The following is a 57,671-nucleotide window of genomic DNA, read 5'->3' on the forward strand; positions in this document are numbered from 1 at the left end:
AAAAGCATTTTATAGATCACATAGAAAGATCTGAACAAAAAATTCTCCGTGCGTTTGTTACGTTCTGCAAAAATGATCTTGCCCGGTTCTTGTAATGATCTTTCAGCCAGCAAGTTGATGTCGCTTGGTGCATCTTCGCCGTCCGCGTCCATTACGATAACCTTATCCGCGGCAATGTGTTCGGCCACGTAAGAAAGGCCAATGGCGATCGCTTTCTGGTGTCCAAGATTGCGGTATAAGCGCAGGACTTTGATCTCTTTGCCTCCGAAATGCACAAATGGCTGTGTTCTTTCTTTGGAGGAGCAATCGTCAACGATAAATAGCGTGGTGTTTTGTAGGATCGACGCCTTCAAATCCGCGTTAATCTTTTGTATAAGCAGGTTCAGCGCCTCCCAGTCGTTGAATTGAGGAATGATAATGACAAAATTTTCTGGCATGGGGGAGGAATTTGAAAGCCTCCGAAAGAGTAATTTCGGAGGCTTCGGAAAGATTTTTAAACGGTTTTTGCTAATCTTGAAGAAATACCGTCGTGAATTTGAGTAAGTGTCTCAGTCAGGCCATATTCCCAGTTCCAGCCTGGATAATGCGACTTGAATTTAGAAAGATCGCTCACATACCAGATATGGTCACCGATCCTGTTTGTGTCTGAGTATGAATAGGATAGCTTGTTACCGGTAATTTGCTCGCACAATGCAATGGCTTCCAGCATAGAACAGTTTGCAAAACGACCGCCACCTGCATTATACACTTCGCCCGGACGTGGGTTCTGATAAAAATGCCAGAACATGTTCACAAGGTCATGGCTGTGAATGTTGTCGCGAACTTGTTTTCCTTTATAACCAAAAATCGTGTAATGGTTGCCGGTAATGGCACATTTCATCAGGTAAGCAAGGAATCCGTGCAACTGAGCGCCGGAGTGGTTTGGACCGGTAAGACATCCGCCACGGAAAACCGCCGTTTTCATACCAAAATAACGGCCATATTCCTGAACCATAATGTCGGCAGCTACTTTTGAAGCACCAAAAACCGAATGTTTTGTATGGTCGATGCTGTGTTGTTCGTCAATCCCGTTCTCGAAATAAGGGTGGTTTTGATCAATTTCCCAACGTGTTTCCAGCTCGATCAATGGCAGATAATTGGGGTTATCGCCGTAAACTTTATTAGTAGAAGTAAAAATAAACACAGCTTCTGGTGTATGCAAGCGTGTCATTTCCAGCATATTAAGCGTTCCGACCGCATTTACACCGAAATCTGTAAACGGCTCTTTTGCTGCCCAGTCGTGACTTGGCTGTGCGGCCGCGTGGATGATCAGCTTAATGTCGTTTCCGTATTCTTTAAATATGGGTTCCAGCTGGCTAACTTCACGAATATCAGCAGCGTAATGCTTGTAGTTATTAAACTGATCCTGGATTCTGTTACGGTTCCATTCTGTATTTCCGTCTGCGCCGAAAAAGTATTCTCTTAAATTATTGTCAACACCGATTACCAGATCAAATTTATCCGCTAAAAACGCAACCGATTCACTTCCAATCAGACCGGCTGAGCCGGTTACCAATGCTATATTCATGTTTTTTTGTATTTTTAATTGCCTGTCCTTTTGTATTTAATACAAGTATTTTTCTGCCACGAATACGTAAAGTAAATTAAAAATGTTCAATTGTCACAACTCAGTTATTCAATGGAACGGTTTCAGGAGGAATATATGCTGCAACCTGTATTGAAATTGTTCAATATGTTATAAACAGGATTTCAAAAAAAAGATATCCCCAGTTGTATGAGGATATCTTCTTATATAGGCGGAAATATACTATTGTTTAACCACTGCGTTCGTCGTGCCGCTGTATAACTTGGCACGGATATCGTTTACACGCGTTTCCAGTTCTGGCTTAGCCTCATATTTCAACGACATTTGACGTGGCAATGAGTCCGGGCTTACGCCGTAAACCAATTCGTTACCAGTATTCAGGTCTTTTTGCTCAATGTGATTGTATTTCTGATAGTCACATGATGAAAGCAACGCAAGACAAGCAACAAATGCAACAATTTTATAGAATTTCATTTCTTTGATCGTTCATAGTAATATGGGCAAAAATAACCGTCATTTTCATAACCACCAAATCAGCCCGGACGAAATGTACTTTTTTAGTTCGGCCAGTTCGTTGCGGACAAATTGCATCAGATCAGTGATATGCTGCTCCGAGAAGTCGAATGGAATGCCGGCAGCTTCATATATCTCACCGATTGTTGCGGTATAACCCAGCTTCAACGCATCCAGATAACCTTTCAGGCCTTTTGCAGCATCCTGACGGTAATTTTTCCAAACGCCGATCGCTCCCAACTGCGCAATGCCGTATTCGATATAATAGAAAGGCACCTCGTAAATGTGTAACTGACGCTGCCAAAGGTATTTTTTATAAATCTCAAGACCGCTCCAATCCATTACGTGATCCGTAAATTCTTCATAAATGCGAACCCAGGCATCTGTGCGTTCAGCAGCCGAATGTTGCGGATTATCATACATCCAATGCTGGAATTTATCCACCGTCGCCACCCACGGGAGTGTTTCCAGGATGGATTCCAAATGTTGGATTTTGGCTCGTTTCAAATCATTTTCATTTTCGAAAAACTCATCCCAGTAATCCATCGTGATCAGCTCCATCGACATGGAAGCCAGCTCGGCCACTTCGGAAGGCGTGTGCTTGAATGAATTGAGCTTCAAATTCCGCGTCACCAGCGAATGCACCGCGTGGCCGCCTTCGTGCAGCAATGTTACCATATCGCGCAAATTGGAAGTCGCATTCATGAAAATAAACGGAACACCAATTTCGTCCAGCGGATAGTTGTAGCCGCCCGGCGCTTTTCCTTTCCTGGATTCCAGATCAAGATGTTTCATGTTCTTCATCGTGGTCAGGCAATCGCCCAGGAACGGGTCTAGCCTGGAAAAGCAGCGGATCGTTTTATTGAGCAATTCCTCTCCCGTTGCGAATGGTTTCAATGGCGCCAGTCCCTGCGGATCCACTTTTGTATCCCACGGACGAAGCGCATCTACTTTCAGAGCTTCTTTTCTGTTGGCCGCCATTTCATCGAGCATAGGAACGACCGCTTTTTTCACCGAGCCGTGGAAATTGAAGCAATCCTCCGGCGTATAATCAAACCGGCCCATGGCAGCGAACATATAATCGCGGTAATTCGCAAAACCCGCATTTTTACCAACCTGATCACGCAATGTTACCAGCTTCCCCAGCAGCTCGTCCAGTTGTTCGTGGTCGTCATAGCGTCTGCCGCTGATAGCACGCCAGGCTTCTTCACGAATGTTCCGGTCTGTGGATTGAAGGCGGTCGGCTGCCTTTTGCAAAGTCATTTCTTCACCGTCCAAAGTCACCGTCATAGCACCGGCAATGGCTCCGTAACGGCGCTCTTCGGTCTGCATTTCAGTAATCAGCGGAATGTTTTCTTCCCGAAAAATCTCGATGGCCTTTTTCATGCCACGCAACGTGATTGCAAAGCCGGGTTCCTTCAATTCGGCCAGATAGGGGCTGTCTACTACTTTTTTGTCCAGTGCGTTGCCGTATTCCGCTAATTTGGGCTGAATTTCGGTGATAAAAAACTGCAATGCATTGATCAGGCTCGTGTTAGCCGTGTCGCAGGTCTGCCGGATGTAGCGCCATGCAAAGTTTTCCGATAAATAGGACTCTATCTCACTGCGGTCCATAAACCATTGCTCCAAATCTTCCGCAGAATTGATCTCCCTGTTTTTCAGATTCTCGAAAAAAGGCTCGACATCCTCCCATTTTTTCAAATCAAATTCTTCTCCAATGAAACCCCTTTGTCCCCGGGTCAGTATCTCAATATTATCCGTTGTCATTTTTGTAAAAAGCTTGTTACTGAATTTTCAAAGTTAATTTTTGGCATTTAAGAATGTGCTATCATTTAGTTTTTTGATTCCTTTTATGAGATCAATTCCTTCCAGCGATTTCCGTTGCTGTTCAACTGTATTGGCTAAAAACCTCAGTCGCTCGGCCTTGGACAAGTTTTGGCTGATTAATATTGAGTTCAAACTTTCAATATTCGATAAAATGGCCAGGTCATTGATGCTTGCCATATCACGGATATTTTCACCATTCAAAGCCCTTTTCGGATTTGCCTGTTTCCAATCTCTCGCGGTACATCCCCACATTGCAATATTCAGCAAATCAGCTTCGTCCGCATAGAGCAGCCACTCTTTCGCCTTGGTATACCCTGCCAGAATCCCAATCGCATTTGTTTTAGCAACCCATTCTTTGACACTGACCTTAAATGAATTGATACCTGACTGATTTCTAATTGCGGCGAATTCGCCATGATTAAATTGAGGATTATGCATTCCCTCCCAGGCATGAAGATATTCGAGTGTGTTAGCGTTTCTTAGCCAATCACTTACGAAGAATTCTCCCTCCTTTGCTTTTACCATATCTGTTAAACATATATAGTCTTCGGAGTTAATATTTAGTAAGCCGATCTCAATGTTCTGAACGATTAATTTATTGCTTTTAGGCATGTATAAGTGTGTTAATGTGTGTTTAAAATTCAATTCTAAACCGAATCCGCTCTTTGTGTTGTATCTGTCAAATTATCGGTAATAACGTTCTCTGTTTCGTTAATATTCGCGAAGGCGTATTCCATTTTGCTGCGGTCGAATTCTTTTTCGTTGTTGGCGAGCCAGATTGTGGCGACGCCGTTTCCGATGAAATTCGTGATGGCGCGGGCTTCGGACATGAAGCGGTCGACACCCAGGAGCAGCGCCAGGCCTTCGACGGGAATTACTTTAATGGCAGTTAATGTGGATGCGAGCACCACAAAGCCGCTTCCCGTAACGCCCGCAGCGCCTTTGGAGGTTACCATCAGGATGCCGATCAATGACAAAATCTGCCCGAATGTGAGATGCACATCGAAAACCTGTGCAAGGAAGATCGTCGCCATAGAAAGATAAATCGTTGTTCCGTCAAGATTGAAGGAATAACCTGCCGGGACGACAAGCCCTACAACCGGTTTGGAACACCCCATTCTTTCTAATTTGACCATTAATGAAGGCAAACCGGCTTCCGAAGAAGATGTGCCGAGCACAATCAGCAATTCCTCCCGAATGTATTTCAAATAAGACCAGAGACTGATCTTGTAAGTTCGCATCACCAGCCCTAGAACGCCAAAAATAAAGACGGCCATCGTGGCGTAAACCGTTCCCATGAGCTTGGCAAGCGGCAATAATGTATCAATCCCATATTTTCCGATAGTATAAGCCATTCCGCCGAATGCGCCGATAGGGGCGAAGATCATTACCAGGTGCAAAGCGCGGAAAATGTATTTAGACAAAAAAGTCAGCCATTCCGTGACTTTTTCTTTACCCGAATATTTACTTAAAACAGTTCCCAAAACCAATGAGAACAGCAGAACTTGAAGCGTAACATTATCAAGAAAAAATTGCAACCAACTGAAATCCTGCACTTTGCTGGTATAAGCAGACGCGTCGCCTTTCTGCAAACTGCTGGTTACGACGCCATCTCCGGGGCGGATTAGATTGGCCACTAAAACGCCCACGATCAGCGCCAGCGTTGTTACTACTTCAAAGTAAATCAGCGCCTTAGCACCTACTTTCCCAACTTTTTTCAAATCACCCATCCCGATGATCCCCAATGTAATGGTCAGGAAAATGATGGGGTTAATAAATACTTTAACAATGGAAATAAATCCCTTTCCGAGAATCTCCATCTGCACGGCCTGCTTCGGAAAATAATGTCCCATTAAGGCACCGGCCGTTATGGCGGTGAGAACCCAGAAGGTGAGATTTGTAACTAACTTTTTCAATAGGATAGGGGTCTAGGATCGGGGCGGTTTGTGCAAGTTTTCAAGATACAATAATAAAAGTCCGAGAAATTGTTTCAAGAATGGAAAAGTAAATTTTTCTTAATTATTTATATTTGGTCTAAATTATAATTCTATATTTGTTTCATATAGATAAGTGCTAAAAGACAGAAACGCCTCTGCTTTAAAATCACCAGAAAGAACTGAGTTAAAAGATCTGTTAGCCGACTTTAAGCAAAATGAAGAGTTAAGACAAAATTTCGCCATGGTAATTCAAAATTTCCGGCTTCCATTGGGGCCGGTTTTTTTTATATAAATGTTTTGTTTGGAAGATGTGAAAGTAAAATTTGCAAACTTTTTCTTAATGAAGCTTATCTATATACCTCATTAACAAAAAGTTATAAAAAAAGTTTGTAAACAATTGTTTAACATTAAGTTAATAAAGTGAACAAATTTTGAAGATGGAAGCGAGAAAAGAGTTACTTTTAATACTTGATTTTTATTCAATGTTCTTGATATATAAGCGATATGGAATCTACTAAAACAACACAGACACAACAGACCTATACGACAGACGAAGCGTATCAGGCTTCGCTTCAATACTTTAAAGGAGACGATCTGGCGGCGCGCGTTTGGGTTAATAAATATGCGCTCAAAGATTCATATAGCGCCATATATGAAGCCACGCCCGACGACATGCACCGACGCATTGCGAAGGAAATTGCAAGGATAGAGGCCATTTACCCGAATCCATTAAGTGAAGACGAGGTTTTTGATCTGATCAAAGATTTTAAATACATTATTCCGCAGGGAAGTCCGATGACGGGCATTGGCAATCCTTACCAGATTGCCTCCTTGTCAAACTGTTTTGTGATTGGTAACAATGGTGCGTCGGATTCTTACGGCGGCATTATGAAGATTGATCAGGAGCAGGTTCAGTTGATGAAAAGACGCGGCGGTGTGGGCCATGACTTGTCGCACATTCGTCCGAAAGGATCGCCCGTTAAAAACTCTGCGCTCACCTCCACGGGCATCGTGCCATTTATGGAACGCTTCTCGAATTCGACAAGAGAAGTGGCTCAGGACGGTCGCAGAGGGGCATTAATGCTTTCGGTGGCAATCAGGCATCCGGATTCTGAGGATTTCATTAATGCAAAATTGGAGCAGGGCAAAGTAACCGGCGCCAATGTTTCTGTCCGCATTGACGATGAATTTATGCGCGCTGTCGAATCCGGCGAAACTTACAAGCAACAATATCCGATCAAAAGCACCACGCCAACGCACATCAAGGACATTGATGCGACGGCTTTGTGGAAAAAAATTGTGCATAATGCCTGGCAATCGGCCGAGCCAGGGATTTTGTTCTGGGACACGATCATTCGCGAATCTGTGCCCGATTGCTATGCTGATTTGGGTTATGAAACAGTTTCTACCAATCCTTGCGGCGAAATTCCATTGTGCCCTTACGATTCCTGCCGCCTGCTGGCGATTAATTTGTTCTCTTATGTGGACAAACCTTTCACAAGCGAGGCATCATTCAATTGGGATTTGTTCAAAAAACATGTTGCGGCAGCGCAGCGCATGATGGACGACATTATCGACCTCGAACTGGAAAAGGTGGATGCAATTCTTCGCAAAATCGATGAAGATCCGGAAGACGAAGAGGTTAAAAGAGTGGAGCGCAACCTTTGGCTGAACATTCAAACCAAAGCAAGAGAAGGCAGAAGAACAGGAATCGGCATTACCGCAGAAGGCGATATGCTGGCAGCGCTGGGTCTGCGTTACGGAAGTGACGAAGGAACCGAATTTGCAGTCGAAATACACAAAACCGTTGCCCTGGAAGCCTATCGCGGATCGGTGCAGACTGCCAAGGAAAGGGGAGCATTTTCTATTTTTGATTCAGAAAGAGAAAAGAATAACCCATTCATATTGAGGCTGAAAGAAGCAGATGCGCAGCTTTATTACGAAATGCTGGAGTATGGCCGTCGTAACATTGCGATGCTGACCATTGCACCGACCGGAACGACGAGTTTAATGTCCCAAACGACGTCGGGCATCGAGCCGGTTTTCCTGCCCGTTTATAAAAGAAGAAGAAAAGTGAATCCGGGCGATAAGGACGTTCGTGTAGACTTTGTGGATGAAGTAGGCGATTCCTGGGAAGAATATGTTGTTTTCCACCACCGTTTCAAGGAATGGATGGAGATCAATGGCCATGATATCAGCAAAAATTACGCGCAAAAAGAGCTGGATGATCTTGTTAAAAAATCGCCTTACTACAAAGCCACTTCCAATGATGTGGATTATCTGAAAAAGGTAAAAATGCAGGGCGCTATCCAGAAATGGGTGGACCATTCTATCAGCGTAACCATTAACATGCCTAATGACGTGACCGAGGAACTGGTAGGAGAATGTTATATGGAAGCCTGGAAGGCTGGCTGTAAAGGAGTTACAGTTTATCGCGACGGTTCAAGATCCGGCGTTCTGATTGCCAATACGGAGAAAAAAGAGGAAACGGTGGCCGGTAATGTGCCTTTCCCAACGACCAGACCACAGATTCTGGAAGCCGATGTTGTTCGTTTCCAAAACAAAAAAGACAAATGGATTGCATTTGTAGGCTTGATCGATAACCAGCCTTATGAAATTTTCACCGGTCTTGCCGATGATGAAGACGGGATTCTGTTACCAAGATGGGTCAATGAAGGTGTAATTATCAAGAATCGCGAAGCAGACGGCAGTTCGCGTTACGATTTTCAATATAAAAATACGCGTGGCTATAAAACCACCATTGAAGGGCTCTCGTATAAATTCAATCCTGAATACTGGAATTACGCGAAGTTGATTTCCAGTACATTACGTCATGGAATGCAGATCGAAAAAGTCGTAGACCTCATCAGCAGCCTGCAACTGGACGAATCCATCAACACCTGGAAAAACGGCGTTGCCCGTGCATTGAAACAATACATTCCGGACGGAACGGAAGCAAAAAAGCAGAAGTGCCAGAATTGTAATTCAACGAATTTGCTGTATCAGGAAGGTTGTCTGACGTGTAAGGATTGCGGTTCTTCGAAGTGCGGGTGAGGTAGGATGTTGATTACAAGCAAGTTGCCTGTCAGCCTGGGCGGAGTCGAAGGCGCGTTACCCAGGAGTAGCGCGCCTTCGACTCCGCCCAGGCTGACAGGCAAATAACACGACTCAATCCGACAGGCAAATAACACGACTCAATCCGACAGGCAAATAACCCGATTCAGGCTGACAAAGCAATCAATGCGTATCCTCAACAACGCCCAGATAATTAAACGGCGACAACGCTCTCAATTCTTCTCTGATCTTCTCAGAAACATCCAGCGTTTCTATGAAGCGGGAAATGGAATCGTGGGTGATTTTTTCGTTTGTTCTGGTTAGCTCTTTCAATGCCTCGTAAGGTTTTGGATAGCTTTCGCGGCGCAGGATGGTTTGAATCGCTTCCGAAACTACGGCCCAGTTGTCTTCCAGCTCAGCTTTCAGGATTTCTCCGTTCAGCTCCACTTTGCCCAAGCCTTTCATCAATGAGTTCAATGCAATGGCCAAATGCGCCAGCGGCACGCCAATGTTTCTCAAAACAGTTGAATCCGTAAGATCGCGTTGCAAGCGGGAAACTGGCAATTTTGCAGCGAAATGCTCAAATAATGCGGTTGCTAATCCCAAGTTTCCTTCTGAATTTTCGAAATCGATCGGGTTAACCTTATGCGGCATGGCCGAGGAACCCACTTCGCCGGCTTTGATTTTTTGTTTGAAATAACCCATTGAAATGTACGTCCACATATCCCGGTTCAAGTCGGTCAGGATGGTGTTCAGTCTTTTCAGGCAGTCGAATGTCGCGGCGAGGTTATCGTAATGTTCGATTTGCGTGGTATGGCGGCTTCTTTTTAATCCCAAACCTTCCACAAAGTGATTCGCAAAAGCCATCCAATCCTGTTTCGGATAAGCCACGTGATGTGCGTTGAAGTTTCCTGTGGCTCCCCCGAATTTTGCCGAATGCGGAATTTTGTCCAGCATTTCCAGCTGACGTTCCAGCCTTTCCACAAAAACCAGAAACTCTTTTCCTACGCGTGTAGGGGATGCCGGTTGTCCGTGCGTGAATGCCAGCATCGGCACATTCTTCCACTCGATCGACATTCTTTTCAATACAAAAAGAACCTGACGGAACAATGGTTTGATCTGACGTTCGAGCGCGTCTTTAAGGGAAAGGGGAATCGCGGTGTTGTTGATATCCTGCGATGTAAGCCCGAAGTGAATAAATTCCTGGCATGACTCGATGCCGAGTTTCTCGAATTGTTCCTTTATAAAATATTCAACGGCCTTAACGTCGTGGTTGGTAACTTTTTCTATGTCTTTGATATGCAGCGCATCATCCTCACTAAAATCCTCATAAATCTTGCGCAGGGAAGCATAATGTTTCTTGTCAAACTCCGCTAACTGTGGCAATGGAATTTCACAAAGAGCAATAAAGTATTCGATCTCCACATAAACTCTGTAATAAATTAGGGCATATTCGGAGAAATAAGCAGATAGCTCGGATACTTGCTTGTAATAACGGCCGTCAACGGGAGAGATAGCCGTAAGTTGGTTTAATGACATGATTTTCAATACAAAAATTGATTATCAGGCAAAGTTAGTAGAAAACGGCGTCGAAAATTGGTAAAAAATGCAGGAAATATTCTTTTTGGTATTGATGTCAGAAATTATGAAACAATTCGCATATTCGCCGATCCAACCTTATTTGTAACTCATGCAGCCTTCACCCTTTCTTGGAGAATTAATCGGAACAATGGTCCTCATTTTACTAGGCAATGGCGTCGTTGCCAATGTTGTTCTCAAACAAACCAAGGGAGAAAACGCGGGTTGGATTGTGATTACCGCAGGCTGGGGTTTTGCAGTAATGATCGGGGTTTTTACGGCCAATGCTTTTGGCAGCGCCGCGGCCCATTTGAATCCTGCCGTTACCATTGGGTTTGCGTTTCTTCGACAGGACTACAGCCTGATAGCCAGTTACATTCCGGCACAGCTGATTGGCGCGTTTTTGGGCTCAGTGCTTGTCTGGCTTCAATATCTGCCACATTGGAAAGCCACAGAAGATCAGGGTTCTAAGCTGGCCTGTTTTGCCACAGGCCCTGCTATCCGGTCGACGGGAGCGAACTTCATGAGTGAATTTATTGCAACTATTATCCTCATTATCGGCATTGTGGCCATTGGTTATGCCGGCACTTCGGATCCTGAAAGAGGTGGAATTCCTTCGGGTTTTGCGCCTTATCTGGTTGGAATGCTGGTTTGGAGCATCGGCTTGTCATTAGGCGGCACGACGGGTTATGCCATTAACCCGGTCCGGGATCTGGGACCCAGGATCGCACATGCCATTCTGCCAATTCCAAACAAAGGCAGCTCCGACTGGTCCTATGGTTGGATACCAGTGGCTGGCCCCGTTTTAGGAGCCGTCGCCGGTGGTTTGATTCTGCGTTTCTTTTATTTTTAATTACTCAACCTTAATTTTTCCGCCTCCCGAATAGCTGCGATATTCGCCCTGATACATGGCGTCCGCGGCAGCCGGTCCTACTGTAAATGTGCCTTTGGAAACAATGCGGACCTGGTAATAGAAGGTCTTGGCCGTATTGTTAGCAGTGGTGAAAAAGTGAATGCGGTCGTCTCGAATGTCCAGATAGTCAGGGCTTGAAGCATTTTTGATCCATGGCATATCGCGCGGCTCCGTAATTCTTGGGTTTTCAATTTCAAAGCCGGATGGTAACAGATCAGTTACTACAATGTTATCAATCGGCAGGCCGTTTGTGCTGGTTAATGTTAGCTTTACGATGACCAGATCATTCTGTTTGAATGTATTAGCAGGTGCGCCGTCACGGGTAAGGAACTGCCTGCGAATGCTTAACCCCTGATCTTCCTCCGCATATGTGCCTGTTGCGGACATGCCCTCAGATTGCGAAAACCAATACAAATCGCCTGAGCCCTGCGTTTGGATTGAAACCTTCTGGTTATCAATTCCTTTTGCGATTTTAAGCTCTTTGCCCGTAAATGTTCCCACATTCTTTCCATTGGCTGAAACGGTCGCAGTAACGGTTGATCCTGAGGTCTTTTTAGCCAGTTTTCCTAATGCCAGAACGGAGAATGCTGCTTCCTGTGTATTCAGATATGCGGCGGATTGAACTGTTTTGGATAGCTGGCGGGCCAAAACAGGGATTTGCATATTGTCTGGATCAGACTCTATAAGTGTATTCAAAACCAATGACATGTTCCGCAATGGCGAAGAATAGCTGTTGTCAAAGCCTTGTGTGCCGTTTTCAGGGACATATTTTTTGGGCAATAGCGCATTAAAACTTCTTATGTCACCTGCCAGCTGAAATGCGGCTGCAAGTAAATATTTGGAATCCAATGTAAGCAAATGCGGGTTTTGCTTGTAATAATTCATGGAAGCCCGGTTAGGCTGGCTGTTCAGCGCCAAGACGTAAAGCGAATAAATGGCTTCTCTACGCGCCACTGTCTTTCTGGATTGGGATCCGGATGATGGCTCATTTCCGTAATTCAAGCTGTTTCCGGTGCTTGCGGTTACGACTTCTTTGTTTGCCGTGTTTCCGGTTTGTGTTTTAAGGTAATCCAATGCACGGCTGAGTGTTTTCGCGTTAATTTCAAAGCCTGCCCTTCTTGCTTCTTCGAGGAAATGGGCTGCATATGCGGTGGCCCACCAATCTTCCTGCGTCGAACCCGGCCACATCGTCATTCCGCCATTAAATAGTTGCAGCGACTCCACTTTCCGGATAGCCTGTTGCACATTGGTCATAGGATTGAAATCGCTCGCGCCACTTTTCACTGTGTAGATCGGCGCGGCCATCGCTTTGGTAAGATCAGCAAAATAAATCTGGGGAAATGCCCTGGAAACGGTCTGTTCCAGACAACCATAAGGATAACCAAGCAATGTAGAAAGTGCCTTTCCACCGCCATGCACCAATGGCGACCGGCTCAAAACGATCTGACTTCTGCTGGTAGAAGGAATGAAGGTGGTGGCAAGATTGATCAATCCTGATTTCCCGGCTGCAATCTGACCTGAGTTACTCGATTTCAGAAGCGGCGACGCGGGCCGAACCGTAATGTTGGTTTGATTCGTAAAAGTCTCGCCAAATGCCGAAACTTTCACCGTAATGTTCGCAAGTCCGATCGATTGTAAGGCTTTCACTGAAAAGACGGCGCGTGCTTCTTTTCCAGGCAAGATCGTCATTTTTTGAGTCAAAGGAACAGCTCCTGATGTTAGCAGGCCATTTAGCTGGACTGAGACGGTTGCATTTGCGGGTTTGCTTTCTGTGTTGCTGATGTTGACAGGCAATGTTAATTCATCGCCAGGACTTAAAAATCTGGGTAAACCTGCGCTGATCACCACTGGATCGGCGACCTTCATGTTTTTTGTTGCCGAACCAAAGGCGTTGTCTTTATAAGCCACGGCCATAATGCGAAGATCGCCGCTGAATTGTGGCAGATTGACGTCGAAATTGACTTCCCCGTTGCTATTCGCGGTTAATATGCCGCTCCAAAATGAAACCAACTCTGTCCGGCCATTACTCAAAGGATTGATCCTTCTTTCCAGATCATAACCATCACCACCAAAGCTGGACGAGCCGCTTATGGTCAGTTCCGGAAATAGCTGCGCATATAAATCGTGCGTGGTTACTTCCAGGGCACATTTCTGGTAAAAGTGGCCGTGAATGTCTGGCGTTTTGGAATTTTTGATCTGCAAAATGCCTTCATCGACAACGGACAGCGTTACCTGCGCATTCGGTGCGGTTTTAATTCTGATTTGTTGTTTTGTTTTGGATCTCGATTTTTCAATGGCCGTTATAGCAACAGGCAGTTTTCGGTCCGGGTCTTCGACCAGGATAGGAGTGAATCCGTGCGCGACGGTCAGGGGCATGTCCGTGGTGTCGAACGGGCGGATTAATGTGGCGGTGATAAAGACGTTGGGTAAATGCTCTTCTTTCAGCTTCAATGTCAATTCCGCAGCCTTTTTCTCCGTCTTTAAAATATGCTGTTCGAGCACATTGTTGCGTTCGACTGTAACCAGCAGCGTTCCGTCAAAAGGCGTTTTGAACAAAACCTTAGCCGACTCTCCAACCTTATAATTGCGCTTATCGGTTTCCATCAGCACGCGGCCTTCATGACTTACTTCAAATGAAGAATATTGCGTGTAACCGTAGCCGTATGCATAAAAATGAGCAAGTGTATAATGTTCCGCGCCTGGGCGACGCACCCGAACCTCATATTCTCCCGAGATCGTGGGAACGTATTGAATGCTTCCTCTTCCGTTTTTAAGGTCTAATGTTGTTGAATAGACTGTCTTTTCACTTTTCCGGGAAGTGTATTGCAGCACATCGTATCTTTTTTCAACAACGGTTTGATATTCAAGGCGGACAACCTCGATCTTGGCAGCGCTTTTTTTCAAAACACCTTTATTATTAACACCGACTATTTCAACAGGAACCGGCACATTGGTCCCTACGTAGGCGTCAGGAAGGCGGATTCCGTAAAATGTTGGCTGCGTGAAAACATCAAACCGCTGTAAACGATTGACCGGGCGGCCATTTTCATCAAAAACGGTCACGAATATTTTTCCTTCCAGCACGCCAATGTCTTTCAGGCCGGCGGCAATCGGGAAACTTTCGGTGGCTTGTCCCTGCTCATTCGTAACTCCCTGGCGGCTTTGTTTTTCAAATGCTGTTTCGCCCGGAATGTCAAATACAAATTCCGGGAAAGCAGCCGCAAAAAAGCCTTTTCTTTTGAACTGGGCGTCCATCTGGTAAGTGCGATTGCTGGCGGGTGGCCCAAATAAGTTAGTTGCAGTTGCGGTCAATGATACATTGTTTCCGGATACATATTCCTTCGCTGCGCCGCTCAAATCCACTTTGATCCGGTCCGGCATGAACTCTTCCACGCTAACAGCATGCGAGGCAAGCAGAATGTCGTTACCATTGTAAACTTCCAGAACATATGTTCCGGTAAGCCCGGCCGCGTCAACAGGCACTTCAATTGCTACGGCGCCCTGAGCATTTGTATTTTTACGCCAGGTGCGATATTCACGGCCATTGGGCGTCACCATGCGTAGTTTAAGCGGGATTTCTTTGGCGCTATCCCATTTTTTTGTGCGGATAACCGTGTTGAAATGCATCGTCTCACCCGGGCGGTAAATGTCTCTTTGTCCGTAAATAAAAGCTTGTAAACCGGAGGCATTATCCCGCAAACCTTCCACTTCAAATCGCGAGGTTTCCACTTGCGTATCCTCTAAGATCAGATAATTAAAATCCTCCTTGAAAGTCGCTGTTAACATGGCGATTTTGAATCCCGGCGCTTTTTCGCTGAGTTTCTCAATGTGCAAAATGCCGTCGCCGTTGGTGTTTGCGGTGTGGACAGTCTGATTATTTGAGCTGATGAGCGTGATTTCTATATCGCCGAGCGGCTCATTTGTTTTAATGGAATTGGCAAAAATCCACATTTCGTCTTTGCCCTTTTTAGCGATCAAGCCGATGTCGGAAATTGAGACAAGTTTGGTCGCACCCAGATAGGCTTCATCTTTTGAATTGACCGAAACCAGATATACGCCTTTGCGCTGATTATCTTCGGGTAGGGCCACATTCAATGCTGAAATACCTTTGCTTTTCGGGAGGTTTTCGGTTTCGACAGTTTTGTCAACAATGACGTCACTCAGCTCATTATCACGGTCATCGCTGTAATTAAAGGCGCCGGTTTCCACCCATTCGTCGCCCGAATAGCCGTATTCGTTCCAGCGGTTGTTACGGACGTAACTCAGAATGTTGTTCGCGTATAATTTGGAAACTTTCACCTGCACTTTGGGAATATTCACGATCTGAACGCCGAGGTTTTTGGAGCCCTTAGGCGTCATATAAAGTGCTTTTTTGTTGGCAAAAGCAATGGACGCAGGCATTTTCCCGAAAAACAGGTCCTTGGATGTTTCATCTTCCAGAAATGCGCCCAAAACACCCTTCAATGTTTTATTAATCAGTAAATTATAAGTTTCTGTCTCGTTAAATTCACCGCGTATGATAAAGCCGTTTTCTGTCGGTTCCGTTTGAACCTGAATTTCCGGGCTTAGCTTGAAGCCATTTGCAATGCTTTCTTTGTCCAGTTCCTGGGTCGTAATAATGCGGGCGTATCCGGAATTGTTTTCAAAACCGGTTTTAATATTCACAATTTCAAGATGAAGCGGCGAAGGCAGGCTTGCGCTTCTGCTAATCGCTTCCTGGCTTATATAAGAAGTGTTCTGGACTTTCAGGCCCTTTTCAATGGCGATGTTAACAGGAATGGGGTTGTTGTCTGTCTTGCCAGCGTTGCTGATGGCGAGCGTGACCGAATGTTCGTTCGTAACCGGTAATATTCTGTAATCCAAAGACTTATCTGCGAGCGATACTTTCAATTTTTCTGCAACATTCTGGCTGCTTACCGGATAATTGAAAATTAACCTCAATCTGGCTTCCTGCTTGCCGCTTTCCTGCGAAAGGGCCCACCAGCTTTCCGTTTCGACCAATTGAAGATAAGGCGTATGGAAGTCGAGCGGCTCTTTTGAAACGGATAATTTTGTGTCTTTATCAATCTTCTCCGTCAGCTGATCGGTAAGTTTGGCCGTATATTTTGTAGCGGCTCCAAATCCCGCGACAGGCGAGAAAACGAGCTCATTAGGCGCAGACCATTTGAATTTTCCACGCACCGCCGGTTCGAATTGTACATATTGTGTTGAATCCCAATCATTCAGCTCGCTTTCGGCGACAATGTCTTTGTTAAATGTAAAAATCAGATTTTGGGACTGGCTGATCTCATCGTTAAAGTTGGTCCCGGCGACGCGAATTTCATTAAGAGAAGAGCAACTGTTAAAAAGGATTGGAATAAAAAGGGATAAAAAGATTGCAAAAGCAGAAGTCTTTTTCATAATCACGAAGGGAGTAAACGTAAGTGAGAACACACGTAAGAAACGAAAATAGGACGGCCGTTTTGAGCCATCCTACGAATATAATTTCAGCAAAACCGGTAAGCCTACTTAATTGAGCGAACGGTAAGTTAAATGTTTTTCCGGTTCAATTTAAAATTGCTGCATCACCTCATTGATGTCTTTCGAGCCCTCAAAAAATGAAAGTAAGCGCATCAAAATTCCTTCTACGACTGCATCCGGGCAGGAAGCACCGCACGTAAGCATAATGCGGGCAGGCGTATGTTGCGGGAGATAGTTTTCTGTCACCATTTCCTCTTTGGAATGGAGGTTAAAATGACGGATCAGCTGTTTATCCAAAATTTTATTGACTGACTCAATAAAATAAGTCGGGAATTTCTGCTCACAAAGCTCGACCAGATGTGTTGTGTTGGAACTGTTATAACCACCCGCAACGATCACAAGATCAGCCTCATGCGTCAGCAACGCGTAAGTCGCATCCTGGTTATCATTCGTAGCGTAGCATAATGTGTCGCGCGTGTTGGCGAAGCGATCTTCCACCTGTTCGGGACGGAGGCTGTAATGTTTGATCATTACATTTTTCAAGTAGTCAGCAATGCCTTGTGTATCAGATGCCAGCATTGTAGTCTGGTTCACGACGCCGATACGCTGCAAATCTTTTTCCGGATCAAAGCCATTGGAATACTGACCATTAAAATCCTGGAAAAACTGCTCCGCAGGCAATGTGCCTTTCATGTATTCGGCAAGACGTTCGGCCTGGGACATATTTTCAACCACAACGGTCGGCGCATTTTCCTTGCTATGCGAGAATGTGGCGCGGGTTTCTTCGTGATTGGGCTTGCCGTGGACAATGATCGTATAATTTTTCTCTCCGATCTGCGCGGCGCGGTTCCAGACTTTCTCTACAAACGGGCAGGTTGTATCATAAACGTAAGCATTAATGCCCAGTTCTGTCAGTTTTTGCTGGTTTTCAACGGTTGTGCCAAATGCAGGGACGATAACAATGTCATCCGCATTCAGTTCTTCCCAGGGAATGAGCGGATTGCCTTTGGTATCCATAATAAAACGCACGCCCCGGTCCACCAGATCGCGGTTTACGTCCGGGTTATGGATCATTTCACTGAGCAGGAAAATTCTTTTATCAGGGTTCTCTGCAATGGCTTTATAAGCAATGTCAATGGCGTTTTCAACCCCGTAGCAAAATCCAAAGTGGCGCGCAATCAGAAATTGGACCGGGCCGAAATCCAGCAATGTAGGCGCATAGTCACGTTTCAGCTTGTCATTTTTACGGCGGAATTCCTTAATCGGCGTAATGATCCTGCTCCGGTAAAAATCAGGAATGTTGAACGTTTTCATTGACTAAATTTGGTAGATTGCAGTAAACAAATTAGGGTATATTATGACCAAAAATCAAACATATACGCTCCTTTTTTAAGAACAACGGTTCATCAAACATTGTTCGAACGACGTTTACGGAAAATTTTTTTCCCGTTGATGCAACATGCAGGCGCATCTGCTGTCCTTGATACAGAACGTTCAAATATATATTAGCCATTCTGCTTGAAAACACATTTTTACCCTGACCGGCACGTCGAACTGGTGGAACGTTGTAAACTCGGTGAGCGCAAAGCGCAATACGAGCTTTATAAGTTGTATTCGAAAGCCATGTTCAACATCTGCATGCGGATATTGAATCATTTGGGGGAGGCAGAGGACGCTTTACAGGAAGCATTCGTGGATGCATTTACCAACCTGCACCAGTTTCGGCAGCAGTCGACATTTGGCGCCTGGTTGAAGCAGATCGTTGTCAATAAGGCGATTAACCACATGCGGAGCCGGAAAGTAAAGTGGGTGGAAATTGAAGAATGGCAGGAAACGGCGGAGAACATGGACCGGAGTGAAAGTTATTTCGGGATGGATGAGCATGAGACGAACCTGGAAGTAGAGCGCGTGCGCAACACGGTGCAGAAGCTGCCGGATGGTTACAGAGTGGTTCTGAGCCTTTATTTATTTGAAGGATACGATCACGAGGAAATAGGAGAGGTGCTAGGGATCAGCGAAACGACGTCAAGGACGCAATATATGAGGGCTAAAAGAAAACTCACAGAAATGCTTGCGAAATAGTTGCAGCAATAATTTTAAACTTAATCGTTTGAGTTCCATCTAAACTAATAAGGATTTGAGAACATTATTTACACATGACAAGTTGATTAACCTATGAAAAATTCTTCTGATAAAAAAGATCGATTGGAGCGGTTTGTGCGAGATAACAGGGATGGATTTGATACTTTCTTACCGCAAGATTCTTTATGGAGCCAGATCGATAGCAAATTACACAGCGAGATTCCGATTGTGCCGGAGCAATCCAAAAAAAAAATTAGGCGACTGAACAGCCCTTATTTTGACTGGCGCATAGCGGCCGGTGTGTTCCTGGCGCTTGGAATTGGTTTTTTAGTTTACCTCAATAATGAATACGGCATAACCCGCGATCCGAAAGTGGCGCTCAAAGTCCCTACCTATGCCAAGGAATTCAATGCTTACAATGTTGCAATAGACCAGAAAAGAGAGGAGATCATCAAACTCGCGCGGAATAATCCGGAGGTGTATAAAGATTTCTCTGCGGATCTGGAAAGTCTGGAAGTGAGTTATAAAAATCTGCGCTCCAACTTATCGAATGCTCCCAACCAGGAAGCATTACTGGAAGCGATGGTCCAGAACTTACAATGGCAGGTTGACCTGCTCAACCAACAATTAGAAATTTTGCAACGCATTAATAAAGTAAAAAATGGAGACGATAAAGAAGTCGACAGCGCGCCTGTTATTTAGCATGTTTCTCATGCTGCCGCAGCTGTTGCTGGCAGTAAGCCCGGATCCGGAACAGAACGGGCTCATTGAAAAACGAAGGAATATTGTGAAGGTTTTTGATGTTAAAAATAATGACCAGCTTGTCGTTGATAATCAATTCGGGCAGGTCAAAATTAATCTTTGGAATAAGGAAGAGATTAAGGTTGAGATCATTGTAACGGCGAATGCGCCTACGGACGGCCGCGCTTCGGAATATCTGGGGGCTGTAAGGATCGACGAAAAACGGATCAGGAACCAGATCAACCTGACGACACATATTGACAGGAGCCAGTTTGGAAACAATGGCTGGAACAACAAAAAAGGCGACAAGAATTTCATTCAGATCGATTACACGGTGTATATGCCAAAGGAAAATGCGCTGATCGTGCGTAACAAGTTTGGCGACACAGACATCCCTTCGTTCCACGCGCCGCTGACGGTTGATTCACGCTATGGACATTTTGTGGCCAACATTCTTGATAATGCTGAAAATGTGATCGATGTGCGTTATGGGAGCGCTAAAATTGGGAAAATGGACGGCGGAAAGCTGGAATTCCAATATTCAAACCTGAAACTGGATATGGCCAAAAAGGTTTTCATTACCAACAAGTTCGGCGAGCTGAACATTGGTGATGTGACCAACCTGGATGCCGACATCGATTATTCAGGAGCGAAAATCGGGACCATGCGCGGTTCGGGAAAGATTAAGCTGAACTACTCAGGTAATTTCAAGATAGATCAGCTCACCAATTCAGCGGAGAACATTGACATTCAGGCATCTTACTCGTCCATTATCTTGCCGGCAGATGCAAACCAGTTCAATGTGACGGTTACATATGGGAATTTCAGTTATCCGTCTTCTAATGTAAATTTTTCCATGCAGCCGGCGAAGGATGATAAAGCTTATAAACAAAAGCAATATCAAGGAAAAGTAGGAACCGGATCAGGAACGCGGATAACCGTCGTGTCGCGATTTGGTGATGTGAAATTGAAAGATTAATGTCTGTTAATTAGTCATTTATCTTCAATTAGTACATTGTATCTGAAATCCAGCGGGTCGAAAAGATCGAACAGCTTTTCGATAAATTGCGGATCATTAATGTAGAAATCCAGCAAATTATCATAGCGTTCCTGGGCGATTCCGTTCGGGAACAGCTTGTTTTTGAGGCTGATCAATTGCGTAATCTCAGACTCGTGGCTGCGCTCTTCGGCTTTAATAATGCGCTTTTCCAGATGTTTCAGCGAATTCAATAACCGCGTTTGCTCGGCTTTAACAGCTCCGTGCATGGTTTGGTCCACTGCGGTTGCTTTATTTAATATCGCCTCAAAAATCTCATTAAACGCATTTTTCTGATCTTCCAAACTTAAAATATGCTCTGTATTCCGCTCAACAAATGTCTTCCTTAACGCAACTTCATCCAGAAAAAGATCCTTGTAATTAATCTTCAATTTCTCCACCTTTTTTCCCTGCAATTGATTGATATACAATGCAAAGTTACGCGGCATTAACATGGGAAAGGGCACATTGAAATGCTCAAAAACTCCTTTCAACTGCATCCAGTAAGGCACTTCTGACGGCCCACCTATATACGCAAGATTCGGTAAAATCACCTCTTCGTATAATGGTCTGAGAACAACATTGGGACTGAAAAATTCGGGGTTTTCGGAAGCCAGATCGAGGATTTCCGACTTGGTGAATGTAATGTCTGTATTCAAAACCTGGAAATTGTCGCCGTCGCGCGTAATGCGCTCGCGAAGTCCGTCGGCCAGGTAAAAAAGATTGATCTCTCGTGCGTGAAGCGGCGTGTGATAACCCAGTGCATTGAGTTTGCCGGTGGTTTCTGTGACCAGTTTTTCGGAAACTGAGTCGGTGAGTTCTTCCTTAATAATGGGCAGAAAGTGCCTTTTTAAATCTGCATGATCTGCGTCAAGCGTGATTAGGCCCTGTTTTCCAAACAATTCGTGCATATAACATCGCACTGCATTGGCCAGCGTGGTGTTTTCGAGATAAGCTTTTGCAAACAACATGGGCTTATCCGGCAATTGCTTTAAAATGCTTTCCAGCTCCTTCGGATTCAGGCGGCCGACGGCTCCTTTGTGCTCGCCGGTCCATTTATGCGTTTGTCCAAACAGATGAAAAGTCGCAATTTCCTCAAAATCATGGTCTTCCGTCGCCATCCAGTAAATTGGCACGAAATTGTATTCGGGATAAGCCTCTTTTAATGCTCTCGCGAGCTTCACCGTGGTTACGATTTTAAAAATAATGTAAAGCGGACCGGTGAAAATATTGAGCTGGTGCCCTGTTGTGACAGTGAATGTATTTTCCTTTAAAAGGATCGAAAAATCGGGCAGATAAGGAAGGCCTGTGTATTGTTTTTCTAAAACATCAACCAGCGTTTTACGCTTTTCAATATCGAAATTCTGCTTGCTAATGATGGCCTCTTTTGCATTTTCCAAAGTCGGATAAATACTGTAAAACGGTTCCAATGCAGGTTTTTGATCAAGATAATCAAGCAGTAATGCAGGAAATTGGCCCGTTGTACGAAGATCCAGGGAATGCAGGGTCATGAAAGGTGGTTTTTCAGTAACTAATAGAGAATCCAACGTAAATTATTTAGCGATATTTTATTCAAACAAACCGATAACCTAACGTGAAAACAAAGGACTTTGGTTTCCCAAATTTGCGCATTTTGGGGTAGAATAAAAAACCTTTCATCACAACAAAAAAGCCAGACCTTACGAAGATCCGGCTTTCCATGATTCATTTGGTTTTTAGTTGTGCAGGCATTGTAATCGAGCTTTAACCCCGGCTCTCCGCCTAAAATATTGTTTCAAAAAACATAATCATTCTTGGCAATCAGTTCATCAGCAACGCTGCGGCGTGCATCTTTGAGGTTAACCGGTTCAATTTTCGTAAATCGTTTCAGTCCCATCAGCATCACCCGCAGCTCATCGCTTTCTGCAAAGCTTGTGATGGCAGCTCTTCCGGCATTGTTTACCTTCTCAACAGCGCGGTGCAAATAAATGATCGCCATATCCTGGTGCAACTTATTGGCATCAGCTCCAAGCAACTCAATCCGTTTTTCCACCCGTAGCAGCACCGATTCAGCAGCATAAATTTCAATCACCATGTCGGCCAGGTTCATGATAATTTCCTGCTCTTCGGAAAGCTTCATCATGAATTTCTGAACGGCCGCACCCGCCACCATTAAGGCTGCTTTTTTGAGATTTTGAATGACCTTTTTCTCGGCTGCAAAAAGCGTTTCGTCTTCGCTCATGCTGAAATCCGGAATAGACATAATTTCTTTTCCAACCGCCATCGCGGGCCCCATCAGATCGATCTGGCCTTTCATAGCGCGTTTCAGGAGCATATCCACGACAAGCAGCCTGTTGATCTCATTGGTTCCCTCAAAAATCCGGTTAATACGGCTGTCGCGGTAAGCCCGGTCCATCGGCGCATCTGCGGAAAAGCCCATGCCGCCGTAGATTTGAACGCCTTCATCCACCACAAAATCAAGCACTTCTGAGCCATGCACTTTCATAATGGCACATTCAATAGCTAATTCTTCCAGTGCTTTCAGTTTGGATTCCGCGTCTGACATTCCTTTTTCCTGAAAGGCGGAAATCAGGTCGTCAATGTTTTGACCAACGCGGTAAGAAGCTGATTCGGAGGCAAACATTTGCGTAGCCATTTCGGACAGCTTATGCTTAATCGCACCAAATTGGGATATAGCAGTGCCAAATTGTTTTCTTTCATTGGCATATGCAATGGCCTGTTGCGTTACCCTTTTGGCGCCGCCTAGTGCTGCCGCCGCCAGTTTGATCCGGCCAATATTGAGAATGTTAACTGCGATTTTAAAGCCGTTTCCGCGCTCTGAAAGCATGTTTTCGACAGGAACCAGGCAATCATTAAAGAAGATCTGCCGCGTATCCGAGCCCTTAATCCCCATTTTATGTTCTGGTGCATTCATCGTAATGCCACCGGATGACTTTTCAATGATGAAGGCACTCAGGTTTTTATCAGTTTGTCCGTTTTCTTCAATTTTGGCAAAAACAATAAACACATCTGCAAAACCGCCATTGGTAATCCACATTTTCTGGCCGGTAATGGCATAATGTTGACCGTCAGAGGTGAGTATTGCTTTGGTTTTACCTGAGTTGGCATCCGAGCCGGAATCCGGCTCTGTTAAACAATATGCTGCTTTCCATTCACCCGTGGCGAGCTTGGGAAGATATTTGCTTTTTTGTGTTTCGTTTCCGTAGTAAAGGATCGGCAATGTGCCGATGCCCGTATGCGCCGAAAGTGCTACGGAGAATGAATTTCCTGCGCCGGTGGCTTCTGCAACGAGCATGGAAGTGTTGAAGTTCATGCCAAAACCGCCATATTCCTCCGGAACGGCCGTCCCTAACAAGCCCAGCTCACCCGCTTTGTCCATCAATCCTGAAATCAGCTCGGGACTTTTTGCATGATCAATTTCGTCCAGGATGGGCCATATTTCCTTGCCGAGAAACTCCCTGCAAGTGTCTGCAATCATACGCTGCTCTTCCGTAAACTCCTCAGGAATAAAAATTTGGGACGATAAGGTTTCTTTAATCAAAAATTCACCTCCCTTAATAGACGTCTTATTCGCTTGTGCAACGGCCATATTCTTTAACTTTTATTGATGATTAAGGCTTGAATTAAGGTATGCTTGCATACTACTTCTTGTATTGCAAATATATATCATTCGCAGTATTATGCAAGCATACCTTTCGTAAAAACGGAAGGAGAAAAATGGTGATTTGAAGCCTTACTTTTTGAAGATTTTAAACTGTTTTAAGAGCGTGCCGTTGCTGTGCAGGCGGACAACATAAATGCCCGAAGAAATGTATAATCTGGAAAGATCAATGTTGGCCAGGTCATCGGAAACCGTAACAAATTCCTTTGGAAAATCAATCTTTTTCCCTGAAACTGTAATCAGCTCGTAGGAAATGTCATTAGCGTCCAAATCGGCCGGGAGCTTCACATTGAAAACGCTTTCCACCGGATTCGGGAAAAAACGCCAGTCTTCCAGGTCTTTTGTAATGTTGATAGAATCCCCGTAGGAAATGCTGAACTGGATCGAGTTTGTGACAATCGCCGAATCCTCTTTCGTTGCTGTGACCGTGAGGGTGTACCGGCCGATATAAGGTGCGAATCCGCTGGCATTTTCGTAAAGTGCAAACGGGAAAGTTTTCGTTTGAGATTTCCTGTTATACGGACCCGTTAAATAGAAATCAACCTTATCGTATTCAAAATTTCCGTGCGCGTAAATATTCAGGGAGGAAGGTAAATCGCTATGAGCGAGGACGTCATCGCCCGTGAGTTTCCTAATCACACGCTGATCCACTTTGCTGCCGCCTTGCACCAGTTCGAAACGGAATTTAGGGATTTCAACGATCAGTATAAACGGCACTTCCACATATGCCCCTGCATTATCGTAGGCCCTGATAATGAGCCTGTATTCTCCCTCCACTGTTGGCGTTCCGGAAAATGTATTGAGTGCGAAGTTGAGCCAGGATGGGCGGTTTTGTAATGTTATCGAAGAAATATACCCGTCGGGATCACCAAAGATTTCTGTTGGTAAAATGTAGTTAAACGGCATGTTTAATTGTCCATACTTGACTGGTAATGAACCAGCCGCATAAGGCGGCGCATTAAGGAACTGCTTTTCGACGACTTTAATCGTGAAATAGGTTTCCACAAAGGCATTCAGATCGTCATATGCCTTCAAACTAATGCGAAATTCACCCAAGCTAGGCGGCGTTCCGGTGAGAACACCATTTGTAAATTTAAGCCAGCTTGGAAGCTCGCTTGCTTCGATTTTGGTCACTTCACCGTCTGCATCCTCAAATGCGCCATCGTTGATGGGCAGTGAAAATGGCTCGTTTACAGCAATGGTCTGATTTGAAAAACTGGCATCTACCGTTGGTGGCTTGTTGGCATTTTCACGCGTATCCACACGAACGGTCAGGAATGCTTCCGTGACACCGCCTTCATCATCAATTCCTTTTACCTGAATGCGATAATCCCCAAGCGTTGCCGGCCGTCCTCTCAGCTGACCGTTTTCAAATTTCAGCCAGGATGGCAAAGTGCCGACCTCCATTCTCACAACCGTTCCGTCCACATCGGAAAAAGTATCAATGGGCAGCTTGTAAGCGAAATCTTTGTTAACCGCAATGATCTGCATCGGCACCGGCTTGAACACATACGGTGGGTAATTAGATGCATCGTCCCAATATTCAGGAGCGAGAATGTCTTCATTCAGACCAATATAAACTGGTTTTGGGTTATTCGGATCGGCGTAAGCACGTTTTCTCCATTCGTCGTAAACAACATTCATCGGCCCGCTTTTTTCCACAGCTGCCGAAAGCCTGTAACTCACGGAATCGGTATAAACGATGGGTTTCATCGGCTGGTTAAGCCAGGTCTGAGCGGCCTGCCGGAGAAAAGGTTCGGCCCTCGACATTGTGCTTTGAACGGACGCTACAACGGCAACCACATTTGCGCCGTGAGCAAAATTTTCGTTAATCTGCCTTAAATGAGCATTGTTGTCAAATACTGTGTTGATAAACAGCTCATTAGCAATTATAAAGTTAGCAGGAGCAGTACTTTTAATGATATCAACGGACCATCTGTGATCGTGCGTGGCGAGGTCGTCATTGATTTTTATACCGTTGGATTTTTCATTTAAACTCCTGAAACCCAGCGTTCCGCGTACACTGGAAATTCTGTCAAAAACAGAGCCATAGTCAGATACAAATTTGACATTCGGATCAACAGACTTAACGGCCGTGATCATTTGCTCTGTAAAACGCTTCAAGATAAGGTGACGGTAAATGTACCAGTCCTTACCAGCACGCTGACGGAACGATTCTGAGGGTTCCCAAGGCGTTGCAGGCGGTAACACCTCTTCGAAATTCTTGTGGTTGATCCCCCATAAATAATTGAGGCGCTGGAGCTTCTTATAATGTGATATCAAAAACTCCCTGAACCCGGTTATCATGGACCTGGAATAATCGTATACCGCAGGGCTTTCCTTGCCATTTTCGATCAGACTGCCAGGATATTCGCCTTCCTGCGTTCCCGTGGTCGTTATGGAAACGAATAACAGCTGTTTGTTGGTCTGAAGATATTTATATCGAGTAACCGTTTCCTTGACAAATGCTTGTGCTTTTGCCGAGATCGCATCATTATCAAATCCAAATGAAGTATCCTGATATCCACTGATTACCGGCTTGCCTGTGGAGCTCATATGGCTGTCCGAAGGTTCCCAAAAGCCCTTAATCCGCGTGCTATGCCTGCCCAGGTGAATGCGCAGCGCCACCTTCATTCCCAAATCCGTAGCTGTTTTGATTTGCTGGTCGAATTTGTCCCAAAGCGGCTTGTCTGTCGGTGAGGTATAATAGATTTTATCCCAGGGAATGGTAAGATAAACCGCATTCATTCCGTACGCATGTGCCGACCTGATCAGATCCAGCTCAGGGCCCTTTTCATCTTTATCCAACACATTAAGCAGCATCAGTGCCAGATAGCGCTGGTTGTCCGCCTCGGTCGTTCCAGGATTGGTCTGGGCATGGAGCGTTTGAAAAGAGATAGTCCAAGCCAAAACCACAAAGAATATCTTCGTGAGCAATTTAGACCCGTACGTAGAATGATGCATGCTAATAATTTTTATCTATTAATTCGATCCAGTTTTTATAACCATTGTCCACGTTGAACCGACTGGCTACTTCAATGCTTTTTTCACTGCTGGTTGCCGTTTCGCCGCTCATTACCGAGCGGATTCCTTTTACCATTTGTTTTATACTAATATCCTGAGTAACAATGCCCATGCCTTCTTTTACAAATTCCGAAACACCACCAGAAGGAAATGAAACAATAGGCTTACCGAGCAGCGCAGCTTCAATCATCACCAAAGGAAACGGGTCCTGACGGGACGTGAGTAAAAACCCATTTCCCATGTTAAGGTAATTATAATAATCTTCTTTCTGCTTTCCGACGAGGTGAATTTTCGTCGCCGATTTTGAATTCCTGCAACGTTGTTCTGTGTAATAAACGAGCCCGTCATCAATGCTTGCTCCCACCCATATCAGGTGAACGCGCGGATCGTTAAGTTCTTGTGCAAGATCGGGTAACATATCAAAACCTTTTCTTTCCGAGGTCATTCCCGACAGAATCCACACAAAATCATCGGCTGGAATGCCTAATGCCCGTTTCAGCTCGGCTGTGCGCCTCTCATCTTTTTTTACAAGGGTGTGATCAATAAAAGAATAAAGCAGCTCCACATTTTTTCCACCGGCATCTTTAATCGGTTCACAAGTCGTTTGCGAGCAGCCGATAAGCAGGCTGGAATAATCGATAATGCTTTTGAAGTCCGGCGAACTTAAATAAGTGTAGGTCAATGGCATTTCATGAAAATGTGTGATCACCGGAATGGAAAATTCCTTGGCAACCACAATCGTTTCAGGCATCATCGTTGTATTTACATACCAAAAATCAGCCTTGAAATCCTTTGCCAGTTTTCTGAGATATTTCAATGTAGGATGGATCCCAAGGTGAAAAGAGATCTTTTCCACGATATTGAAAGTTTTAGGCGCTATAAAAACGGGAATGTCCGAGGGAAATTCTTTCAATAATTCACCATTTGCAAAACTTACAATGCCGATATCAAAGCGGCTTCGGTCAATTTTGTTCACGATATAAAGCAGCATCATTTCTGACCCTGTCCGCGTTGCATAAGGAGTAAAGAAGAGGATCTTTTTCTTAACGTTGTTCATGTACAGCTGTTAGCAGATCAATATTTTCTTCGGGCTTTATCTTGTAGAGCCCTTTCTTCAATAGGAGTGTTTTCCAAAAATATTTCAGGATGACCCTGGTTTTGCGCACATATATATGTTGCGTTCGCAGTTCCGTGAAGGGGTTACCGTCTTTTTTCAGGTTTAAAGCCATTTTCCAGCCATAAATAACGGGGATCATAAGAATGTAATGTGCAATGAGCAGCAAATACTGAAGCATTCCATATTGTTTCCGCACCCACAGGAAGTTGGAAATCTGCATTTGCGTGCTGAAACGGTTGATCCACGAAATATTCGTCCGCCGGAAAGGATTTTTGTTTTCCAGGTGAATGAACTTGCAGTCTTTGAAATAGCAAAGCTTCCCCAGCTTCCCAAGCCGCCCCGACCATTCAACATCTTCGCCATACATAAAGAAATCATCACTGAACCCGCCTGTTTTCTCAAATCCTTCCCTGCGAACAAAAATGAAAGCGCCCACAAGCCAGTCATACTGGTCAGGATCGGCATATTGGGGATCAGGATAAAGCTTTTTCACGACCTTATCTACGGTATTACTGATCGGAAGGATGAAAAATGTGCGGCGGAAGTCGTTAAAACTTTGGTAAAAAGGCATTGGCGTGCCGTCGGCGTAATATTGGAGTGCGCCGCATGCGATAATGTCGGTTCGCACATTCAGGCGTTCGAAGCAGCGGTGAATGACATTGTCGGTAATTAATGTGTCCGCATTCAGCAGCAGAAAATATTTTCCTTTTGCTACGGCCATTCCCCTGTTATTAGCAATCCCAAAACCGTCGTTAGAAGGCGCGTTAATCCATGTAATCTCCGGATATGCCCTTCTGACTAATTCGCCACCACCGTTTTCCGGATCATTATCAACAACAATAATCTCAAAAGAAATGCCTGAAGTAAACTGATAAATAGAGTCTAAACAATTGATTATGAGCTGAGGCGTCCGATAATTGATAATGATAATGGATACATCCATGCAGAGGTGTGTATGTTTTGGGGCAAAAATAAAGAATCTCCGCCGAAGATGGTTCATTCTTCAACGGAGACCGTAAAATAAGTTATGCAATTACCGAACGGTTTAATTTAACCTTTCAAAAATTCCTGCAACGCCTTGTCCGCCGCCAACACAGGCTGTTACCATGCCGTATTTTTGATTTCTGCGTTCCATTTCATTGAATAACTGCACAGAAAGCCGCGCACCGGTTGATCCCAATGCGTGTCCCAAAGCGATTGCACCACCATTAGGATTCACAATTTCCGGGTTAATGTCCAGTTCCTGGATCACTGCCAGCGATTGTGCCGCAAATGCTTCATTCAGTTCTATTTGTTCAATGTCATTCAGTTTTAATCCCGCTTGTTTCAATGCAATAGGGATAGCAGCCACCGGTCCGATTCCCATAACCCGCGGGTCCACTCCGGCAGTTGCATAGGAAAGCATTTTAGCAATGGGTTTCAAATTCAGCTCCTCCACCATCTTCTCCGACATGACCATGACAAATGCTGCTCCGTCGGAAGTTTGGGATGAATTTCCTGCGGTTACGGTTCCTCCGGCTGCAAAAACGGGTTTCAATTTATTCAATGCTTCCAAAGTCGTGTCCGCACGCGGGCCTTCGTCCTGGCTTACCACGGTTTCCTTCGTTTTCTTTTTGCCGGAGGCAGCATCAAAATACGTTTCCTTCACCGTTACTGGCACAATTCCGTCCGCAAACCGGCCCTCTTTCTGCGCCCTTAATGCTTTCTGGTGCGAGCTGAAAGCGAATTCATCCTGCTTCTCGCGGCTGATGTTGTAATCTTTCGCAACCTGCTCGGCGGTCAGGCCCATGCTTAAATAGTAATCCGGGTTGGTGTGTGCAATGTCATAGTTCAATGCTGTTTTCCAGCCCATTGTAGGAACTAGTGACATGGATTCTGTTCCACCTGCAATGATGCAATCGGCCATTCCGGCATGAATTTTCGCTGATGCCATGGCAATGGCTTCCACGCCGCTGCCGCAATAACGGTTGATCGTAATGCCCGAAACGTTTTTCGGAAGTGCCAGCAAAGCCACGTAACGGCCCATTTGCATGCCCTGCTCCGCTTCTGGCACCGCATTGCCGACAATCACATCGTCTACACGCGCAGGATCAAGGTTAGGGATTTTTTCAAGCAGATATTTGATGACAGTTGCTCCGAGGTCGTCAGGACGGGTAAAACGGAAGCCTCCCCGGGAAGCTTTTCCGACGGCGCTACGGTAACCGGCAACTATGTATGCATTCATATATGTCTGATATTTAGTTTGGAGCGTAACACAGGCATTGGAGAATAGTATGCCTGCATACCATTGGTAAAAATAGCAATTAATCATAAAACAACAAACCACCGGAATTTGTTTTCCGGTGGTTTGCAATTACCAAGTCTTACTGATGGAACCTTTGATATTTTAAGAATAAATCCGATGTTCTTCGTGTGTTTTGGGCCTTTTAGCGCCGTCCGGCATCACGATCCAAAGGATAATGTAAAACAGGATGATAGGAAATGTTACCGGAATGAAAACGCCCAAAACGAAAAGTACACGGACGATCGTTACATCTATATCCAGATAATCCGCGATTCCGGATGCTACACCACCTATGATTTTGCTGCTTGTATTGCGAAATAATCTGTTGTTGTTCATGGCTGTCGTTGTTTATTTTTTCTTTGATGATTCAAAGGTACTGTGTATTACATAGTAGTTGAAAATAATTGGTATAAGCGGTTCTCTTGCCTGAGTATGGGTGCCTTATTGGTTTGAGCAAACGGTAAAAAAACACTAGAGTTACATTAGGATTCTTCTGATTCATATACAATACTATTTGCAATGAATTACCTTTGAGTTTGAAAATGATAGCTTTGCTGACAATCTGGCACGATTAGCGGGCAGGCTCAATTATTTTTCTGTAAATGATCGGTTAAAAACATATACTAAAATCATGTTTAAAATATTTTCAAAGCTGTTCGGCACAAAATCAGAACGGGATTTAAAAGAATTGACTCCCTACGTTGATAAAGTCAATGCCGAATACGCACTCCTGGCTTCCTTAACCAATGATGACCTGCGGGCAAAATCCGAAGGTCTGAAACAACATATTGCCGACAACCTGAAATCCATTGATGACCAGATTGCTGCTTTAAGGCAACAAGCTGCTGATGAGCCTAATGTCGATAGCAAAGAAGCGATTTTCAAGAAAATTGATGCCCTTGATCTGGATCGAAATAAAGAACTCGAAAAGATCCTTTTGGATATTTTGCCAAAAGCCTTTGCCATTGTAAAAGAAACGGCGCGCCGCTTCAAGGAAAATGAAAAGCTGGAAGTGACGGCTTCTTTCTTCGACAGGGAAGTGGCATCCAAAAAGTCACACGTTGTTATTGAAGGTGACAAAGCTTACTGGAATACAACCTGGGATGTAATCGGCCAGCCTATAAAGTGGAACATGCTGCATTATGATGTGCAGCTGATCGGTGGTGTGGTTTTGCACCAGGGGAAGATCTCTGAAATGGCGACAGGGGAAGGTAAAACGCTAGTTGCAACACTTCCTGCATTCCTTAATGCATTGGCAGGAAACGGCGTTCACATTGTAACCGTGAACGATTACCTGGCAAAACGTGATGCAGAATGGAATGCACCTCTTTTTGAATTTCACGGCATGAGCGTCGATTGCATCGACCGCCATCAGCCCAACACCATTGCCCGCAGAAATGCATATAAAGCCTCATTAACTTACGGAACCAACAACGAGTTCGGCTTCGACTATCTGCGTGACAACATGTCACGTACGCCGGAAGAACTCGTTCAGCGCAAGCACCACTTTGCAATGGTCGATGAGGTTGACTCCGTATTGATCGATGATGCGCGTACGCCGTTGATCATTAGCGGGCCAGTTCCAAGAGGAGATGAGCAGGAATATCTGGAATTAAAACCACGCGTTTCGCGGATCGTTGAAGCACAGAAAAAGCTAGCGATGGATTTCCTTACCGACGCCCGAAAGAAAATTGCAGCCGGCGATAAAAAAGAAGGAGCATTATCCTTGTTCCGTGCACATCGCGGGATGCCGAAATACAAGCCTTTGATTAAATATCTGAGTGAATCGGGTATTAAGGCGCTCATGCAGGAATCTGAATCCATTTATCTTGCTGAAAACCAGAAACTGATGCCAGTAGCGGACGAGCCGCTTTACTTCACCATCGACGAGCGTCATAACAGCATTGAACTAACAGAAAAAGGAATCGACTTTCTGACAGGTGAGTCAGAAGAAACCAATTTCTTTATCCTGCCCGACATTGCGGTTGATCTGGATGCGATTGAGAAAGACGCATCATTGAATGAGCAGGAACGCATTATCAGAAAAGAAGCATTAATTCGCGATTATTCTGTAAAAACTGCTCGTATCCATACAGTTAACCAACTTTTGAAAGCATTTACGCTTTTCGAAAAAGACGTGGAATACGTGATCATGGACGGAAAGGTTAAGATCGTCGATGAGCAGACTGGCCGTATCATGGATGGCCGTCGTTATTCCGACGGTTTACACCAGGCGATTGAAGCGAAAGAGAATGTGCGCGTTGAAGATGCCACTCAGACTTACGCGACAGTTACCCTACAAAATTACTTCCGTATGTATCACAAGCTGGCCGGTATGACCGGAACGGCGGAGACGGAAGCGGGTGAATTCTGGGAAATTTACAAACTGGATGTGGTTTCGATCCCTACCAATGTAAACGCGGTAAGGAAAGACCATGAAGATAAAGTGTATCGTTCGGTTCGTGAGAAATATAATGCGGTAACGGATGAAATTGTAGAGCTTGTTGAAGCCGGGCGGCCTGTTTTGGTGGGTACAACTTCGGTTGAAAACTCCGAGATCATCAGCCGGATGCTTACATTAAGAAAAATCCAACACCAGGTGCTTAATGCCAAGCAACACCAGCGCGAGGCGGAAGTGGTGACAGAAGCCGGTAAGCCGGGAACTGTGACAATTGCAACCAACATGGCTGGTCGTGGAACGGACATTAAGCTTACGCCGGAATCGAAAAAAGCGGGCGGACTTGCGATCATTGGTACAGAACGTCACGAAAGCCGTCGTGTAGACAGGCAGTTGCGCGGTCGTTCCGGTCGCCAGGGCGACCCGGGTTCTTCTCAATTCTTTGTCTCATTGGAAGATAACCTGATGCGTCTCTTCGGTTCTGACCGGATGGCGAAGGTGATGGACCGGATGGGATTGGAAGAAGGTGAAGTAATCCAGAGCGGAATGATCACCAAATCCATCGAACGCGCGCAGAAAAAGGTTGAAGAGAATAACTTCGGCATGCGGAAGCGTCTTTTGGAATATGATGACGTGATGAACTATCAGCGTGACGCCATTTATACACGTCGCCGCAATGCATTGTTTGGAGAACGTCTGGCGGTTGACATTGCAAATACATTATATGATGTATGTGATGAGTTGGTTAGCTCTGCAACTTCTTATGCGGAACTTGAACTGGCAGTGATCACAACATTAGGAATGGAAGTTCCTTACAGTGAGGCGGAATATGGTTCAATGAGGCCTGCGGACCGTTCACAAAAGCTTTACGATGCGGCTGAAAAGCAATATCAGGAGAAAAATGCTTCGATAGCAGCAAAAGCATTCCCTGTTTTGAGCTCTATTTACGCAGAACGCGGTGCAACGATTTCTGAAATCATGATCCCGTTCAGTGACGGAATCCGTCAGACTGGCGTTGTGGTGGGCTTGAAAAAGGCTATCGAAAACGAGGGAAGGGAAATCACGACCGAAATGGAGAAGGCCATCGTGCTTTCGCTGATCGACCAGGAGTGGAAAGAGCATTTGCGTGAAATGGATGATTTGAAACAGTCGGTTCAAAATGCTGTATTCGAGCAAAAAGATCCGTTGTTGATTTACAAATTTGAATCGGTTGAGCTTTTCAAACGCTTCCTAAGCAAGGTGAATTTTGATATGATCTCCTTCCTGATGAAGGCGGATATTCCTCAGGAAGAGGCGGTTCCGGCTACTGCGGTGCAGCAAACCGTGCGTCGCCCTGCGCCAGCGCCTGAGTTGCATACCAACCGTGAGGAGGATTTTGACCTGGATATGGACGGCGGCCCGAACGAGTACGCCCGTAATATGGAGTCAACCATAAAGGCACAGCCCGTTCGCACCATTAAAATCGCGGACCGGAACCAGAAAGTATCTGTCCAGTATCGCGATGGCCGAATTTTGCGTGACGTGAAATTCAAAAAAGTGGAGCAGGAAGTGAAGAACGGAGACTGCGTCGTGATCGAATAATCATTCACAAAGCATTAATAAATTGTAAAGCCCTGCCCTTCTGAATGGATTGGCAGGGCTTTTGATGGAAAGGAAATCAGTATTTATACGATATTTGTATTTTACAGCAAGTCATTAACGAAACATAACCCTGCATGAGACTGCACAAAGAAGGTTACACCATCATGGCCATTACAGCCATTATATTGATACTGATAAACTTAGGCATATATTATCTGCTGCCTGACGGTTATTGGATTCCAAGATTGGTGTTGATTGGCAGTGTTATCGTATTCTTTCTCGTAGTTCAGTTTTTCCGCGTTCCAAAGCGTGTGGTGTATAAAAGTGACAGACAGATCGTCGCGCCCTGCGATGGAAAAGTCGTGGTAATTGAAGAAGTGGTTGAGAGTGAGTATTTTAAAGGGCCAAGGAGACAAATCAGCATTTTCATGTCTCCACTTAATGTGCATATCAACTGGAACCCGATCAGCGGTGTGATCCAGTATTTCAAATATCATCCCGGATTATATCTTGTTGCGTGGCACCCTAAATCCAGCACAGATAACGAGCGCACAACCGTTGTTATCAAGACCATTGAAGGCATCGAAATCCTTTTCCGCCAGATTGCAGGTGCGGCAGCGCGTCGTATACGCTGGTATGTGAAGGAAGGCGACCAGGTGGAGCAGAGCACGGAAATGGGTTTTATCAAATTTGGCTCACGCGTGGACATTTACCTGCCGCTGGATGCGGAAGTAAAGGTTAATTTGCAGGACAAAACAGTAGGAAGCGTAACCGTACTGGCGGAATTAAAATAGTCGCCAGCTCAAAATCTGCTGTAAAAACCCGGGAACCGCGCTGGGATAAACTACGGCCATAAACACAAATCCGAAGATCGCGCCGACCATGTGCGCGCTGTGGTTCACATAACTCGTTCCGCGCTTGGATTCATAAAATGAATATCCTAAGAAGAGCAGTCCGAAGATAAATCCGGGCATACAGATAAAGAAATACAAGCAAACCTGCATCAAAGGCGAATAAAGGATTGCAGCAAAAAGCACGGCTGAAACGCCACCGGACGCACCCAGCGAATTGTATTTGGAGTTATTCCGATGTTTCAGGAATGTCGGAATATCCGAAACAATGATCCCGACAATGTAAAGAAACAAGAAATAAATGGTGCCGCTCGGCCCGAAAAGCATGGCAAAAAGCCTTTCGATTCCTTCTCCTACAAACCACAAACTGAGCATATTGAAGATCAAATGCCCAAAATCCGCGTGAACAAAACCCGATGTTACAAAACGGTAATATTCATTGCGCTGTGTGACTTTATAGGGATTGAGGATCAGTTTGTCCATTAAACTGTAATTGTTCAAGGCATAATAGCTGATTCCGGATGTGATAATGACGAGTATGAGGGTTATGGACATGTTCGGTGTTGAATGTTTGAATGATTGTTACTTTTCGCGCTCAACCAGTTGCTCGGCAAATTGCAGCAATGGTTGCTTTCTTTCTTCATCAATTTTCAGTGCGTGCAGGCTGGAAAGCCCTTTGGTAAAATATTCCTGGATTTTTTGTTCGGTGAATGGCCGGATGCCCAGCTTTTCGTAAATGGCTGTAACGCCCGCCACTTTTTCCTGCTTATCGAAATCAGCCAGACCGATCCATTTATCCAGTTCGGCTTTTGATTCCTGATCCGCTTTGGACAATGCTTCAATCAGCAGGAATGTCTTTTTGTTTGAAATAATATCACCACCGACCTGCTTTCCAAATTTATCGGGATCGCCATAAACATCCAGGAGATCGTCTTTTAATTGAAAACCAATCCCCATATTTTCCCCTGCCGAATAAAGCAGCTGAATGGATTCTTCATCAGCGCCGCCGATAATCCCGCCCAGTTCCAATGCAAAACCGAGCAAAACCGACGTTTTCAGGCGGATCATGCTCAGATATTCTTCTTCGGTAACGTCCCAGCGGGTTTCAAAATTCATATCCAGCTGTTGTCCTTCGCAAACTTCTGCGGCCGTTTTATTGAATCTTTCCAAAACACGGCGCAGCTTTTCGGCAGGAATGTCCAGCAGCAGGTCATAGGCCTTTATTAACATCACATCTCCCGACAAAATCGCCGTGTTCGCATTCCATTTTTCATGAACGGTCAGCTTTCCCCTTCGCAGCGGCGCCTGGTCCATAATGTCATCATGCATCAATGTGAAATTGTGAAAAACTTCAACGGCCATGGCTGGTTTCACAGCATTTTCCCATTGATCAGAATATATAGAAGCGGCAAGTAATGTCAGCAAAGGGCGGAAACGCTTGCCGCCGAGCGACATAATGTAGCGGATCGGCTCATAAAGCTCAGCGGGATGGGCGCCGTAGGATTGTTTTTCAAACTCAATTTGCAGTGTCTGCAGTAATTGTTCGGGTTTAATCATTCGCAGGGTAAAAAAGATCCGCAAGTCAGATCTGACGGGTAAAATAGTAACGTTTTGATTTGATCAGATATGTATGCAAAGTAGGGAAAATTAATAACTTTGAGATTCCGCCTATCATATATTAATTCACCCCGCATGCCTTTTCACCAATATTTCAACGGAGAAATCCTTCCTATTGACAGCCCGGTTTTCAAGACCAATGATCTTGGGTTACTCCGCGGTTTCGGCCTTTTTGACTATTTCAGGACTTATAATGGCGTGCCTTTCCGCTGGGACGATTACTGGCAGCGGTTTGAAAATTCGGCGCGTTTGATGAAACTGACATTGCCCGTAACGCAGCAGGAAACCGCAAAAGTGCTGGCCGATCTGCACGCTATGTCAGGTGAGCGGGAAGTTGCTTTTCGTTTTGTATTAACCGGCGGCTATGCACCGGACAGCGTTAATGTTGTTGAACCTAACTTTTTGATCCGGACTGAGGCTTTGCCCCAAGACAATCCAGCAGGCCGTTTGAAAGGAATCAAAGTGTTGCCCTATGACTATGTCCGCGATTTGCCGGAAGTGAAAACGACGAATTACCTGCATATGGTGCTGATGGCCGACGAACTGCGACGCCAGCAAGCTGCCGATTTGCTTTTCCACAAAGAAGGGGAGGTCAGCGAGCTGACGCGAAGCAACATTTTCATTTTTCAGGGAGATAAGCTCATTACTTCCGACCGCAACATTCTCAAAGGCATTACCCGGAAAGTGGTTATGGAGCTTGCCAAGCCTCATTTTAAAGTGGAGGTGCGGCCGGTAATGTATAAAGAGGTCATTATGGCTGACGAGGTGTTCACAACCAGCACTACCAAGTGGGTGATGCCCGTGGTGCAGATCGGCGACTTGCCAGTGGGCAATGGCGAAGCCGGAAAACGGACGCTTTTCTTGCAGCAGTTGTTTGAAAAACTGGTCGCCAATTGGGGCAAATAAAAAAAAGTGGCAAGCCGGTTGGCTGCCACTTTCCGATTCTCGTAATAAGCTAAAATTTATTTAGGTGCATTTGGTGAATCCTTATTGACGATGGGCCATACGCCAGGTCTTGGAACGCTTACGCCCTTGGTCATGCCTCTTTTCATTTCATCCGGCCCGAAATAGTATAGCGGCCAGCCTTTATAGGTAAGCTGTTTTTTGCCAAAAACATCAATCGTTGCGAACATTGTTTTGTCGAGATTGGAAGGAAGTCCTTTCACTTCGTTTACCTCGTAAATTGGCCATGTCCCGTCTTTTTGCTGATCATTAGTTGTCCAATTGTTGATCCCAGACGAATCGCGGGCGAATGCATACAATGTTCTGCCCATGCCGTCCACAAAAAACTGCGTTTCTCCCGTCCCTTCCGTCAAATCAGGTTTGTAGGATTTTCCGTCGCTTCCCACAAGCTGCGCATTGGCCAACATAATCGTGTAATCCGTCTTGGCGACAAACCAGATTCCACCTACATTATCACCATTCGCTTCACCGGCCTTTGCATCATTTTTATAATAATACAAAGGCCATCCTTTATAGGTGGTTTGTGGTTTGCCGTCAGCACGGGTAATGTTGGCAAAATCGCCGGCCGTAAGGTCGCCGTCGATTTTAAGCTTGGAAAGATCGCTTACAGCGAAAACAGGCCAGTTCGACTCGCAGTTGCCGGAGCAGTTGGAGCTTCCGTTGGCGTCTTTGGAAAAGAAATAGAGTGTCTTGCCATCCTTATCGGTCAAAATCCTTCCTAATGTGGCATTGTCTTTAAGCTGAATGTCATTGGCGATAGGCGTCGGATCCGTTTCCGGGTCGTCATCCGAGCAGGATATGGCTACGGACATGATCAGGCCCAGGATAAAGAGCATGCGGGTGAATTGAAATAATTTCATGGGTTCAATTTTTTATTGTTAGAGATGAATTGGATTGTCGTGAATACGAGCTAAGCCATCCGAAGGTTGCGCAACAAAAAAAGCATAACCAATGGCTATGCTTTTCTAAGTGAATGCGAATCGTTTTTCAGCTCCAACCCTGCGCCGTGATCGGCACCAGGCTGTCTCCTTTGGTGTGGAGCACTATTTCTTCCTTATCTCCCGTCATGTAGCCTATAAAGCTGATTTTGGGATTGTTTTTAATCAAATCATAAGATGCCTGTGAAACTGTGAAAAGCAGTTCGTAATCTTCACCGCCGTTCATCGCCGCCGTGATCGGGCCAATGTTCAGCTCCGAAGCAGCGAGGTAAGTTTGCTCGTCAATTGGAATTCTTTCTTCAAAAACCACCGCACCCACGCCCGATTGCGCACACAAATGCAACAGATCCGAAGCCAATCCATCCGACACATCGATCATGGAAGTGGGCAGCACGCCTGCTTCTGCAAGCTCGTATATGACGTCCATACGCGCTTCCGGGCGAAGCTGGCGCTGGATTACGTAATCTTTTCCTTCCAGTTCCGGCTGCATATCAGGATTGGCAAGGAAAACCTGTTTTTCCCTTTCAAGCAGCTGCAAACCGAGGTAAGCGCCGCCCAGATCGCCCGTAACACATAGCAGATCGTTGGCTTTTGCCGTGTTTCTATAAGTAATTTTATCCTTTTTAACCTTCCCAAAAACGCTTACGGAAATCAAAAGCCCCGATCTTGAAGACGAAGTGTCACCGCCAACCAGATCCACATTGAAATCTGCACAAGCCGCTTTCATGCCGGCATATAGTTCATCAATCGCTTCCAGTGAAAACCGGTTGCTTAATGCCAGATTCACAGTGACTTGCCTCGGAATGCCGTTCATCGCTGCAATGTCCGACACGTTCACCGAGATCGCTTTGTAACCCAAATGTTTCAAAGGGAAAAAGGTAAGGTCGAAATGCACGCCTTCCAGCAGCATATCCGTTGATAGCAAGCCAAATTCCTCACCCGTATCGATCACCGCCGCATCGTCGCCGATTCCCCTTATCGTATCCGGTAATGTTGTTTTTATTCCGCTGTTTATTCTTTTTATAAGCCCGAATTCCCCCAGGCTGCTTATTTCAGTTCTTGTTTCCATGGTGCAAAATTAGCTAAAAAAAGCGAAGCCACTTCCTGTGGGAAATGGCTTCGTAATATTATAGACTATCTCAAAAGCATTGTAATATGCTAATGGAGAGGATTATGGATTGCTTAATGTGTATTCGTTGATTGTTCCGCCGGTTTTTGGGCTGGATTTCAATCTGGTCAGAATCAGTCTGGCGTCGTCCAGGGATGTAATTGTGAATTCAACGGTTCCGCCGCTTCCTGTTGGCTGAGGGGTTAACTCTCTAAGAATCAGCTTGGAATCACCGTCCAGTTCCCAGGTGCCGCTGAATGTGCTGCCGTCGAACTCCGTATAGGAAACCGTTTTCGTGCCGGACGCGTCATTTAATGTCAGTCTGAAAGCCGAATAAGCCGGGACCGCATTGGTTGACCCTCCTCTGGTGTAGACAACCGTCGGCCCGTGCTTCACAGATTCAGCCGTCCACGCTTTCGCAATACGCTCTGATACGGGTTTTACTTTTTTCTTACATCCGGTTGCAATCAGGGTCAGTGCCAGTATTGTACACCAAATTAAAGAGTAACTTTTTTTCATATTTCGTTTTCTTGAATTTCCTAAACAGAACGCCAAGTTCTTACATTTTAGTCTTATTATCAAAATATTCATCCAAGATCATTTTTAATTTCCAACCGAAAATCCGTAATCACTAAATTGCGGGCTAAATGGCAGTAATGAAAGAATATACAAAAGCACAGCTTGCGCTCAGAAACGGGCAGGATAGGGAGGAAATCTGGTGCGCATACAAGGGCATAATCTATGATGTAACCGCATCGCGACTCTGGCGAAACGGGCATCATTATGAGCATTGGGCGGGCCAGGACCTCACCAAGGAATTGGGCGATGCGCCACACTCGGAAAAGGTTTTTAAGCGCTTCAATGCGATTGGAAAACTACAATCCTGAAAAGCCAGCCAGGTCAGACAACATTATCATTACAGCTGAACGCCAACACATTCATGCAGCAAACCTATTTAATAGCGGATAGCGGATCTACGAAAACCGACTGGGTCATAAAGGGTCCGGCAGGCGAACATTCGTTTCAGTCCGCCGGCATCAATCCATTTTATCAGACTGCCGAGGAAATTATCCCGGTTCTGGAAAAGGAAGTTGTGCCTAATCTGATTGGGGCGATTGACAAAATATACTTTTTCGGAGCCGGTTGTGCCGATCAAAAGACGAGTAAGCCCGTTTTTGATGCATTGACTAGCTGCATTTCTTCTGCTGACATTATTGAAGTTGCGTCGGATATGCTGGGGGCGGCGCGTGGGTTGTGCGGGCATGAGCCGGGTTTGGCGTGTATTTTGGGCACGGGTGCAAACAATGCATATTATGATGGCACCAACATTGTCCGTTCCATCGGTTCGCTGGGTTTCTGGCTCGGCGATGAGGGAAGCGGTTCCTATCTGGGAAAAACATTGGTTGTTCATTTCCTGCAAAATGAGTTGCCGGATGATTTGCATGCGCATTTTACAACTCAATTCCCGGACCTGAACCGGCTGTCTGTGTTAGATAATGCTTATAAAAAACCTTATCCTAACCGCTATTTTGCATCATTTTCAACATTCATTGCAGCGCATAGGGAGCATTCATTCTTGCAGAATATGATCGAAAACGCTTTCACGCTTTTTGTTGAAAAATACATTTGCAAGCATAAAGAGGCCGCAACCGTTCCTGTTCATTTTACCGGTTCTATTGCCTTTTATTATCAGGATATTTTAAAAAATGTTTTGGAAAAAAAAGGACTAAAACCCGGACGCATCTTGCGCTCGCCGCTGGAAGGACTTTTGCAGTATTATTCCTGATCTGCTACAATAAAAAAAGCATCGAACGTTAATCCTGCGCCATGTCACGACGAACCATCCAGTCGCTCACCGTTTTTTCTGCCCTGCTCATCATTGGTGTGGTGATCACGCAGATCTATTGGGTAAAGCAGGCGCTGGACCTCAGGCACAGGGAATTTAACCAGAATGCGCACGTCGCATTGCAGGACGTGGCGACCAAGCTTGCGAAGGTGAATGGCGTTATGCAAAGCGTCAACCCGGTGGAGCAGCTATCGCCGCAATATTTTCTCGTAAATACCAACGCGACTACGCAGCCGGAACTCCTCGAAAATTTTATCAAAGACAGTTTTCAAAAAAATAACCTGATCACCGATTTTGAAGTCGGGATTTATGATTGTACGACCAACCGGATGCGCTATGGCATGTCGCTGAGCACCAAAAACAATGATAAAATCCCCACGCCGACTTCGAATTGGATCAAAACCGATAAGTATCCCTACTATTTCGGCGTGCGTTTTCCCGAGCAGGACAGTTATTTTGCCGGCACCATCAATGGCGCAATCTGGTCTTCTGTGCTGGTTTTGGTGGCGGTCTCGTTTTTTGCTTATGCGCTTTTTGTGATTTTAAGACAAAAACAATTGTCGGAAGTGCAGCGGGATTTTGTCAATAATATGACGCACGAGCTGCAAACGCCCATTTCGACGATTCGCATTGCGGCGGATGTTCTCAACTCGGACAACATTGTAAACCAGCCGAAACGACATCAGAGATACGTTCAGATCGTTCAGGACGAGATTTTGCGGTTGCAGGGACAGGTTGAAATGGTGCTTTCCATGGCCAAGGCCGAGCGGAATGCATTGACATTACAAAAGGAAGTGATGCGCGCGGAAGACATTATCGAATCGGTTTTGCTGCCTTTTGAAAACAAAATAACCTTCCTGAACAAAGCTGAGAACACATTGATCGAAGCGGACCCGTTCCATTTCAGATGTATGATCAACAACCTGATTGATAATGCATTAAAATATTCCAATGACACTCCGGACGTAAGGATTGAAACCTATAATAAAGGCAAATGTCTGTTTATAGCGGTTCAGGACCATGGCATCGGGATTGCACCGGAATATCGCAAGAAAATTTTCAACCAGTTTTTCCGCGTTCCTTATGGCGATGTGCATAATGCGAAAGGGTTCGGCATCGGCCTCAGTTATGTAAAACAGATCGTCCGGTCGCATAACTGGAAACTGGACCTGGAAAGCGAACTGGGAAAGGGAAGCACATTTAAAATATCAATTCCTCAGAAATAAGCCTAAATGAAAAAGCGAATTTTATACGTAGAAGACGATCCGAACCTGGCATTTGCGACAAAGGATAATCTGGAAGAGTATGAGTATGAAGTAGTGCATGCGCCGGACGGCTTGAAAGCATTGGAATATTTCGGAAAAGATCATTTCGATATCTGCGTGCTTGATATTATGCTGCCGAAAATGGATGGTTTCACATTGGCCGAAAAAATCCGGAATTCGGACAGCCAGGTACCCATTCTGTTCCTGACAGCACGGGCTTTGCAGGAAGACAAGATCAAAGGCCTCAAACTCGGCGCGGACGATTATATCACCAAACCATTCAGCATTGAAGAGCTCAAATTGCGGATTGACGTTTTCCTTAGACGCAGCAAATCGGAGCAGCCGCTGGCAAGCAAAGCAGATTCCAGCAAGGTCGGTAAATACACATTTGACTTTCAAAAACTGACATTGGCTATCAATGGAAGCAGCCAGAACCTGACATTCCGGGAAGCAGAAGTGCTGAAATATCTCGCCGAAAGACCCGATCAGGTCATTCGGAGGGATGAGCTGCTGAAAGCAATTTGGGGTGATGACGATTATTTTATGGGCCGGAGCCTGGATGTGTTTATTTCAAGGCTAAGGAAATATTTATCGGCCGATCCCGACATTAAAATTGATAATATTCATGGCGTAGGGTTCAGAATGAGGTGGTAATGCGGTATTTTTTGAAAATTTCTTTTGTCAGAGTTTGGTCACGAAAAATTAATTGCGCATCTTTGCACCCTCATTTGGAAAAAAAGTAAGGTTATGGCTAAGGTTTGTCAAATTACAGGTAAAAGAACTCGCGTTGGAAATAACGTTTCTCACGCTAACAATAAAACAAAGCGTAAATTCTTCCCGAATTTGCAAAAGAAACGTTTCTTCCTTCCTTCGACAGGAGAGTGGGTTACGTTGAAAGTAGCAACATCTGCACTTCGTACTATCAACAAGAATGGTATTGAAGCAACGATTCAAAAAGCATACGACAAAGGAACGCTTACGTTCTAAAAATATTTACGAGTTTTAAAAAGGACTTCTCCTATCCGGGAAGTCCTTTTTTCATGCATCGTGCACACCCCTGATAACGATCGCAGGCATGGCTTCCGCTAACAGCATTTTTCTTTCGCTAGGCTCAAATCTGGGCGACAGGCAGGCAGTGCTTGCATTGGCGACGGAACAAATCGCAAACAGAGTCGGCACCATATCCAGCGAATCTTCGGTGTATGAAACAGAACCCTGGGGCCTGGCCGATCAGCCCGCGTTCCTGAACCAGGTGATCCGCGTGGAAACCGCCTTGGCTCCCGAGGAAGTTTTGCGGATCATCCTCGACATTGAGCACGAGCTTGGCCGCGTTCGTTACGAGCGCTGGGGAGCCCGCGTGATTGACATTGACCTGCTGTATTACAATGCGTTGCTGCTCAACAGCGCCCGCCTCACATTACCCCATCCACGCCTTCAAGACCGCCGTTTTAACCTGATCCCACTGGTCGAAATTGCGCCTGACTATATAAACCCGCTTCTGAAAAAAACGTCACTCGAATTATTGCAAATGTGTACGGATAACGGGGTTGTGTCAAAAGTTTCGTGAAAAAATACTATTTCTTGTGAGGCCTCCGATTTTTTAAGTTTTGGCCATTTATTCCATTTTTAGGCGAGTTCATCACTTTTTTCTACCATATTAAGTTGATTAACACGTGCTTTGTCGGCTCCTGGAATTAGGTTCAAAAAAACTTTTAAAGAATTTAAAGAGGGTATACGTCTCTAAGGTTGTCATCAGAATAGGAAAAGTTCAATAATGAAATTAAAGCCCATGAAAAACAAATTACTCGTTCCATTCATTTTCTCGCTCTTTTTTTGTGTCAGCGTGTTTGCGCAGAACCGGCACACGGTTAGCGGTTATGTCAAAGACCAGTCAAATGGTGAAGGCCTTATCGGGGTTTCTGTCTACGTTCGGGAAGCCGAAACTGGCGTGGTGACCAATCCATACGGGTTTTATTCCCTAACCTTGCCCGAGGGAAATTACACGCTTGTGTTCACCTATATAGGTTATCAGAAATCGGAAAAGCAGGTCACTTTGGATGCAGACAAAACGGTCAGCATTGAAATGTCTGACGAAAGCACTGATTTGCAGGAAGTCACAATCTCGACACAAAAGGAAGACGAGAATGTGAAGAGCATTGAAATGTCTGTGAACAAGGTGGAAATGAAAACGATCCGCAAAATGCCCGCATTATTAGGCGAGGTGGATCTGATCCGCAGCATTCAGTTATTGCCTGGTGTGACTTCCGTAGGCGAAGGCGCTTCCGGGTTTAATGTCCGGGGCGGCGATATTTCCCAAAACCTCGTGCTGCTGGACGAAGCGCCGGTTTATAACTCATCCCATTTGTTCGGCTTCTTTTCGGTTTTCAATCCCGATGCAGTTAAGGACGTGAAGCTGATCAAAGGCGGAATTCCTTCGCTTTACGGTGGCCGGATCTCTTCCATTCTGGATGTTAGAATGAAGGAGGGGAATGCCAAAAAACGGGAGATCAATGGCGGGATCGGGACTATTTTTTCCAGATTGACTTACGAACAGCCTTTTGCGAAAGGGAAAGGCTCATTCATTGTAGCCGGTCGTCGTTCCTACATTGATGTTTTGGCAAAACCATTTTTGAATTCTGACCTGAGAGATTCCAAGTTCTATTTCTACGATCTGACGGCCAAAGTGAATTATCAGATAGGCGATAAGGACACATTCTTTGCGTCGGGTTATTTTGGGAAAGATGTGTTTGGTGGAGGTGACTTTGGTTTCGGATGGGGCAATGCAACGGCTACGGCTCGGTGGAACCACATTTTTTCCAACAAATTGTTCATGAACCTGACGGGTTATTACAGCAACTACGATTACAATCTGGGCCAGAACCAGAACAAGCCGGATGCGAAAGACAAGTTTGACTGGAAATCAAAGATCATCAGTACAAGCATTAAGCCCGATTTTACATTCTATATCACGCCCAACAACCAGCTGACATTCGGCGGTCAATATATTTACTATGATACACGCCCCGGGAAAGCCATTGCCGTTTCGGAAGGTGAAAACACAGACATTAGTTTAGATCCGCGTTATGCCGACGAATCTGCATTATATATAGGTAACGAGCAGAAGTTGGGGGATAAGATTTCGCTTCAATATGGCGTGCGTTATTCCTATTTCAGGAGCTTAGGGCCGGGCACGGAATATGATTATCTGGAAGTGGATAAAGGGCAGCGTAAGTTTCCCATGTTTCCCGGCAAAACCTATAAAAAGGGAGACGTGATCAAAAGTTACGGAAACTGGGAGCCACGGGCATCTTTGAACATTGGGTTGACGTCCAATGCGTCAATCAAAGCCAGCTATAACCGCACCGCGCAATATCTGCATTTGCTATCCAACACAGCTGCTAGTTCCCCGCTGGATGTCTGGACGCTGAGCTCGGTCAACATTGCGCCGGAAAAAGCGGATCAGGTTGCATTAGGCTGGTTTCAGAATTTCAATAACAATATGTATGAAGCATCGGTTGAGGTGTATTTCAAAAAACTTTATAACCAGATCGATTACGTTCCAGGCTCGGAGTTGCTGCTGAATGAGTTCGTAGCAGGCGACCTGCTTTTTGGAAAAGGCCGTGCCTATGGTGCCGAATTTTATTTGAAAAAGAACAAAGGCAAGCTTACAGGCTGGATCAGCTACACCTTATCAAGAACAGAAAGGATGGTGGAGACCATTAACAACAACGACTGGTTCCCTGCAAGATTTGACAAACCGCATAACTTCACTTCCGTTGCGATTTATGAAATGAGCAAAAGGCTGTCGCTTTCGGCCAACTTTACCATTACCTCGGGCACACCTGCAACATTCCCTACAAATCGTTACGAATGGGGAGGCTGGCCGATCGGGAATAATTATGATGGTGCGAGAAACAATAACCGAATTCCGGCTTACCACCGCCTGGATCTGGCGGCTACGCTGAAATCCAAGAGGAAATTGTTCAAAGTAGGCCAGGGCGAATATGTGTTCTCTGTTTACAATGTGTACAACCGTCGCAATCCGTTCTCGGTTTACACCCGCGCCAATGAAGATACGCCGCTTAAAACGGAAGCGGTCCGCTATTCGGTTATTGGCAATTTCATTCCTGCTATCACTTATAATTTCAAGTTTTAAAAGAGATCAAATCCACCACATTGATGAAAATCATAGCCATGAGACAATTCAATAAAATTTCAAATATCAAGCATTACGGGCTGTTATCTTTGTTTTTTGCCATGTTCGTGGCACTTACAGGCTGCGAGGACGTGATAGATCTGGACACAAAAACAGGGCCGGAACAGCTTGTTGTAGACGGCTGGATTACCAATGAGGCCGGCCCGCAGACGATCAAACTTTCCTGGTCGGCCAGTTACTTTAATAATGGTCCGGCAAAGCCTGTTTTAGGTGCAACAGTGACGGTTACCGATGATAAGGGAAAGATCTATCAGTTTGAAGATTTAGCTGGAAATGGTCAGTATGTTTGGGGAAAGACCAATGCAGACACACTGGGGCATGTAGGAAGAACTTACAATTTGAAGATCGTTAGTGAGGCTGCCACTTACACGGCATCCAGCGAACTGAAACGCGTTCCACAAGTCGATTCCATCGTTTATCGTAAAGAAAAATTACCATTCGAGCCTGATAAGGGGCCAAAAGAAGGATATGTTGCTCAGTTTTACGCACGTGACTTCGTAGGCGAAGGAGACACTTACTGGATAAAGCCGCTAATCAATGGAAAACCGAAAGTGGAGAAAGCAGTCACCATTTCCATTGCCTATGATGCTGCATTCGGATCGGGTGCTCCTTCGGATGGGTTGATTTTCATCCTTCCCATCCGCGAATCCATTACAACAGACTCCCTTTACTCGGCCGGGGCATCCGTTGGTGTCGAATTGCACAGCATCACAAACGAAACCTTTGAATATCTGAAACAAATCCGCGAGCAGGCCGCAAACGGAGGACTTTTCGCTGTCCCAATCTCGAATATTAAGTCCAATGTTGTGAACGCCGATCCAAAAGGCCCCAGGGCACTTGGTTTGTTCGGCGCTTCCGCAGTAAGCAGGAAAGAAGCGATTATTGATCCCGAAAAGGCGCGTCCGGACGAAGATTAATTTCTTTAAAAACACTGCTGATCCACTGGTAAACGCGTTTTGCCAGTGGATTTTTGTTATATTTCATTTTTATAAACAATAGTATGAAACAGAATATCCTGATCCTCCTCGTTCTCTTTTCAATGCCGGTTCTTGCTCAAAAGCGGGCTCGCGAACTAGGCATCCAGATCGGCGTATTGCCAACCGGCGCGCTCAATGCGATTACAGATGTTGCGGGTGTAAAAGTTGGGCAGGTGACATTGCGGGAGGGCGCAGATGTGCGTACAGGTGTGACGGCGATCATCCCACATGATGGGAATATTTTTCAGGCAAAAGTGCCGGCGGCAATCTATATCGGCAACGGCTTCGGCAAACTGACAGGTTATTCACAAGTAGAGGAACTGGGCACCATTGAAACGCCTATTTTGCTTACTAATACATTAAGTGTTCCCACCGTCTCCGACGCCATCATTGACTGGACGTTGGGACAGCCTGGAAATGAGAATGTCAGGTCCTTAAATCCGGTTGTAGGAGAAACCAATGATGGTTTTCTGAACGACATTCGGGGTCGTCACGTGCGCAAGGAGCATGTACTCAACGCATTGGCGCAAGCGCAAAACGGCCCGGTTGCAGAAGGAAATGTGGGCGCAGGGACAGGGACAGTTTGTTTTAATTTCAAAGGTGGAATCGGAACGGCATCCCGGAAGCTTCCTGCCAACCTTGGCGGTTACACCGTTGGTGTTTTGGTGCAAACTAATTTTGGGGGTGTCCTGAAAGTCAATGGCGTCCCGGTGGGAGAGGAGCTTGGCAAATTTGCCTTCAAAGAACAGCTCGATAAAACCTCCGACGGCTCATGTATGATCGTGGTGGCGACGGACGCGCCACTGGACGCTAGGAATTTGAAAAGGCTTGCCAAAAGAGCGATTATGGGCCTGGCACAAACGGGCGGGATTGCATCCAATGGCAGCGGTGATTATGTCATCGCATTTTCCACGGCCAATCGCATGCTGCATGAAATGCCCGAACGCACTTATGGCGCAACTTATCTTCATAACGATGCTATTAGCCCGCTTTTCCTATCCGTTATTGAGTCTACTGAGGAAGCCATTATCAATTCTCTCGTGATGGCGCAGACCATGGAAGGAACCCAGGGACACAAAGTTGAAGAACTTCCCAAAGAGCAGCTTCTCGAAATCATGAAGAAGTACGGCAGATTAAAATAATGTGGCGCCGGTCGGCCGTGGCGGGTGTGTTTGAAAAAATAGTTTGCGTTTGTAATTTTTTAGATTAAAATTTGCGGTTTAATAAGAGAACCGGATTCTAAGTGAAAGCGCAAAGAGTTATTAATCAGACAATGAGCTTCATGCTGGCCATCATGCTTTTGATGGTTGCAGGAATGCGTTCATGGTCTGACCAATCGGATTCGGTTCAGAAGCAGTTTGCGCACGCCAAAGAGATTGGTAAGGATCTTGCAAAACAAGCTTCCCAATCACCGGACCAAAACCAGGCAAAGGTTAGTGCATTGTCCCTGGACGCGGTTATCACGCCTGCGTTATCATTTGATTTCTCCCATTACTTCTACTTTTTACCGCAACCTATCTGGCATTTCGTAGCCAGCGAATCGGTTGTTCCGGTTGTTTTTAAGGAATCCGTATTTCTATTTTCCTATTTCCACCGGATCTTCGGTCGGTTTATAGTCACCAACGCTCCCTGATGCTGCATTCAGGGCAGACATTTCGCGGCAAAGCTTATCTGCTTTTGCATTGATTTAAGACATTTTACGGGCTTAACAGTCGTTTAAATGTGTTTTTATCAACTTGCTGAGATGAACATTACAGTTCTATCTTCTTCACATTTCAGGAATATCATTTCAATTTTTTCAATACATAATAATGACTAATAAGAACGGAATTATCGGGCTTACCATCGTGATCGCCCTGATTAGCGTCTATTATCTCTCATTTACATTCGTGTCGCGCAACATTAAAGCCAAATCCGTGGCTTATGCGACTGATGCGAAAGGTGAGGTGGACCTGTCAAAAAAGCAACGTTACATTGATTCGCTATGGCGCGAGGATGTGTACATCGGACATACTTTGCAAGAAGTAATGGAGCGTGAACTAAACCTTGGCCTTGATTTGCAAGGTGGGATGCACGTGGTGATGGAAGTGGCTCCTGCCGACATTTTGAAAGGAATGGCGGGCGGAAATGCACGCAGCGCAGCGTTCCAGACTGCATTGAAAAAAGCAGGTGAAGACAAAACGGCAAGCAACAGCGAATTTATCAATCGCTTTACAGCTGCATATAAAGAGGCTGCTCCTAATTCAAGTCTGGCAAGCCTTTTCGCAACGAGCTCTAACAGAGGCAAGATCAGCAGCAGCTCATCGGATGGCGATGTGATCAAAATGCTGAATACGGAGGTAAATAATTCTATCGACCGTGCATTCCAGATCACACAGGCCCGTATTGATAAGTTTGGGGTAACGAACCCGAACATTCAGCGTTTGCCAGGCCAGAACCGTATTTTGGTTGAGCTTCCTGGTGTGGATAACCCTGAGCGTGTGCGTCGTTTGCTTTCAGGCGCTGCAAAACTTGAATTCTCTGAGGTTTATCTGACCAACGAACTGGCTTCGGGATTGGACGGTTTGGGAAAATATCTTGCTAAGCAGGAAGAAATCAAAAAAGCATCAGCAACAACAACCGCTGCTGCACCTGCCGCAACGGACACAACGAAGAAAACAGACGGAGGTCTGGCTGCGCAATTGGCTCAGAAAACTGCCGATTCAACTGCAACTGACTCCTCTACATTAGCCGCTCAAAGCGCTGCACTGACCAATTTATTCGTTCCAATGCCACAAGGCCTGGGCGTTTTCCTGAAAGATACAGCACGTGCAAGTGAAATTCTGCGTCGCCCGGAAGTGAAGGCAATGTTCCCTGCGGACCTTGTGTTTATGTGGGATCGTAAAGGAACCGAAGGCGTTAACAACCAACTGATTTTGCCATTGTATTTTATTAAAAAATCAAATGGTGAGGCTGCTATGGAAGGTGACGTGATCGTGGACGCAACGCATGACTACGATGAGCGTGGCCGCCCCGAAGTGACCATGCGTATGAATGGCGAAGGCGCTCGTAAATGGCGTTCACTGACTGCCCGCAGCGTAGGCCGTCCGGTTGCTATCATTATCGATAACCTGGTTTACACTGCTCCGACTGTACAAGGCGAGATTCCTAATGGTAACTCCAGCATTACCGGAAGCTTTACAGTAGAAGAGACAAAAGATATGTCCAACGTCCTGAAAGCGGGTAAATTGCCTGCTCCTACGCACATTGTAGAAGAAGCCGTTGTAGGTTCTTCACTGGGTGCTGAGGCGATCAATGACGGACTTATTTCTTCTGCAGTTGGTTTGCTGATCGTTTTGGTGTTCATGGTGGCTTATTACAGCCGCGCCGGCTGGATCGCTGATATTGCATTGCTGATCAACTTGTTCTTCCTATTGGGCGTTATGGCTTCTCTGGGAGCAGTTCTTACGCTATCCGGTATTGCTGGTATCGTGCTCTCCATTGGTATGGCCGTGGATGCAAACGTGCTTATTTACGAAGGGATCAAGGTTGAGCTGGAAGCAGGAAAACCTTTCGCACAGGCCGTTCGCGATGGTTTTAAACATTCACTAAGTGCTATTCTTGACTCCAACGTTACAACGTTGCTGACCGGTATTATCCTGTACACATTCGGCACCGGACTTGTACTTGGATTTGCTACAACGCTTGTGCTTGGTTTGCTGACCTCTTTGTTCTGTGCGATATTCATCACGCGCTTGTTCCTTGAACAGCAGATCAAAAACGGCAAAAGTTTCAATTTCTATTCCGGTTTGACTAAAAACTGGTTTAAAGACAATCACTTCGATTTCGTTTCTCAACGTCGTCGTTTTTACATTATTTCGGGCGTTATCATCGCTATTGGTATTGGTTCATTCATTTTCAAAGGATTCGGACTCGGTATTGATTTCAAAGGAGGCCGTTCTTATGTGGTTCGTTTCCAGGAGAATGTGGATGCGGATAAGCTGAGAACCATTATGGATGAGGACCTTGGCTCAACTACGGAGGTGAAAACATTTGGTGGGCAGGATCAGGTGAAAATAACAACCGCTTATCTGATTGAAGAAACATCTACGGATGCGGATCAGAAAGCGGAGGCAAAAATCCTCGCAGGTGTTAAGAAAATCCCTAACAATCCGGCTACAATCGTAAGCTCAAACAAAGTAGGGCCTACGATGGCAAATGACACACTATGGTCTGCTATGTACGCAATTTTGCTTGCACTTGCTGCCAACTTTGTTTACATCTTTATCCGTTTCAAAAGGGTTGCATTCAGTTATGGTGCTGTTGTGTCTCTTGCGCATGACGTGATCATCATCCTGGCGATCTTCTCGCTGTTTAACGGCTGGTTGCCATGGTCGCTTGACATCGACCAGGCGTTCATCGGTGCGATCCTGACCATGATTGGTTATTCTATGAATGACACGGTTGTAATTTATGACCGTATCCGGGATTACCTGAAAGACGACAAAGCACGTAACCAAAGCCTGCCTACGGTTATCAACAATGCATTGAACAGTACATTGAGCCGTACGGCCGTAACGGGTATTTCGGTAATCCTTGTTCTTATCGTGTTGATGATCTTCGGAGGAGCTGTAATTCGTGGATTTACATTCTGTATGCTTCTTGGTGTAATCGTCGGAACATATTCTTCTCTGTTCGTAGCGGCGCCTATCGTAGTTGACTTGCTGCAACGCGAAAAAAGAAAAGAGCCAGCGTTAACGGTTGCAGAGCCGGTTGCGCCTGCGGGAGGCAAAAAGATTAAAGCATAAGGATTTTTTAGAATAAAAAGGGGTTAAGTTCATTACTTTCCCCTTTTTATTTTGCCTATATACTCATATGGAAAATTTTCTTTTTAGTTTTAGCAGATGTTAATATAACTACAACAAACGCATTATATGGCAAATCAGCTCTGGGCAAAAAAGCCTATTGAAAAATTATTGCAAGAATCAACCGGAGAAGCGAACCAGTTAAAGCGATCACTTAGTTCAACCAGTTTGGTAGCCCTCGGCATTGGTGCCATTATCGGGGCCGGGCTCTTTTCATTAACAGGGATTGCCGCTGCCGAACATTCAGGACCGGCAGTTACCATTTCATTCATACTTGCAGCCGTGGGTTGCGGATTTGCCGGACTTTGCTACGCAGAGTTTGCATCCATGATACCCATTGCGGGAAGTGCTTACACCTATTCCTATGCTACTATGGGCGAATTTGTTGCCTGGATCATCGGCTGGGACCTTGTTTTGGAATATGCATTGGGAGCGGCTACCGTTTCGGTAAGCTGGTCACGTTATCTGCTGGAATTCCTGAGCAAATTTGACATTCACCTTCCTACACAGCTCGTTTGCTCTCCTTTTGAAGTTGTTAAATTGAGCGACGGCACCATAATAGACAACGGAATCGTAAATTTGCCGGCCATATTCATCGTCTGCATGCTTTCAATGCTTTTGATCAGAGGAACAGAAGGTTCTGCGTTTTTGAACAATATGCTTGTTGTGTTGAAAGTGGCAGTTGTGCTTATTTTCATCGCACTGGGATGGAGCCACATTGACCCACAAAATTATGTGCCTTACATTCCTGAGAACACAGGAAACTATGAAAACTTCGGCTGGACTGGAATTGCCACTGGTGCCGCGGTCGTTTTCTTTGCATTTATTGGTTTTGACGCCGTTTCAACGGCAGCCCAGGAAGCAAAGAATCCACAAAAAGGAATGCCGATCGGGATTCTTGGATCGCTTGTTGTTTGTACGATCCTTTATGTGCTGTTTGCGCACGTTATGACGGGTTTGGTAAAGTATACGGAATTCGCAAACGACGCAAAACCAGCCGCCACAGCCTTTGCCAAAACAGGTTATGATTCGCTACAAACGGCTTTGATCATTGCTATTCTGGCTGGTTACACATCTGTAATGCTGGTTATGTTATTGGGGCAAAGCCGCGTGTTCTATTCAATGAGTAAAGACGGACTTTTGCCAAGATTTTTCAGTGATGTACATGCAAAATTCGCTACGCCCTGGAAAACAAACCTTTTCTTTATGGGCTTTGTAAGCATTTTCGCGGGTCTAGTGCCGGTTAGTGACCTGGGCCACATGGTGAGTATCGGAACATTGTTTGCATTCTGCCTCGTATGTGTGGGTGTGTGGATGCTGCGTGTGAAGAGGCCTGATCTGAAACGTTCATTCAAGACTCCCCTGGTTCCTTTTGTGCCGATTATGGGTATTGTCGTATGCCTTTACCTGATGTATTCACTTCCTGTTGAAAGCTGGTATCGTCTTGCGGTCTGGCTGGCACTGGGTCTTGCGGTATATTTCGGTTATGGAAAGAAAAACAGTAAAATAGGCAGAGAAGGTAACATTTAAGTGTAATCTGATTTGTTTTATACAAAAAGACCCTGCTTTCACATTAGAAGCAGGGTCTTTTTTATATAGTTTAAAGACGTTAAATTCTCGCTAGAACGCGTTCAGAAACTGTTTGCCCGATGGATAAGGAGGATGTTGCAGCCGGAGAAGGTGCATTGCAGACATTGATCGCGTTCTTGTTTTCAATGATGGAGAAATCATCCAGCAGCCCACCGTCATAATCACAAGCCTGCGCGCGAACCCCTGCGCCGCCCGGAATAAGGTCATCGCTCTGGATCTCCGGAATAAGCCCTTGTAATGCTTTGGTAAATGCAGCCTTGGAAAAAGAACGGTAATACTCACCCATGCCTGTTTTCCAATATTTCATCGCCACTTTCCTGAAACCCGGCCAGGCCAGTGATTCCATCAATTCCGGAACATTGACATCCAGCTTATTATAACCTTCCCGACGAAACGCAAAAACCGCATTGGGCCCCGCTTCAACGCCGCCTTCGATCATGCGCGTAAAATGCACACCCAGGAAGGGGAAGTTAGGATCTGGGACAGGATAGATCAGGTTTTTTACTAAATGCTGTTTTTCAGGTTTGATCTTATAATATTCACCCCGGAAAGGGATGATCCGCACCTTAATGTCCTCAGGTTGTGTTAATTGAGCTACTTTATCAGAATAAAGCCCTGCGCAGTTGACGATCAGTTTTGTTTGATAAACTTTGCCTGTTGCTGAAACAACCTCGGAATGTGTGTTCCGGTTTTTTATATCAATGGCTTTCTCCCCTAACCGAATTTCACCGCCTATTTTCTGGAAGCATTCTGCATACTTTTCCGAAACCGCTTTGTAATCGATAATGCCCGTATAAGGAACCCAGATGCCTTCTAATCCGACCACATGCGGCTCGATTTCCCGGATTTCTCCTTGCGAGATCATCCTGTTTTCAGTCAAGCCATTCTGATTTCCTCTTTCGAACAAATTCCGCAGCAATGGCCTTTGATCTTCGGTCGTTGCAACCACAATTTTCCCGCACAAGTCATAATGCACGCCTTCCCGGTCGCAAAAATCGATTAGCATTTGATAACCTCGGATGCAATTAGTGGCTTTGAGACTGCCGGGTTTATAGTAAAGCCCGGAATGGATTACGCCGCTGTTGTGGCCGGTTTGGTGTTTGGCCACTTCGTTTTCCTTTTCGAGAAGCAGAATTTTAAGCGAAGGCCGCTGCTCTTTCAGTCGCAATGCTGTGGCGAGCCCTACAATGCCTCCGCCTATGATGGTAATGTCGTACATGGGTTGTTTAATTACTAAAATGAAAAGCGCCTGATCAGCCTGGAAAAGAGATTTTTCCCATGGAAACGCCGGGCACTCCTTCCTTTTCGCCAAAATGCATTTGCTGGCCAGCCACCGCTTCATTGGCCAAAACAGCAAACAAAACCGCTTCCTTTGCATCGCCGGAAATGCCGAGCTTATCAATTTTCAAAACCTGACGATTCAGCGCATTGGAAATCCCGGACATTAAAACCGGGTTATGCGCGCCTCCACCACTCGCGTAAATGTTGTAAACTTCATCCTCGTTCATGACGCTTTTGATAGCGTCGGAAATGGTCTCCGCGCTGAGTTGCGTCAATGTGGCGATAATGTCCTGCCGGGAAAGCGAAATAAGTTTCGACTGCTGAATGGCGGTTTCCACGTAATCAAAGTTGAAAACTTCGGGGCCGGTTGTTTTGGGGAAAGGCGCTTTAAAAAAGGAATAGGATTTTAATGCCGTCAACAATATTTCATTGACCTTCCCGCTGGCAGCTATCGCGCCGTTTTCATCATACGGCTTGTGGAAAAAACGTTTCGTATAAGCGTCCAAAAGTGTATTTCCGGGACCTGTATCGGTCGTGAATATTTTGGTTGTGTCTAATGAACCCGGCAGAAATGTAAAGTTGGCAATACCGCCCATATTGAGAAGAATGCGGTTTTCACCTGCTTTGGAAAAAAGAAAATGATCGCCATAAACGGCGAGCGGCGCGCCTTCACCGCCTGCGGCAATGTGTTTTTGACGGAAATCACTTAATGTAATCACGCCCGTCTTCGCTGCAATGTGGTCGCCGTCGCCGATCTGCAATGTGGCATTCGGGAAACCAGGCAGCTTATGCTGTTTTTTGGGAGCGTGAAAAACCGTCTGGCCGTGACTTGCGATAAGGTCAATGTGCTCAATGTCAAGGTCCCAGCTATTAAGGCAATCCAGGATCATTTTGGCGTGCGTCGTGCCTATGAACGGGTTCAGGAGACAGAGCTGCTGAAAATCGATCTGCCTTTTTGCGAAAATTTGCAGTATTTCATTGCGAAATTCCTCAGTGTAAGGCACGGTTGTGAAAAATTCCAGTTCCAGTTTTGTTTCTGTTCCGCTTCCTTCAATGTTACAAACAGCCACATCCAGCCCGTCCAGAGAAGTTCCGGACATGAGCCCAATGATCCTGCGGGACTTTTTGCGGGAGATTTCGTAGAGTTTCTCAATATGCGCTCTCATAAGCCGTTTTGTAAAAAAAGGAAGCCAAACTTTTACAAGTTTTGACTTCCTTTCAGTTATTAATTCTCCCGGATTTAATCGGTTTTCTGTGGAGAAGAAGCCTGCGGTTTGTTGGCATTGTTCTTATTCTTGCCCGACCGGTTTTTCTTCTTTTTCTTCTTCTTTTGCTCCTCGCTGTATTTTTTATCCAGGTTCTCAAGATCGCTGTTGATCTTTCC

44 protein-coding genes (2 of these 44 cut by a window edge) are annotated in these 57,671 nt (G+C 45.4%); 20 read left to right on the plus strand and 24 right to left on the minus strand.

Annotated features, from left to right (window positions below; genetic code table 11):
- From G395_RS0121625 to G395_RS0121650, 6 genes are all read right to left on the minus strand, one after another.
- Positions 1–437 carry the 5' end (the start) of a glycosyltransferase gene (locus G395_RS0121625; protein ID WP_026631987.1) on the minus strand. Its footprint begins 511 nt before the window's first position, so the window shows 437 of its 948 coding nt (coding positions 1–437); it begins with the start codon at positions 435–437; its stop codon lies off the left edge, out of view.
- 56 nt (positions 438–493) lie between these two features.
- Positions 494–1,567: an NAD-dependent epimerase/dehydratase family protein gene (locus G395_RS0121630; protein ID WP_026631988.1), complete on the minus strand. Its 1,074-nt coding sequence runs from the start codon at positions 1,565–1,567 to the stop codon at positions 494–496.
- Between the two features lie 240 nt (positions 1,568–1,807).
- The gene (locus tag G395_RS0121635; protein WP_026631989.1) at positions 1,808–2,059 is read right to left on the minus strand and encodes a hypothetical protein; all 252 of its coding nucleotides are present in this window, start codon (positions 2,057–2,059) and stop codon (positions 1,808–1,810) included.
- A gap of 45 nt (positions 2,060–2,104) precedes the next feature.
- On the minus strand, positions 2,105–3,865 hold the full coding sequence (locus G395_RS0121640; RefSeq protein WP_026631990.1) for a M3 family oligoendopeptidase: 1,761 nt from the start codon (positions 3,863–3,865) through the stop codon (positions 2,105–2,107).
- A gap of 33 nt (positions 3,866–3,898) precedes the next feature.
- Entirely contained in the window at positions 3,899–4,537 is a 639-nt protein-coding gene (locus tag G395_RS0121645) for a KilA-N domain-containing protein (RefSeq protein WP_026631991.1), read from the minus strand.
- 35 nt (positions 4,538–4,572) lie between these two features.
- A complete protein-coding gene (locus G395_RS0121650; RefSeq protein WP_026631992.1) occupies positions 4,573–5,841 on the minus strand; it encodes a cation:dicarboxylate symporter family transporter in 1,269 nt (422 codons plus the stop codon).
- Positions 5,842–6,366: 525 nt separating this feature from the next.
- Between G395_RS0121650 and G395_RS0121655 the strand changes: the two genes are divergently transcribed.
- Entirely contained in the window at positions 6,367–8,916 is a 2,550-nt protein-coding gene (locus G395_RS0121655; protein ID WP_026631993.1) for an adenosylcobalamin-dependent ribonucleoside-diphosphate reductase, read from the plus strand.
- 183 nt (positions 8,917–9,099) lie between these two features.
- Here the strand turns inward: G395_RS0121655 and purB are convergent, their stop codons facing one another.
- Positions 9,100–10,455, minus strand: a complete 1,356-nt coding sequence (gene purB / locus G395_RS0121660) for an adenylosuccinate lyase (protein WP_026631994.1) — start codon at positions 10,453–10,455, stop codon at positions 9,100–9,102.
- Between the two features lie 151 nt (positions 10,456–10,606).
- On the opposite strand from purB, the gene G395_RS0121665 reads away from it, so the two are divergent.
- A complete protein-coding gene (locus G395_RS0121665) occupies positions 10,607–11,347 on the plus strand; it encodes an MIP/aquaporin family protein (protein ID WP_026631995.1) in 741 nt (246 codons plus the stop codon).
- Here G395_RS0121665 and G395_RS0121670 read toward each other — a convergent pair whose 3' ends face one another.
- Together G395_RS0121670 and G395_RS0121675 are read right to left on the minus strand one after the other, a co-directional pair.
- Positions 11,348–16,807, minus strand: coding sequence for an alpha-2-macroglobulin family protein (locus tag G395_RS0121670; protein ID WP_026631996.1), 5,460 nt, complete (start codon positions 16,805–16,807; stop codon positions 11,348–11,350).
- A gap of 150 nt (positions 16,808–16,957) precedes the next feature.
- Positions 16,958–18,181 (minus strand): 4-hydroxy-3-methylbut-2-enyl diphosphate reductase, encoded by a 1,224-nt coding sequence (locus G395_RS0121675; RefSeq protein WP_026631997.1) that lies wholly within the window; start codon positions 18,179–18,181, stop codon positions 16,958–16,960.
- A gap of 204 nt (positions 18,182–18,385) precedes the next feature.
- Here G395_RS0121675 and G395_RS0121680 point away from each other — a divergent pair, with 204 nt between their 5' ends.
- The 3 genes from G395_RS0121680 to G395_RS0121690 all read left to right on the plus strand — a co-directional run bounded on the left by G395_RS0121680 (position 18,386) and on the right by G395_RS0121690 (position 20,669).
- Complete coding sequence (locus tag G395_RS0121680) at positions 18,386–18,949, plus strand: RNA polymerase sigma factor (protein ID WP_026631998.1); 564 nt, start codon at positions 18,386–18,388, stop codon at positions 18,947–18,949.
- A 93-nt stretch (positions 18,950–19,042) separates the two neighbouring features.
- Positions 19,043–19,651, plus strand: a complete 609-nt coding sequence (locus G395_RS0121685) for a hypothetical protein (protein WP_026631999.1) — start codon at positions 19,043–19,045, stop codon at positions 19,649–19,651.
- Positions 19,611–20,669: a hypothetical protein gene (locus tag G395_RS0121690; protein ID WP_229204250.1), complete on the plus strand. Its 1,059-nt coding sequence runs from the start codon at positions 19,611–19,613 to the stop codon at positions 20,667–20,669. Before G395_RS0121685 ends, G395_RS0121690 begins: the two co-directional genes overlap by 41 nt.
- Positions 20,670–20,683: 14 nt before the next feature.
- On the opposite strand, the gene bshC is transcribed toward G395_RS0121690, so the two are convergent.
- The 7 genes from bshC to G395_RS0121730 all read right to left on the minus strand — a co-directional run bounded on the left by bshC (position 20,684) and on the right by G395_RS0121730 (position 31,148).
- Positions 20,684–22,237 carry a bacillithiol biosynthesis cysteine-adding enzyme BshC gene (bshC, locus tag G395_RS0121695; RefSeq protein ID WP_026632001.1) on the minus strand — a complete coding sequence of 518 codons (1,554 nt, stop codon included), beginning with the start codon at positions 22,235–22,237 and terminating at the stop codon, positions 20,684–20,686.
- Between the two features lie 263 nt (positions 22,238–22,500).
- Positions 22,501–24,315, minus strand: a complete 1,815-nt coding sequence (locus G395_RS0121705; RefSeq protein WP_026632002.1) for an acyl-CoA dehydrogenase FadE — start codon at positions 24,313–24,315, stop codon at positions 22,501–22,503.
- 144 nt (positions 24,316–24,459) lie between these two features.
- Entirely contained in the window at positions 24,460–27,351 is a 2,892-nt protein-coding gene (locus G395_RS0121710) for a putative Ig domain-containing protein (RefSeq protein ID WP_026632003.1), read from the minus strand.
- Between the two features lies 1 nt (position 27,352).
- Positions 27,353–28,468 (minus strand): glycosyltransferase, encoded by a 1,116-nt coding sequence (locus G395_RS0121715; RefSeq protein ID WP_026632004.1) that lies wholly within the window; start codon positions 28,466–28,468, stop codon positions 27,353–27,355.
- On the minus strand, positions 28,455–29,471 hold the full coding sequence (locus G395_RS0121720) for a glycosyltransferase family 2 protein (protein ID WP_026632005.1): 1,017 nt from the start codon (positions 29,469–29,471) through the stop codon (positions 28,455–28,457). The genes G395_RS0121715 and G395_RS0121720 overlap by 14 nt, the downstream gene beginning before the upstream one ends.
- Positions 29,472–29,573: 102 nt before the next feature.
- Complete coding sequence (locus G395_RS0121725) at positions 29,574–30,752, minus strand: acetyl-CoA C-acyltransferase (RefSeq protein WP_026632006.1); 1,179 nt, start codon at positions 30,750–30,752, stop codon at positions 29,574–29,576.
- Between the two features lie 162 nt (positions 30,753–30,914).
- Positions 30,915–31,148 carry a PspC domain-containing protein gene (locus G395_RS0121730; protein WP_026632007.1) on the minus strand — a complete coding sequence of 78 codons (234 nt, stop codon included), beginning with the start codon at positions 31,146–31,148 and terminating at the stop codon, positions 30,915–30,917.
- A 295-nt stretch (positions 31,149–31,443) separates the two neighbouring features.
- Between G395_RS0121730 and secA the strand changes: the two genes are divergently transcribed.
- Entirely contained in the window at positions 31,444–34,791 is a 3,348-nt protein-coding gene (gene secA, locus G395_RS0121735) for a preprotein translocase subunit SecA (protein ID WP_026632008.1), read from the plus strand.
- Between the two features lie 134 nt (positions 34,792–34,925).
- Positions 34,926–35,585 carry a phosphatidylserine decarboxylase family protein gene (locus tag G395_RS0121740; protein ID WP_026632009.1) on the plus strand — a complete coding sequence of 220 codons (660 nt, stop codon included), beginning with the start codon at positions 34,926–34,928 and terminating at the stop codon, positions 35,583–35,585.
- Here G395_RS0121740 and G395_RS0121745 read toward each other — a convergent pair.
- A complete protein-coding gene (locus G395_RS0121745) occupies positions 35,577–36,197 on the minus strand; it encodes a rhomboid family intramembrane serine protease (protein ID WP_026632010.1) in 621 nt (206 codons plus the stop codon). The genes G395_RS0121740 and G395_RS0121745 overlap by 9 nt on opposite strands.
- A 27-nt stretch (positions 36,198–36,224) precedes the next feature.
- On the minus strand, positions 36,225–37,196 hold the full coding sequence (locus tag G395_RS0121750) for a polyprenyl synthetase family protein (RefSeq protein WP_374754388.1): 972 nt from the start codon (positions 37,194–37,196) through the stop codon (positions 36,225–36,227).
- 138 nt (positions 37,197–37,334) lie between these two features.
- Here G395_RS0121750 and G395_RS0121755 point away from each other — a divergent pair, with 138 nt between their 5' ends.
- Complete coding sequence (locus tag G395_RS0121755) at positions 37,335–38,165, plus strand: aminotransferase class IV (RefSeq protein ID WP_026632012.1); 831 nt, start codon at positions 37,335–37,337, stop codon at positions 38,163–38,165.
- A 56-nt stretch (positions 38,166–38,221) separates the two neighbouring features.
- Here the strand turns inward: G395_RS0121755 and G395_RS0121760 are convergent, their stop codons facing one another.
- From G395_RS0121760 to G395_RS0121770, 3 genes are all read right to left on the minus strand, one after another.
- A complete protein-coding gene (locus tag G395_RS0121760; protein WP_035361861.1) occupies positions 38,222–39,082 on the minus strand; it encodes a hypothetical protein in 861 nt (286 codons plus the stop codon).
- A gap of 127 nt (positions 39,083–39,209) precedes the next feature.
- Complete coding sequence (thiL, locus tag G395_RS0121765) at positions 39,210–40,229, minus strand: thiamine-phosphate kinase (protein ID WP_026632014.1); 1,020 nt, start codon at positions 40,227–40,229, stop codon at positions 39,210–39,212.
- A 102-nt stretch (positions 40,230–40,331) separates the two neighbouring features.
- Positions 40,332–40,787 (minus strand): lipocalin family protein, encoded by a 456-nt coding sequence (locus tag G395_RS0121770; RefSeq protein WP_026632015.1) that lies wholly within the window; start codon positions 40,785–40,787, stop codon positions 40,332–40,334.
- Positions 40,788–40,924: 137 nt separating this feature from the next.
- On the opposite strand from G395_RS0121770, the gene G395_RS0121775 reads away from it, so the two are divergent.
- From G395_RS0121775 to G395_RS0121830, 12 genes are all read left to right on the plus strand, one after another.
- A complete protein-coding gene (locus tag G395_RS0121775; RefSeq protein ID WP_026632016.1) occupies positions 40,925–41,155 on the plus strand; it encodes a cytochrome b5 domain-containing protein in 231 nt (76 codons plus the stop codon).
- A gap of 53 nt (positions 41,156–41,208) precedes the next feature.
- Positions 41,209–42,054 (plus strand): N-acetylglucosamine kinase, encoded by an 846-nt coding sequence (locus G395_RS0121780; RefSeq protein WP_026632017.1) that lies wholly within the window; start codon positions 41,209–41,211, stop codon positions 42,052–42,054.
- A 41-nt stretch (positions 42,055–42,095) separates the two neighbouring features.
- Positions 42,096–43,340 carry a sensor histidine kinase gene (locus G395_RS0121785; protein ID WP_026632018.1) on the plus strand — a complete coding sequence of 415 codons (1,245 nt, stop codon included), beginning with the start codon at positions 42,096–42,098 and terminating at the stop codon, positions 43,338–43,340.
- Positions 43,341–43,346: 6 nt separating this feature from the next.
- Complete coding sequence (locus G395_RS0121790; protein ID WP_026632019.1) at positions 43,347–44,033, plus strand: response regulator transcription factor; 687 nt, start codon at positions 43,347–43,349, stop codon at positions 44,031–44,033.
- A gap of 93 nt (positions 44,034–44,126) precedes the next feature.
- Positions 44,127–44,366 (plus strand): 50S ribosomal protein L28, encoded by a 240-nt coding sequence (gene rpmB, locus G395_RS0121795; RefSeq protein WP_026632020.1) that lies wholly within the window; start codon positions 44,127–44,129, stop codon positions 44,364–44,366.
- 88 nt (positions 44,367–44,454) lie between these two features.
- Positions 44,455–44,946, plus strand: coding sequence for a 2-amino-4-hydroxy-6-hydroxymethyldihydropteridine diphosphokinase (gene folK, locus G395_RS0121800; RefSeq protein ID WP_026632021.1), 492 nt, complete (start codon positions 44,455–44,457; stop codon positions 44,944–44,946).
- Positions 44,947–45,168: 222 nt separating this feature from the next.
- A complete protein-coding gene (locus G395_RS0121805; RefSeq protein WP_026632022.1) occupies positions 45,169–47,535 on the plus strand; it encodes a TonB-dependent receptor in 2,367 nt (788 codons plus the stop codon).
- 38 nt (positions 47,536–47,573) lie between these two features.
- Entirely contained in the window at positions 47,574–48,512 is a 939-nt protein-coding gene (locus tag G395_RS0121810) for a DUF4249 domain-containing protein (RefSeq protein ID WP_035361877.1), read from the plus strand.
- 83 nt (positions 48,513–48,595) lie between these two features.
- Positions 48,596–49,714, plus strand: a complete 1,119-nt coding sequence (locus tag G395_RS0121815; protein ID WP_035361862.1) for a DmpA family aminopeptidase — start codon at positions 48,596–48,598, stop codon at positions 49,712–49,714.
- A gap of 101 nt (positions 49,715–49,815) precedes the next feature.
- On the plus strand, positions 49,816–50,205 hold the full coding sequence (locus tag G395_RS0121820) for a hypothetical protein (RefSeq protein WP_229204251.1): 390 nt from the start codon (positions 49,816–49,818) through the stop codon (positions 50,203–50,205).
- A 178-nt stretch (positions 50,206–50,383) separates the two neighbouring features.
- Positions 50,384–53,359 (plus strand): protein translocase subunit SecDF, encoded by a 2,976-nt coding sequence (secDF, locus tag G395_RS0121825; RefSeq protein ID WP_026632026.1) that lies wholly within the window; start codon positions 50,384–50,386, stop codon positions 53,357–53,359.
- Between the two features lie 126 nt (positions 53,360–53,485).
- Positions 53,486–54,946 (plus strand): amino acid permease, encoded by a 1,461-nt coding sequence (locus tag G395_RS0121830; RefSeq protein ID WP_026632027.1) that lies wholly within the window; start codon positions 53,486–53,488, stop codon positions 54,944–54,946.
- A 79-nt stretch (positions 54,947–55,025) separates the two neighbouring features.
- Here G395_RS0121830 and lhgD read toward each other — a convergent pair whose 3' ends face one another.
- The 3 genes from lhgD to G395_RS0121845 all read right to left on the minus strand — a co-directional run.
- Entirely contained in the window at positions 55,026–56,225 is a 1,200-nt protein-coding gene (gene lhgD, locus G395_RS0121835; RefSeq protein ID WP_026632028.1) for an L-2-hydroxyglutarate dehydrogenase, read from the minus strand.
- A 34-nt stretch (positions 56,226–56,259) separates the two neighbouring features.
- Positions 56,260–57,453, minus strand: a complete 1,194-nt coding sequence (locus G395_RS0121840) for an anhydro-N-acetylmuramic acid kinase (protein WP_026632029.1) — start codon at positions 57,451–57,453, stop codon at positions 56,260–56,262.
- A 74-nt stretch (positions 57,454–57,527) separates the two neighbouring features.
- Positions 57,528–57,671 carry the final stretch of a PSP1 domain-containing protein gene (locus G395_RS0121845; protein ID WP_026632030.1) on the minus strand. 951 nt of this gene lie beyond the right edge of the window, so the window shows 144 of its 1,095 coding nt (coding positions 952–1,095); its start codon lies beyond the right edge, outside the window; the stop codon is at positions 57,528–57,530.

The sequence above is a fragment of the Dyadobacter alkalitolerans DSM 23607 genome (assembly GCF_000428845.1).
GTDB classification, from domain to species: domain Bacteria; phylum Bacteroidota; class Bacteroidia; order Cytophagales; family Spirosomataceae; genus Dyadobacter; species Dyadobacter alkalitolerans.

Coding starts and splice junctions, on each gene's coding strand:
- G395_RS0121630 (WP_026631988.1), bottom strand. CDS start 1,567: ATGAATATAGCATTGGTAACCGGCTCAGCCGGTCTGATTGGAAGTGAA.
- G395_RS0121635 (WP_026631989.1), bottom strand. CDS start 2,059: ATGAAATTCTATAAAATTGTTGCATTTGTTGCTTGTCTTGCGTTGCTT.
- G395_RS0121640 (WP_026631990.1), bottom strand. CDS start 3,865: ATGACAACGGATAATATTGAGATACTGACCCGGGGACAAAGGGGTTTC.
- G395_RS0121645 (WP_026631991.1), bottom strand. CDS start 4,537: ATGCCTAAAAGCAATAAATTAATCGTTCAGAACATTGAGATCGGCTTA.
- G395_RS0121655 (WP_026631993.1), top strand. CDS start 6,367: ATGGAATCTACTAAAACAACACAGACACAACAGACCTATACGACAGAC.
- purB (WP_026631994.1), bottom strand. CDS start 10,455: ATGTCATTAAACCAACTTACGGCTATCTCTCCCGTTGACGGCCGTTAT.
- G395_RS0121665 (WP_026631995.1), top strand. CDS start 10,607: ATGCAGCCTTCACCCTTTCTTGGAGAATTAATCGGAACAATGGTCCTC.
- G395_RS0121670 (WP_026631996.1), bottom strand. CDS start 16,807: ATGAAAAAGACTTCTGCTTTTGCAATCTTTTTATCCCTTTTTATTCCA.
- G395_RS0121675 (WP_026631997.1), bottom strand. CDS start 18,181: ATGAAAACGTTCAACATTCCTGATTTTTACCGGAGCAGGATCATTACG.
- G395_RS0121685 (WP_026631999.1), top strand. CDS start 19,043: ATGAAAAATTCTTCTGATAAAAAAGATCGATTGGAGCGGTTTGTGCGA.
- G395_RS0121690 (WP_229204250.1), top strand. CDS start 19,611: ATGGAGACGATAAAGAAGTCGACAGCGCGCCTGTTATTTAGCATGTTT.
- bshC (WP_026632001.1), bottom strand. CDS start 22,237: ATGACCCTGCATTCCCTGGATCTTCGTACAACGGGCCAATTTCCTGCA.
- G395_RS0121705 (WP_026632002.1), bottom strand. CDS start 24,315: ATGGCCGTTGCACAAGCGAATAAGACGTCTATTAAGGGAGGTGAATTT.
- G395_RS0121710 (WP_026632003.1), bottom strand. CDS start 27,351: ATGCATCATTCTACGTACGGGTCTAAATTGCTCACGAAGATATTCTTT.
- G395_RS0121715 (WP_026632004.1), bottom strand. CDS start 28,468: ATGAACAACGTTAAGAAAAAGATCCTCTTCTTTACTCCTTATGCAACG.
- G395_RS0121720 (WP_026632005.1), bottom strand. CDS start 29,471: ATGGATGTATCCATTATCATTATCAATTATCGGACGCCTCAGCTCATA.
- G395_RS0121725 (WP_026632006.1), bottom strand. CDS start 30,752: ATGAATGCATACATAGTTGCCGGTTACCGTAGCGCCGTCGGAAAAGCT.
- G395_RS0121730 (WP_026632007.1), bottom strand. CDS start 31,148: ATGAACAACAACAGATTATTTCGCAATACAAGCAGCAAAATCATAGGT.
- secA (WP_026632008.1), top strand. CDS start 31,444: ATGTTTAAAATATTTTCAAAGCTGTTCGGCACAAAATCAGAACGGGAT.
- G395_RS0121740 (WP_026632009.1), top strand. CDS start 34,926: ATGAGACTGCACAAAGAAGGTTACACCATCATGGCCATTACAGCCATT.
- G395_RS0121745 (WP_026632010.1), bottom strand. CDS start 36,197: ATGTCCATAACCCTCATACTCGTCATTATCACATCCGGAATCAGCTAT.
- G395_RS0121755 (WP_026632012.1), top strand. CDS start 37,335: ATGCCTTTTCACCAATATTTCAACGGAGAAATCCTTCCTATTGACAGC.
- G395_RS0121760 (WP_035361861.1), bottom strand. CDS start 39,082: ATGAAATTATTTCAATTCACCCGCATGCTCTTTATCCTGGGCCTGATC.
- thiL (WP_026632014.1), bottom strand. CDS start 40,229: ATGGAAACAAGAACTGAAATAAGCAGCCTGGGGGAATTCGGGCTTATA.
- G395_RS0121770 (WP_026632015.1), bottom strand. CDS start 40,787: ATGAAAAAAAGTTACTCTTTAATTTGGTGTACAATACTGGCACTGACC.
- G395_RS0121775 (WP_026632016.1), top strand. CDS start 40,925: ATGAAAGAATATACAAAAGCACAGCTTGCGCTCAGAAACGGGCAGGAT.
- G395_RS0121780 (WP_026632017.1), top strand. CDS start 41,209: ATGCAGCAAACCTATTTAATAGCGGATAGCGGATCTACGAAAACCGAC.
- G395_RS0121785 (WP_026632018.1), top strand. CDS start 42,096: ATGTCACGACGAACCATCCAGTCGCTCACCGTTTTTTCTGCCCTGCTC.
- G395_RS0121790 (WP_026632019.1), top strand. CDS start 43,347: ATGAAAAAGCGAATTTTATACGTAGAAGACGATCCGAACCTGGCATTT.
- rpmB (WP_026632020.1), top strand. CDS start 44,127: ATGGCTAAGGTTTGTCAAATTACAGGTAAAAGAACTCGCGTTGGAAAT.
- folK (WP_026632021.1), top strand. CDS start 44,455: ATGGCTTCCGCTAACAGCATTTTTCTTTCGCTAGGCTCAAATCTGGGC.
- G395_RS0121805 (WP_026632022.1), top strand. CDS start 45,169: ATGAAAAACAAATTACTCGTTCCATTCATTTTCTCGCTCTTTTTTTGT.
- G395_RS0121810 (WP_035361877.1), top strand. CDS start 47,574: ATGAGACAATTCAATAAAATTTCAAATATCAAGCATTACGGGCTGTTA.
- G395_RS0121815 (WP_035361862.1), top strand. CDS start 48,596: ATGAAACAGAATATCCTGATCCTCCTCGTTCTCTTTTCAATGCCGGTT.
- secDF (WP_026632026.1), top strand. CDS start 50,384: ATGACTAATAAGAACGGAATTATCGGGCTTACCATCGTGATCGCCCTG.
- G395_RS0121830 (WP_026632027.1), top strand. CDS start 53,486: ATGGCAAATCAGCTCTGGGCAAAAAAGCCTATTGAAAAATTATTGCAA.
- lhgD (WP_026632028.1), bottom strand. CDS start 56,225: ATGTACGACATTACCATCATAGGCGGAGGCATTGTAGGGCTCGCCACA.
- G395_RS0121840 (WP_026632029.1), bottom strand. CDS start 57,453: ATGAGAGCGCATATTGAGAAACTCTACGAAATCTCCCGCAAAAAGTCC.